53 protein-coding genes (2 of these 53 cut by a window edge) are annotated in these 56,384 nt (G+C 72.0%); 39 read left to right on the forward strand and 14 right to left on the reverse strand.

The features are described 5' to 3' along the window. From ACGFZS_RS28605 to ACGFZS_RS28655, 11 genes are all read left to right on the forward strand, one after another. Positions 1 to 197: the end of an MFS transporter gene (locus ACGFZS_RS28605; protein ID WP_393797528.1), read on the forward strand. The gene continues 1,063 nt to the left of window position 1, outside the view; only the last 197 of its 1,260 coding nucleotides appear in the window; its start codon lies beyond the left edge, outside the window; its stop codon occupies positions 195 to 197. 9 nt (positions 198 to 206) lie between these two features. Next, positions 207 to 1,568 (forward strand): Pup--protein ligase, encoded by a 1,362-nt coding sequence (pafA, locus tag ACGFZS_RS28610; RefSeq protein ID WP_067429457.1) that lies wholly within the window; start codon positions 207 to 209, stop codon positions 1,566 to 1,568. A gap of 124 nt (positions 1,569 to 1,692) precedes the next feature. Further along, positions 1,693 to 2,694, forward strand: a complete 1,002-nt coding sequence (locus ACGFZS_RS28615) for an FKBP-type peptidyl-prolyl cis-trans isomerase (protein WP_393797529.1) — start codon at positions 1,693 to 1,695, stop codon at positions 2,692 to 2,694. Positions 2,695 to 2,768: 74 nt separating this feature from the next. After that, on the forward strand, positions 2,769 to 3,140 hold the full coding sequence (locus ACGFZS_RS28620; RefSeq protein WP_365685458.1) for an FKBP-type peptidyl-prolyl cis-trans isomerase: 372 nt from the start codon (positions 2,769 to 2,771) through the stop codon (positions 3,138 to 3,140). 207 nt (positions 3,141 to 3,347) lie between these two features. Further along, positions 3,348 to 4,301, forward strand: a complete 954-nt coding sequence (locus tag ACGFZS_RS28625; RefSeq protein WP_365685455.1) for a WYL domain-containing protein — start codon at positions 3,348 to 3,350, stop codon at positions 4,299 to 4,301. Positions 4,302 to 4,320: 19 nt separating this feature from the next. Beyond that, positions 4,321 to 5,340 carry a helix-turn-helix transcriptional regulator gene (locus ACGFZS_RS28630; protein WP_393797530.1) on the forward strand — a complete coding sequence of 340 codons (1,020 nt, stop codon included), beginning with the start codon at positions 4,321 to 4,323 and terminating at the stop codon, positions 5,338 to 5,340. A 59-nt stretch (positions 5,341 to 5,399) separates the two neighbouring features. After that, positions 5,400 to 5,660, forward strand: a complete 261-nt coding sequence (locus ACGFZS_RS28635; protein ID WP_351490293.1) for a hypothetical protein — start codon at positions 5,400 to 5,402, stop codon at positions 5,658 to 5,660. 9 nt (positions 5,661 to 5,669) lie between these two features. Beyond that, positions 5,670 to 5,864: a hypothetical protein gene (locus ACGFZS_RS28640; protein WP_355726726.1), complete on the forward strand. Its 195-nt coding sequence runs from the start codon at positions 5,670 to 5,672 to the stop codon at positions 5,862 to 5,864. A 260-nt stretch (positions 5,865 to 6,124) separates the two neighbouring features. Then, on the forward strand, positions 6,125 to 6,409 hold the full coding sequence (gene tatA / locus ACGFZS_RS28645; protein WP_359209313.1) for a Sec-independent protein translocase subunit TatA: 285 nt from the start codon (positions 6,125 to 6,127) through the stop codon (positions 6,407 to 6,409). A 47-nt stretch (positions 6,410 to 6,456) separates the two neighbouring features. Continuing rightward, positions 6,457 to 7,404, forward strand: a complete 948-nt coding sequence (gene tatC, locus ACGFZS_RS28650; protein ID WP_393797531.1) for a twin-arginine translocase subunit TatC — start codon at positions 6,457 to 6,459, stop codon at positions 7,402 to 7,404. 82 nt (positions 7,405 to 7,486) lie between these two features. Next, positions 7,487 to 10,342, forward strand: coding sequence for a DEAD/DEAH box helicase (locus tag ACGFZS_RS28655; RefSeq protein ID WP_393797532.1), 2,856 nt, complete (start codon positions 7,487 to 7,489; stop codon positions 10,340 to 10,342). A gap of 100 nt (positions 10,343 to 10,442) precedes the next feature. Here the strand turns inward: ACGFZS_RS28655 and atzF are convergent, their stop codons facing one another. The 4 genes from atzF to ACGFZS_RS28675 are packed head-to-tail and all read right to left on the reverse strand — an operon-like array spanning position 10,443 to position 17,090. Continuing rightward, positions 10,443 to 12,119 (reverse strand): allophanate hydrolase, encoded by a 1,677-nt coding sequence (gene atzF, locus ACGFZS_RS28660; protein ID WP_393797533.1) that lies wholly within the window; start codon positions 12,117 to 12,119, stop codon positions 10,443 to 10,445. A gap of 17 nt (positions 12,120 to 12,136) precedes the next feature. Then, positions 12,137 to 15,646, reverse strand: coding sequence for a 5-oxoprolinase/urea amidolyase family protein (locus ACGFZS_RS28665; RefSeq protein ID WP_393797534.1), 3,510 nt, complete (start codon positions 15,644 to 15,646; stop codon positions 12,137 to 12,139). Beyond that, positions 15,643 to 16,269: an urea amidolyase associated protein UAAP2 gene (locus ACGFZS_RS28670; protein WP_393797535.1), complete on the reverse strand. Its 627-nt coding sequence runs from the start codon at positions 16,267 to 16,269 to the stop codon at positions 15,643 to 15,645. The genes ACGFZS_RS28665 and ACGFZS_RS28670 overlap by 4 nt, the downstream gene beginning before the upstream one ends. After that, positions 16,266 to 17,090: an urea amidolyase associated protein UAAP1 gene (locus tag ACGFZS_RS28675; protein ID WP_393797536.1), complete on the reverse strand. Its 825-nt coding sequence runs from the start codon at positions 17,088 to 17,090 to the stop codon at positions 16,266 to 16,268. Before ACGFZS_RS28675 ends, ACGFZS_RS28670 begins: the two co-directional genes overlap by 4 nt. A 177-nt stretch (positions 17,091 to 17,267) precedes the next feature. Here ACGFZS_RS28675 and ACGFZS_RS28680 point away from each other — a divergent pair, with 177 nt between their 5' ends. From ACGFZS_RS28680 to ACGFZS_RS28705, 6 genes are all read left to right on the forward strand, one after another. Next, positions 17,268 to 17,894, forward strand: a complete 627-nt coding sequence (locus ACGFZS_RS28680; protein WP_393797537.1) for a TetR/AcrR family transcriptional regulator — start codon at positions 17,268 to 17,270, stop codon at positions 17,892 to 17,894. Positions 17,895 to 18,217: 323 nt separating this feature from the next. Beyond that, positions 18,218 to 19,837, forward strand: coding sequence for a sensor histidine kinase (locus ACGFZS_RS28685; protein WP_393797538.1), 1,620 nt, complete (start codon positions 18,218 to 18,220; stop codon positions 19,835 to 19,837). Then, entirely contained in the window at positions 19,834 to 20,241 is a 408-nt protein-coding gene (locus ACGFZS_RS28690; RefSeq protein ID WP_046726726.1) for a roadblock/LC7 domain-containing protein, read from the forward strand. The genes ACGFZS_RS28685 and ACGFZS_RS28690 overlap by 4 nt, the downstream gene beginning before the upstream one ends. Next, positions 20,238 to 20,687 (forward strand): DUF742 domain-containing protein, encoded by a 450-nt coding sequence (locus ACGFZS_RS28695; protein ID WP_365685428.1) that lies wholly within the window; start codon positions 20,238 to 20,240, stop codon positions 20,685 to 20,687. The genes ACGFZS_RS28690 and ACGFZS_RS28695 overlap by 4 nt, the downstream gene beginning before the upstream one ends. Continuing rightward, positions 20,668 to 21,288: an ATP/GTP-binding protein gene (locus ACGFZS_RS28700; RefSeq protein ID WP_355710922.1), complete on the forward strand. Its 621-nt coding sequence runs from the start codon at positions 20,668 to 20,670 to the stop codon at positions 21,286 to 21,288. The genes ACGFZS_RS28695 and ACGFZS_RS28700 overlap by 20 nt, the downstream gene beginning before the upstream one ends. A gap of 23 nt (positions 21,289 to 21,311) precedes the next feature. Next, positions 21,312 to 22,799, forward strand: a complete 1,488-nt coding sequence (locus ACGFZS_RS28705) for a cytochrome P450 (RefSeq protein ID WP_393797539.1) — start codon at positions 21,312 to 21,314, stop codon at positions 22,797 to 22,799. Here the strand turns inward: ACGFZS_RS28705 and ACGFZS_RS28710 are convergent. After that, a complete protein-coding gene (locus ACGFZS_RS28710; RefSeq protein WP_393797540.1) occupies positions 22,796 to 23,752 on the reverse strand; it encodes an RluA family pseudouridine synthase in 957 nt (318 codons plus the stop codon). The genes ACGFZS_RS28705 and ACGFZS_RS28710 overlap by 4 nt on opposite strands. Positions 23,753 to 23,834: 82 nt before the next feature. Further along, positions 23,835 to 25,364, reverse strand: a complete 1,530-nt coding sequence (locus ACGFZS_RS28715; protein WP_393797541.1) for an amino acid permease — start codon at positions 25,362 to 25,364, stop codon at positions 23,835 to 23,837. Positions 25,365 to 25,574: 210 nt separating this feature from the next. Here ACGFZS_RS28715 and ACGFZS_RS28720 point away from each other — a divergent pair, with 210 nt between their 5' ends. The 3 genes from ACGFZS_RS28720 to ACGFZS_RS28730 all read left to right on the forward strand — a co-directional run bounded on the left by ACGFZS_RS28720 (position 25,575) and on the right by ACGFZS_RS28730 (position 28,176). Next, positions 25,575 to 26,207 carry a PadR family transcriptional regulator gene (locus ACGFZS_RS28720; protein WP_393797542.1) on the forward strand — a complete coding sequence of 211 codons (633 nt, stop codon included), beginning with the start codon at positions 25,575 to 25,577 and terminating at the stop codon, positions 26,205 to 26,207. A gap of 188 nt (positions 26,208 to 26,395) precedes the next feature. Continuing rightward, the gene (locus ACGFZS_RS28725) at positions 26,396 to 27,403 is read left to right on the forward strand and encodes an ATP-binding cassette domain-containing protein (RefSeq protein ID WP_393797543.1); all 1,008 of its coding nucleotides are present in this window, start codon (positions 26,396 to 26,398) and stop codon (positions 27,401 to 27,403) included. Next, a complete protein-coding gene (locus ACGFZS_RS28730; RefSeq protein WP_393797544.1) occupies positions 27,400 to 28,176 on the forward strand; it encodes an ABC transporter permease in 777 nt (258 codons plus the stop codon). Before ACGFZS_RS28725 ends, ACGFZS_RS28730 begins: the two co-directional genes overlap by 4 nt. A 124-nt stretch (positions 28,177 to 28,300) precedes the next feature. On the opposite strand, the gene ACGFZS_RS28735 is transcribed toward ACGFZS_RS28730, so the two are convergent. Then, positions 28,301 to 29,149, reverse strand: a complete 849-nt coding sequence (locus tag ACGFZS_RS28735) for a siderophore-interacting protein (RefSeq protein ID WP_393797545.1) — start codon at positions 29,147 to 29,149, stop codon at positions 28,301 to 28,303. Between the two features lie 115 nt (positions 29,150 to 29,264). Next, entirely contained in the window at positions 29,265 to 30,194 is a 930-nt protein-coding gene (locus tag ACGFZS_RS28740) for a 5'-3' exonuclease H3TH domain-containing protein (RefSeq protein ID WP_393797546.1), read from the reverse strand. A 185-nt stretch (positions 30,195 to 30,379) separates the two neighbouring features. Between ACGFZS_RS28740 and ACGFZS_RS28745 the strand changes: the two genes are divergently transcribed. The 5 genes from ACGFZS_RS28745 to ACGFZS_RS28765 all read left to right on the forward strand — a co-directional run bounded on the left by ACGFZS_RS28745 (position 30,380) and on the right by ACGFZS_RS28765 (position 35,761). Continuing rightward, positions 30,380 to 31,453 carry a glycine betaine/L-proline ABC transporter ATP-binding protein gene (locus tag ACGFZS_RS28745; RefSeq protein ID WP_393797547.1) on the forward strand — a complete coding sequence of 358 codons (1,074 nt, stop codon included), beginning with the start codon at positions 30,380 to 30,382 and terminating at the stop codon, positions 31,451 to 31,453. Then, positions 31,446 to 33,236 (forward strand): ABC transporter permease/substrate binding protein, encoded by a 1,791-nt coding sequence (locus ACGFZS_RS28750; protein WP_393797548.1) that lies wholly within the window; start codon positions 31,446 to 31,448, stop codon positions 33,234 to 33,236. Before ACGFZS_RS28745 ends, ACGFZS_RS28750 begins: the two co-directional genes overlap by 8 nt. Positions 33,237 to 33,343: 107 nt before the next feature. Then, entirely contained in the window at positions 33,344 to 34,321 is a 978-nt protein-coding gene (locus tag ACGFZS_RS28755; RefSeq protein ID WP_393797549.1) for a hypothetical protein, read from the forward strand. A 151-nt stretch (positions 34,322 to 34,472) separates the two neighbouring features. Continuing rightward, positions 34,473 to 35,045, forward strand: a complete 573-nt coding sequence (locus ACGFZS_RS28760; RefSeq protein WP_393661587.1) for a helix-turn-helix domain-containing protein — start codon at positions 34,473 to 34,475, stop codon at positions 35,043 to 35,045. Then, positions 35,045 to 35,761 carry a helical backbone metal receptor gene (locus ACGFZS_RS28765; protein WP_393797550.1) on the forward strand — a complete coding sequence of 239 codons (717 nt, stop codon included), beginning with the start codon at positions 35,045 to 35,047 and terminating at the stop codon, positions 35,759 to 35,761. Before ACGFZS_RS28760 ends, ACGFZS_RS28765 begins: the two co-directional genes overlap by 1 nt. Here the strand turns inward: ACGFZS_RS28765 and ACGFZS_RS28770 are convergent. Then, positions 35,673 to 36,791, reverse strand: coding sequence for a TDT family transporter (locus ACGFZS_RS28770; protein ID WP_393797551.1), 1,119 nt, complete (start codon positions 36,789 to 36,791; stop codon positions 35,673 to 35,675). The two genes, ACGFZS_RS28765 and ACGFZS_RS28770, sit on opposite strands and share 89 nt — an antisense overlap. A gap of 70 nt (positions 36,792 to 36,861) precedes the next feature. Between ACGFZS_RS28770 and ACGFZS_RS28775 the strand changes: the two genes are divergently transcribed. Beyond that, positions 36,862 to 37,785, forward strand: coding sequence for a LysR family transcriptional regulator (locus ACGFZS_RS28775; RefSeq protein ID WP_393797552.1), 924 nt, complete (start codon positions 36,862 to 36,864; stop codon positions 37,783 to 37,785). A gap of 131 nt (positions 37,786 to 37,916) precedes the next feature. Continuing rightward, positions 37,917 to 38,873, forward strand: a complete 957-nt coding sequence (locus tag ACGFZS_RS28780; RefSeq protein WP_393797553.1) for an aminoglycoside phosphotransferase family protein — start codon at positions 37,917 to 37,919, stop codon at positions 38,871 to 38,873. Here the strand turns inward: ACGFZS_RS28780 and ACGFZS_RS28785 are convergent. Together ACGFZS_RS28785 and ACGFZS_RS28790 are read right to left on the reverse strand one after the other, a co-directional pair. After that, a complete protein-coding gene (locus ACGFZS_RS28785) occupies positions 38,857 to 39,546 on the reverse strand; it encodes a gamma-glutamyl-gamma-aminobutyrate hydrolase family protein (RefSeq protein WP_393797554.1) in 690 nt (229 codons plus the stop codon). The two genes, ACGFZS_RS28780 and ACGFZS_RS28785, sit on opposite strands and share 17 nt — an antisense overlap. Positions 39,547 to 39,605: 59 nt before the next feature. After that, positions 39,606 to 40,340, reverse strand: coding sequence for an FCD domain-containing protein (locus ACGFZS_RS28790; protein ID WP_365685386.1), 735 nt, complete (start codon positions 40,338 to 40,340; stop codon positions 39,606 to 39,608). A gap of 107 nt (positions 40,341 to 40,447) precedes the next feature. Here ACGFZS_RS28790 and ACGFZS_RS28795 point away from each other — a divergent pair, with 107 nt between their 5' ends. From ACGFZS_RS28795 to ACGFZS_RS28810, 4 genes are read left to right on the forward strand one after another with little or no spacing between them, the layout of a single operon-like run. After that, complete coding sequence (locus ACGFZS_RS28795; protein ID WP_393797555.1) at positions 40,448 to 41,812, forward strand: glutamine synthetase family protein; 1,365 nt, start codon at positions 40,448 to 40,450, stop codon at positions 41,810 to 41,812. A gap of 8 nt (positions 41,813 to 41,820) precedes the next feature. After that, positions 41,821 to 43,206: an aldehyde dehydrogenase family protein gene (locus ACGFZS_RS28800; RefSeq protein WP_393797556.1), complete on the forward strand. Its 1,386-nt coding sequence runs from the start codon at positions 41,821 to 41,823 to the stop codon at positions 43,204 to 43,206. Beyond that, a complete protein-coding gene (locus tag ACGFZS_RS28805) occupies positions 43,203 to 44,003 on the forward strand; it encodes a 3-oxoacyl-ACP reductase (RefSeq protein WP_393797557.1) in 801 nt (266 codons plus the stop codon). The genes ACGFZS_RS28800 and ACGFZS_RS28805 overlap by 4 nt, the downstream gene beginning before the upstream one ends. A 39-nt stretch (positions 44,004 to 44,042) precedes the next feature. Further along, a complete protein-coding gene (locus ACGFZS_RS28810; RefSeq protein WP_393797736.1) occupies positions 44,043 to 44,840 on the forward strand; it encodes a DUF2510 domain-containing protein in 798 nt (265 codons plus the stop codon). A 57-nt stretch (positions 44,841 to 44,897) separates the two neighbouring features. Here the strand turns inward: ACGFZS_RS28810 and ACGFZS_RS28815 are convergent, their stop codons facing one another. Continuing rightward, positions 44,898 to 46,100, reverse strand: coding sequence for an amino acid deaminase/aldolase (locus tag ACGFZS_RS28815; protein ID WP_393797558.1), 1,203 nt, complete (start codon positions 46,098 to 46,100; stop codon positions 44,898 to 44,900). A 1,079-nt stretch (positions 46,101 to 47,179) separates the two neighbouring features. On the opposite strand from ACGFZS_RS28815, the gene ACGFZS_RS28820 reads away from it, so the two are divergent. Both ACGFZS_RS28820 and mycP read left to right on the forward strand, forming a co-directional pair. Further along, entirely contained in the window at positions 47,180 to 48,742 is a 1,563-nt protein-coding gene (locus ACGFZS_RS28820; protein WP_393797559.1) for a hypothetical protein, read from the forward strand. Beyond that, positions 48,739 to 49,908: a type VII secretion-associated serine protease mycosin gene (gene mycP / locus ACGFZS_RS28825; protein ID WP_393797560.1), complete on the forward strand. Its 1,170-nt coding sequence runs from the start codon at positions 48,739 to 48,741 to the stop codon at positions 49,906 to 49,908. Before ACGFZS_RS28820 ends, mycP begins: the two co-directional genes overlap by 4 nt. Before the next feature lie 105 nt (positions 49,909 to 50,013). Here mycP and ACGFZS_RS28830 read toward each other — a convergent pair whose 3' ends face one another. Then, positions 50,014 to 51,030: a serine hydrolase gene (locus tag ACGFZS_RS28830; protein WP_393797561.1), complete on the reverse strand. Its 1,017-nt coding sequence runs from the start codon at positions 51,028 to 51,030 to the stop codon at positions 50,014 to 50,016. A 149-nt stretch (positions 51,031 to 51,179) separates the two neighbouring features. On the opposite strand from ACGFZS_RS28830, the gene ACGFZS_RS28835 reads away from it, so the two are divergent. Further along, positions 51,180 to 51,914: an SseB family protein gene (locus tag ACGFZS_RS28835; protein ID WP_393797562.1), complete on the forward strand. Its 735-nt coding sequence runs from the start codon at positions 51,180 to 51,182 to the stop codon at positions 51,912 to 51,914. 8 nt (positions 51,915 to 51,922) lie between these two features. Here ACGFZS_RS28835 and ACGFZS_RS28840 read toward each other — a convergent pair whose 3' ends face one another. Further along, entirely contained in the window at positions 51,923 to 52,306 is a 384-nt protein-coding gene (locus ACGFZS_RS28840; RefSeq protein WP_355710949.1) for a DUF1844 domain-containing protein, read from the reverse strand. 377 nt (positions 52,307 to 52,683) lie between these two features. Between ACGFZS_RS28840 and infC the strand changes: the two genes are divergently transcribed. The 5 genes from infC to ACGFZS_RS28865 all read left to right on the forward strand — a co-directional run. Then, positions 52,684 to 53,370, forward strand: coding sequence for a translation initiation factor IF-3 (gene infC, locus ACGFZS_RS28845; protein WP_393797563.1), 687 nt, complete (start codon positions 52,684 to 52,686; stop codon positions 53,368 to 53,370). A gap of 135 nt (positions 53,371 to 53,505) precedes the next feature. Further along, a complete protein-coding gene (rpmI, locus tag ACGFZS_RS28850; protein WP_016576627.1) occupies positions 53,506 to 53,700 on the forward strand; it encodes a 50S ribosomal protein L35 in 195 nt (64 codons plus the stop codon). 101 nt (positions 53,701 to 53,801) lie between these two features. Continuing rightward, positions 53,802 to 54,185, forward strand: coding sequence for a 50S ribosomal protein L20 (gene rplT, locus ACGFZS_RS28855; RefSeq protein ID WP_018549117.1), 384 nt, complete (start codon positions 53,802 to 53,804; stop codon positions 54,183 to 54,185). A gap of 175 nt (positions 54,186 to 54,360) precedes the next feature. Next, the gene (locus ACGFZS_RS28860) at positions 54,361 to 55,215 is read left to right on the forward strand and encodes a TrmH family RNA methyltransferase (protein WP_393797564.1); all 855 of its coding nucleotides are present in this window, start codon (positions 54,361 to 54,363) and stop codon (positions 55,213 to 55,215) included. 54 nt (positions 55,216 to 55,269) lie between these two features. Further along, positions 55,270 to 56,384 carry the 5' portion of an ATP-binding protein gene (locus ACGFZS_RS28865; protein ID WP_393797565.1) on the forward strand. 22 nt of this gene lie beyond the right edge of the window, so the window shows 1,115 of its 1,137 coding nt (coding positions 1-1,115); it begins with the start codon at positions 55,270 to 55,272; its stop codon lies beyond the right edge, outside the window.

Below are 56,384 nucleotides of genomic sequence, written 5' to 3' on the forward strand. Positions count from 1 at the left end.
GCCCGGTCGTCGAGGCGGGCGGGGCGCTCTGGGGCTTCGCGGTGCCGGCGGTGGCGGGGGGTGTGTCCTTGCTGGTCCTGGTGGTCACGCGACGGGTCCTCGCAGCTCCCGGTGGGGGTGCGGTGGTTGCGACCGGTTCGGAAAATGATCCAAATCGTGCTGCCGAACCCCGTTTCAGCTCAGGGGATCGGGCGTAATGTTCAGTCATGGACCGCCGCATTTTCGGGCTGGAGAACGAGTACGGCGTCACGTGCACGTTCAGGGGACAGCGCCGCCTGTCGCCTGACGAGGTGGCGCGGTACCTCTTCCGCCGTGTCGTGTCATGGGGCCGTAGCAGCAATGTCTTTCTGCGGAACGGCGCCCGGCTCTATCTCGACGTGGGCTCACATCCGGAATACGCGACACCCGAATGTGACAACGTGACCGAACTGGTCACCCACGACAAGGCCGGCGAGCGCATTCTCGAAGGGCTGTTGGTGGACGCCGAACGACGCCTGCATGAGGAAGGAATCGCGGGCGACGTCTACCTTTTCAAGAACAACACCGACTCGGCGGGCAACTCCTATGGTTGCCACGAGAACTATCTGGTGGCGCGGCACGGGGAGTTCTCCCGGCTCGCGGACATCCTCATTCCGTTCCTGGTGACCCGCCAGCTGCTGTGCGGCGCGGGCAAGGTGCTGCAGACGCCGCGCGGTGCGGTGTACTGCGTGAGCCAGCGGGCGGAGCACATCTGGGAGGGCGTGTCCTCGGCGACGACGCGCTCCCGGCCGATCATCAACACGCGCGACGAGCCGCACGCCGACGCCGAGCGCTACCGCCGGCTGCACGTCATCGTGGGCGACTCGAACATGTCCGAGACGACGATGCTGCTGAAGGTCGGTGCCACCGACCTCGTGCTGCGCATGATCGAGGCGGGCACGGTGATGCGGGACCTGACCCTGGAGAACCCGATCCGGGCGATCCGCGAGGTCAGCCACGACATCACGGGCCGGCGCAAGGTGCGCCTCGCCAGTGGCCGCGAGGCCTCGGCGCTGGAGGTACAGCGGGAGTACTACGAGAAGGCCGTGGACTTCTGCGAGCGGCGCGGCATCCGCACCGGCACGGTCGAGCAGGTGCTGGAGCTGTGGGGCCGGACCCTGGACGCCATCGAGGCGGAGGACCTGGACCGGATCGGCACCGAGATCGACTGGGTCATGAAGTACCAGCTCATCGAGCGGTACCGGGCCAAGCACAACATGACCATGTCGCATCCGCGCGTGGCGCAGATAGACCTCGCTTATCACGACATTCACCGTCGTCGAGGTCTGTATTACCTGCTGGAGAAGAAGGGGCAAGCCGCGCGGATCTGCAATGACTTGAAGATCTTCGAGGGCAAGTCGGTGCCGCCGCAGACGACTCGGGCGCGTTTGCGCGGTGACTTCATCCGGCGGGCCCAGGAACAGCGGCGGGACTTCACGGTCGACTGGGTGCATCTCAAGCTCAACGACCAGGCACAGCGGACCGTGTTGTGCAAGGACCCGTTCCGTTCGGTGGACGACCGGGTGGAGAAGCTCATCGCCGGTATGTGACGCGGTAGGCGGGCGCACTCCACAGACGCCACACGGGCGCCGTACTTTCCCGTACGGCGCCCTTGTCACGCCGTAGAGTTGCGCGCACGCCATCCGCAAGATCGACCGATTACGAGGCTCTTCCGTGCGCCGACGCTCTGTTCTCCTTGCCGCCGTTCCCGTTGGACTGGTCACGCTCGCCGCGTGTGGTGACGACAAGTCCGCCTCCAGCAAGGCCAGCGCGGCACCGTCGGCCTCGGCCTCCTCGGTACCGCCGCCGAAGATCGTGGACGGGCCGCTGCCGGCCATCACGGCGGGCACCAAGTTCGACGAGAAGCCGACCGTGGCCAAGGGCACCGGGGACCCGTCGAAGAACCTCGCGGTCAAGACGGTGATCGCGGGCAGCGGCAAGCCGGTCGCCGAGAACGACTTCATCCAGGCCAACTACCTGGGGCAGATCTGGTCCACGGCGAAGGTCTTCGACCAGTCCTACGACCGTTCCCCGCTGGTGATGCAGCTCGCCCAGGGCAGCATCATCGACGGCTGGCGGTACGCGCTGGCGGGCAGGAAGGTGGGCAGCCGGGTCCTGATGGCGGTGCCCCCGACCTGGGGTTACGGCACCTCGGGCAACTCCCAGGCGGGTATCAAGGGCACCGACACGCTGGTGTTCGTGGTGGACGTGCTGGACTCCTTCAACTCGAAGAGCTCCAGCACCGGCAAGGAGGTCGCGCAGAGCGACGCCGCGCTGCCCAAGGTGGGGACGAACACGGACGGCAAGGCCCCGTCGATCGACATCCCCAAGGCCGACCCGCCGAAGAAGCTGGTGTCGAACTACGTCCTGGAGGGCGACGGCGCGGAGGTCCAGGCCGCGCAGACGATCCTGTGCCAGTTCGAGGGCGTGGTCTGGGACGGCGGCAAGACCTTCGAGCAGACGTACTCGACCGGGCGGCTGAGCCAGTTCTCGGTGGAGCAGATGCAGGAGGTCGTGAAGGGGCTGGCGCAGGGGATCACCGGCAAGAAGGTGGGCAGCCGGGTGCTGATCGTCGTACCGCCGGACCTCGCCTATGGGAACAACCCGCCGAGCGGTGGTGTGGTGAAGAAGGGGTCGACGCTGGTGTTCTCGGTGGACATCCTGGCGGCGATGTAGTCGCGCGGGCATCGGCCGGGCGGGGATGAAAGACTGTCCGGGTTCCGTGTCGTACACAAGCAGGAGCCAGAGACGTGAGCATCGACAAGCCCGAGATCGACTTCCCCGGCGGCGAGCCCCCGGCCGACCTGGAGATCAAGGACATCTGGGAGGGCGAGGGCGAGGTGGCCCAGGCGGGCCAGACCGTCACCGTGCACTACGTGGGTGTCGCGTTCAGCACCGGTGAGGAGTTCGACGCCAGCTGGAACCGCGGTACGCCGTTCCGCTTCCCGCTGGGCGGCGGCCGGGTCATCAAGGGCTGGGACCAGGGCGTGCAGGGCATGAAGGTCGGCGGCCGTCGCCAGCTGACCATCCCGGCCCACCTCGCCTACGGCAACCAGAGCCCGACCCCGGCGATCCAGGCCGGCGAGACGCTGATCTTCGTCGTGGACCTGCTCGGGGTCTGATCCCCGTCCCTGGCCGGCGCCCGTGCGGCGCTGACCGGTCCCGGTCGGAAACCGGCTGGACGAGGGCCCGTGCCGTGTGCGCGGGCCCTCGTCGTCTGTCGTGGCCTGTCCGTTTCGGTCCTCAATGGTGGCACTGGCTTTTGCCGTGACACTCCGGAGCGGTACGGTCATCGGTCAGAAGCACCATAGGGAAGGCGAAGGGCGTCGATGGCCATTGCCAAGGCCGAGCGGCTGATGAACCTGGCGCTGTGCCTGCTGGGAACGCGGCGGCCGCTCAGCAAGCGTGAGCTGCGGGAATCCATTGAGGCCTACCTGGAAGCGGGGTCGGACGACTCCTTCAACCGGATGTTCGAGCGCGACAAGGACGATCTGCGCGAGCTCGGACTGGTGATCGAGACCGTCGAGAACCTGGACGGCGAGGTCGGCTACCTCGCCCGCCGCGACAGCAACCGCCTCCCGCCCATCACCCTCGACGCCGAGGAGGCCGCCGCCCTGGGGCTGGCCGCCAAGGTCTGGCAGCAGGCCCGGCTCGCCGGCGCGGCCAGCGGCGCGCTGCAGAAGCTGCGCGCGGCCGGGCTCCCCGAGGACGTCGACCCGTACGAGGCCCATGGCGCCCTGGAGCCGCGGATCCCCGTGCACGAGGCCGCGTTCGAACCGCTGATGCTGGCCTGCCGCGACCGCCGCCCGGTCGTCTTCGACTACCGCAAGGCCACCGCCGCCCACCCCGAGACCCGGCATGTCGAACCCTGGGCCCTGGAGTGCTGGCGCGGCCACTGGTACCTGGCGGGCTGGGACCGCGACCGCGGTGCCGAGCGGGTGTTCCGGCTCTCCCGGATCACCGGCAAGGTCCGCTCCCGGGGCACCGGCTTCACCGCTCCGGTCCCGGACGTCGTCACCGTGCGCGAGACCGTCGCGAGCTGGGCCGGCGAGATCGCCGACCGCTCCGCGCTGATCCGGCTCCGTTCCGGGTCCGGCTACCCCCTTCGGGCGAAGGCCACCGCGGTCCGGGAACTCGGAGACGGCTGGGACGAGTTGGAGATTCCGTACGGGCACGGGCTGGACGCCTGGCTGGTGGAGTTCGGACCGGACGCGGTGGTGCTGGAGCCGGCCGAGCTGCGTGCGGACGTGGTGGACCGGCTGCGTGCCGTGGCCAAGGGCTGAGGGGGAGCGGAGCAAGACAGTGGCAGGCAAACCGGTCAGGCCCGTGAACGCCATCGACCAGACCCGACGGATGCTCTCCCTGGTGACCTATCTGCGCGAGCGCCCCGGCGCCCGGATCGCGGACGTCGCCCGCGCCTTCGGCATCACCGAGGACGAGCTGGTCTCCGACCTGGACGTGCTGCCCATGTGCGGCACCAGCTTCCGGGGCGGCGACCTGCTGGACATCGACACCGACGGCGAGCGGATCTGGTGGCACAACGCGGCCGCGCTCGGCGAGGAGGCCGCCGAACCGCTCCGGCTCGCCGCCGACGAGGCGACCGCGCTCCTGGTCGCCGCCCGCGCCGTGGCCACCCTGCCCGGACTGCGCGAGGGCGACCGGCAGGCGCTGCTGCGGGCCACCGCCAAGGTGGAGGCCGCGGCCGGCGAGGCGGGCGACGCCAGTGCCCGCCTCTCGGTGACCTTCGAGTCCGAGGGCGGCGTCTTCGCCGACGTCGACCGGGCCATCGCCGAGCGCCGCCGGCTGTGGATCCGCTACTACTCACCGGCCCGCGACGAGGTCACCGAGCGCGAGATCGACCCGATCCGCCTGGTCAGCGTCGGCCACACCTATGTCGAGGCCTGGTGCCGGCGCTCCGAGGCCCGGCGTACCTTCCGGCTCGACCGGGTGGCCGAGATCAAGATCCTGGACGAGCCGTCCGCGCCCCCGGAGATCGAGCTGCGCGACCTGTCCGAAGCCCTGGTGCAGCCCGCCGCGGAGGACCCCGAGGTGGTCGTCGAGGTCGGCCCGGGCGGCCGCTGGGTCGCCGAGTACTACCCGCACGACAGCGCGGATGAGCTTCCCGACGGCGGACTGCGTATTACCCTGCGCACCCCCGATCCGGCCTCCCTGCGCCGGCTGGCGCTCAGGCTCGGCGGCGACGGCCGGATCGTGTCACCGCCCGAGCTGGCCGACAGCGCCCGCCGGGCGGCCCGCGAGGCACTGGCGGCGTACGACCACGTTGGGCACGGCGACGAGGAAGGGCAGGGGCGAGGGATTTGAACGAGTCTTCGGGGATTCTGGACGAGGCTTCGGGTTCCGGTGTCGCGGGAGCGCGGGAGATGACGGTCGCGGCCGCCTTCGCCGGGATGAGAAGAGTGGTCCCCGTGGTGTTCAGAGCCGGCTGCCCGGACTGCCGGGGCAGCTTCGAGCTCACCGCGAGCGCCCTGCGCCTGGCCATCGGAGCCACCAGCAAGACGACGTTCTACTCCTTCACCTGCCCCGACTGCGGGGCCGCCGTCCGCAAGCCCGCCGGCGAGCGGATCGTGGAACTGCTCACCGGCGGCGGGGTCAGGACACTGCGGCTGCACCCCACCGTCTAGGCTCGGCGCATGTTCTGGGCGATGGTCGCGGTAGCTGTGGGTTTCGTGGGTCTCGCCGTGCTCGGCGTGCTCGCCGTCCGGGTCTTCCTGGCGGCGCGACAGCTGGGAGCGCAGGTCACGGACTCGGCCCGGCGCATCAGCCGCGCCGCCGAGGACCTGGAGCGGGCCGCCGAGAGCGCCGCCCGCACTGTCGACGCACTGTGACGCCCGCTGTGGAAGCGATGTGAGTAGTGGGCCATAAGCGGTTTGCGTCACTTCGCCCTGTCACGGTGCCCGCAGGGAAAGGTACGCTGCTGCTCGCGGCACGGAGAACGAGGCCCGTACCGCGGACCGGGAGTACGCACGGGGATTGCCTCACGTTTACCCCTGAGCGTTACGATCGCTGACAGCACGATCACTCGGACGTATGTCCGACGGATCGGACAGCACCCCACCCAGCCGCCTCGGTGAGAAGGTAAAGACTTATGTTCGGAAGGCTCGGAGCCCCCGAGATCATTCTCATCCTTGTCGTCGTCATCCTGCTGTTCGGCGCGAAGAAGCTTCCGGACATGGCCCGCTCGCTCGGCAAGTCCGCGCGCATCCTCAAGAGCGAGGCCAAGGCGATGAAGGAAGAGGGCAACACCACCAGCTCCGCCCAGGCGCCCGCCTCCGGCGAGCAGTCCCAGGCCCAGCGCACCATTCAGGCGGCCCCCGGCGACGTGACCAGCTCCCGCCCGGTCAACGAGCCGTCGGACACCACCCAGCGCTGACGCAAGGCCGGTAGCCCCCGGCCTGCCGCACGAGATGAGGACGTGGGTTGCCCAAGTCTGCCCGCAAAGAGGAGAAGGATCCCGAGGGGCGGATGCCTCTCGCGGATCACCTTCGTGAGCTCCGCAACCGGCTCGCGAAGGCCATGCTGGCCATCGTCATCGTGACGGTGGTCGCCGCCTTCTTCTACAACGACATCATCAACTTCCTGACCAGGCCGATCCTCGACTCGATCGGTTGCCACCAGACCTTCTCGGAGATCAACAGCCAGGGTGGCAGCGAGAAGTGCGCCACGATCACCATCGACGGCCTGCTCGCCCCGTTCACGCTCGCCCTCCAGGTCTCCCTGACCGCAGGCGTGGTCTTCGCGTCGCCGATCTGGCTGTACCAGCTGTGGGCCTTCGTCGCCCCGGGTCTGCACAGGAACGAGAAGAAGTACGCCTACGCGTTCGTCTTCACCGGCGCCCCGCTCTTCCTCGGCGGCGCGTACTTCGCGTACGCGGTGCTGCCCACCACCGCCAAGGTGCTGATCGACTTCACCCCGAGCGGCAGCATCGCCAACCTGCTGCCGCTCGACGACCTGCTGCAGCTGGTCACCCGCATGGTGATCGTCTTCGGTCTCTCCTTCGAGCTGCCGCTGCTCCTGGTGATGCTCAATCTCACCGGCATCATCACCGGCAGGCGCATGCTCGGCTGGTGGCGGGCGATGATCCTCGGCATCACGGTCTTCGCGGCCGTGGCCACCCCGAGCACCGACCCGCTCTCCATGCTGGCGCTCGCCGGACCGATCTGGGTGCTGTACTTCGGCGCGGTCGCGTTCTCCCTCCTCAACGACCGCCGCAGGCGCCGCCGCGACGACGACGGCCTCGACGACGACGAGGCCTCCGACCTCGATCTCACGCCCGAGGACGTCGGCGAGGTCGAGACCGTCTCCGCCAGCCGCGCGCTGCCCGAGGCCGGCCCGGACCGGGTCAACGGCTACGACGACGTGACCTGACCGGTCACCACAGTCACCGAGAGGTGCCCGCGTCCAAGGACGCGGGCACCTCTTCGTCGTCCGTTGTCCCATGTTCCGGATAATGATCGTCCTGTTGTCAGTGGGGACCGGTACGCTCGAAAGCACGATGACAGAGGACCTCTCACCGGCCGAGCGATATGCGGCGGCCCGCCAGCGGGCAGCCGAGCAGGCCACCGCGCTCGCGTCGTTCCGCGAGATGTACGACTTCGGCCTCGACCCCTTCCAGATCGAGGCCTGCCAGTCGCTCGAAGCCGGAAAGGGCGTACTGGTGGCCGCCCCCACCGGCTCCGGCAAGACGATCGTGGGCGAGTTCGCCGTCCACCTCGCCCTCATGCAGGGCAAGAAGTGCTTCTACACGACACCCATCAAGGCGCTGTCGAACCAGAAGTACGCCGACCTCTGCCGCCGCTACGGCGACGGCATGGTCGGCCTGCTCACCGGCGACAACAGCATCAACCCGGACGCCGCCGTGGTCGTCATGACCACCGAGGTCCTGCGGAACATGCTGTACGCGGGCTCCCAGACCCTCATCGGCCTCGGCTACGTGGTCATGGACGAGGTCCACTACCTCTCCGACCGCTTCCGCGGCGCCGTCTGGGAAGAGGTGATCATCCACCTCCCCGAGTCCGTGACCCTGGTGTCCCTGTCGGCCACGGTCTCCAACGCCGAGGAGTTCGGCGACTGGCTCGACACCGTCCGCGGCGACACCGAGGTCATCGTCTCCGAACACCGGCCCGTCCCGCTGTTCCAGCACGTGCTCGCCGGACGCCGGATGTACGACCTGTTCGAGGAGGGCGAGGGCCAGAAGAAGGCCGTCAACCCCGACCTCACCCGGCTGGCCCGGATGGAGGCACAGCGTCCGTCGTTCCAGGACCGCAGACGCGGCCGCGCCATGCGCGAGGCCGACCGGGAGCGGGAGCGCCGGCAGCGCTCCCGGGTGTGGACCCCGGGCCGCCCCGAGGTCATCGAACGCCTCGACAACGAGGGCCTGCTGCCCGCCATCACCTTCATCTTCAGCCGCGCCGCCTGCGAGGCCGCCGTCCAGCAGTGCCTGCACGCGGGCCTGCGGCTCAACGACGACGAGGCACGGGAGAAGGTGCGCGCCCTCGTCGAGGAACGCACCTCGTCCATCCCGCCGGAGGACCTGCACGTCCTCGGCTACTACGAGTGGCTGGAGGGCCTGGAGCGCGGGATCGCCGCCCACCACGCGGGCATGCTCCCCACCTTCAAGGAAGTCGTCGAGGAACTCTTCGTCCGCGGCCTGGTCAAGGCCGTGTTCGCCACCGAGACCCTCGCGCTCGGCATCAACATGCCCGCACGTTCGGTGGTGTTGGAGAAGCTCGTCAAGTGGAACGGCGAGCAGCACGCCGACATCACGCCCGGTGAGTACACCCAGCTGACGGGCCGCGCGGGCCGGCGGGGCATCGACGTCGAGGGCCATGCCGTGGTGCTGTGGCAGCGCGGGATGAGCCCCGAGCACCTGGCCGGGCTCGCGGGCACGCGTACGTATCCGCTGCGGTCCAGCTTCAAGCCGTCGTACAACATGGCGGTCAACCTGGTCGAGCAGTTCGGGCGGCACCGCTCGCGTGAACTGCTGGAGACCTCGTTCGCGCAGTTCCAGGCCGACAAGTCGGTCGTCGGGATCTCCCGGCAGGTGCAGCGCAATGAGGAAGGACTCGCCGGCTACAAGGAGTCCATGACCTGCCACCTGGGCGACTTCGAGGAGTACGCCCGGCTGCGCCGCGAACTGAAGGACCGGGAGACCGAACTGGCCCGGCAGGGCGTCGCCGAGCGGCGCGCCGAGGCGGCCGTGGCACTGGAGAAGCTCAAGCCGGGCGACGTCATCCATGTCCCGACGGGCAAGTACGCGGGCCTGGCCCTCGTCCTCGACCCCGGGCTGCCCGCCGGTCGGTCCAACGGCCACCGCGGCTTCGAACAGCACGACGGGCCGCGCCCGTTGGTGCTGACGGCCGAGCGGCAGGTCAAGCGGCTGGCCTCGATCGATTTCCCGGTGCCCGTCGAGGCGCTGGAGCGGATGCGGATCCCCAAGTCCTTCAACCCCCGCTCCCCGCAGTCCCGTCGGGACCTCGCGTCCGCGCTGCGCACCAAGGCCGGGCACATCCCGCCGGAGCGCGCCCGCAAGAAGCGGTCGCAGGCCGCGGACGACCGGGAGATCGCGCGGCTGCGCACGGCCATCCGGGCGCACCCCTGCCACGGGTGCAACGACCGTGAGGACCACGCCCGCTGGGCCGAGCGGTACCACCGGCTGATCCGGGACACCTCGCAGCTGGAGCGGCGCATCGAGGGGCGGACCAACACCATCGCCCGCACCTTCGACCGGATCGTGGCGCTGCTCACCGAACTGGACTACCTGCGCGGGGACGAGGTCACCGAGCACGGCAAGCGGCTGGCCCGGCTGTACGGCGAGCTGGACCTGCTGGCGAGTGAATGCCTGCGGGCGGGGGTCTGGGAAGGCCTCGGCCCCGCCGAACTCGCCGCCTGCGTCTCGGCGCTGGTGTACGAGGCCCGGGTCGGGGACGACACGATGGTGCCGAAGCTGCCGTCCGGGAAGGCCAAGGCCGCGCTCGGCGAGATGGTCCGGATCTGGGGGCGGCTCGACGCGCTGGAAGAGGAGTTCCGGATCACGCAGACCGAGGGGGTCGGGCAGCGTGAGCCGGACCTCGGCTTCGCCTGGGCCGCCTACATGTGGGCCTCCGGGATGGGGCTGGACGAGGTGCTGCGGGAGGCGGAGATGCCGGCCGGTGACTTCGTGCGCTGGTGCAAGCAGGTGATCGATGTGCTCGGGCAGCTGTCCGCGGCGGCTTCTCCCGCGGAGGGCTCGACCGTGGCGAAGTCTGCGCGGAAGGCGGTTGATCTGGTGTTGCGGGGGGTTGTGGCCTACTCGTCGGTGGGGTAGCGGATTCGTTGGCGGGTGCGGGTGGGGTGTGGCTGGTCGCGCCCGTGCGGCGGTAGCCGCATATCGCATACAGCCCCGCGCCCCTGAAGGGGCGCTCGTCCTAGGCCTCTTTCAAGAAGGCTCGCCATCCTCCGTGGTGGGTGATGTCCTCGGCGTCCGTCAGTGCGCTCGGTTCGCACAGGAAGCCGGGGACGCTGGTGCCGTCTGCCAGCTCCACGCTGCCCAGCGTCATCGGGCGGGGGAGTGCGGCGAGCAGGCGGCCCAGGCCTTCGGGCGGCAGGCTCCATACCTCCGCCTCGATCGCGGCGCCGCCCTCGTCCACGTGCACCAGGCCCGGCTTCGGCGGGGTCGTCCCGAGGGCGTAGAAGCGGTACGTCGGTGCCGTGGTCGTCGTGCGGTCGAGTACCGCTCCCAGGGCGAGGAGCTGGGGGTTGAGGGGCTGGCCCGTCAGGTGGGCGCCCAGGACCGCGAGGCTCACCCGGGGTTCCAGGGCGCGGGCGATGGTGGTCAGGCGGTCGTCGGTGAAGGCGGGGCCGATCAGCATGACGCCGAAGGGGAGGCCGTTCACCTCGCCGGCCGGGACCGCCACCGCGGCCAGGTCGAAGAGGTTCGTGGAGTTGGTGAAGCGGCCCAGGCGGGCGTTGGCGCCCAGGGGGTCGGCGGCGACCTCGGCGAGGGTGGGGTGACCGGGGGTCGTGGGGAGGAGCAGGGCGTCCGCGTCGGACAGTTCGGCCAGGGCGCGGGTGCGGAGGGCCGCCAGTCGGTCCTGGTCGGTGAAGAGCCGGTGCGCGGGGATGTCACGGGCCCGGGTGATGATGCCCGCGACCGTGGGGTCCAGGCCCTCGCCGCCCGATGAGATCGACTTGTCGATGAAGGCGCCCACCGCTGTGTAGCGCTCGGCGACGAACGCGCCCTCGTAGAGCATGGCCGCCGCCTCGGTGAAGGGCGTCAGGTCCAGAGGCTGGATCGTGGCGCCGGAAGCGGCCAGGCGGGCGACTGCCTGCTCGTAGGCCTCCGCCCAGCCCTCGTCCAGCTCGCCGAGCTGGGCGAGCGGTGGGACGGCGATGCGCCAGGGGCCGGGGGGTCGCTGGGGGAGGGGCGGGAGGGGGCGGTCCGGGTGCTGTGTGACATGCCACTGGTGCTGTGTGACATACCACAGGGCCTGCTCGGCCTCCGGAAGGGTCCGGGCGAACACCGTCACACAGTCCACCGAGGCGCACGCCGGGACCACCCCGGCCGTGGGCACCAGGCCGCGGGTCGGCTTCAGGCCGACGATGCCGTTGAAGGCGGCCGGGACCCGGCCCGAGCCCGCGGTGTCCGTGCCGAGGGCCAGGTCGACGATGCCCAGGGCCACGGCGACGGCCGAGCCGGAGCTGGAGCCGCCGCTGATCCTGGCCGGGTCGATCGCGTTGCGGACCGCGCCGTACGGGGAGCGGGTGCCGACCAGGCCGGTCGCGAACTGGTCGAGGTTGGTGGTGCCGAGGGCGATCGCCCCGGCCGCGCGCAGCCGGGCCACCACCGGGGCGTCGGCCTCCGGTTCGTACGCGTAGGCCGGGCAGCCCGCCGTCGTGGGCAGACCGTGCACATCGATGTTGCCCTTGGCGGCGAACAGGCGGCCCGCGAGGGGGAGCCGTTCGCCGGCGGCCACCCGTTCGTCGATCGCGCGGGCCTCCGCCTCGACCTCCTCCCGCGGGCGCAGGTCGATCCAGATCTCGGGGCGGTCGACCGCTTCGACGCGCGCGTAGGCGGCACGGACACGGGAGACGGTGCTGGACATGCTCTTGCTCCTGTCGGTCAGTTCGCGGCCGGCGCCAGGACGAGCAGGGCCGTCCCCGCCTCCACCTGGTCGCCGGGCCTTGCCAGGATCTCCGCCACCACGCCTGCCATCGGCGCGTGCACCCTGGACTCCATCTTCATCGCCTCCAGGGCGAGGAGGGGCTGGCCGGACGCCACCTCGTCGCCCGGGCGTACGTTCAGCTGCCAGACGGAGGCGGCGAACTCGGCCTCGATCAGGCGGCCGCCCGGCGGTATCGACACCTCGGCCGGTGCGGCGGCGGGCGCCGTGGCCGCGTCCGCCCGCGCGAACTCGCCCGCCGCCTCCCACGCGTCGCGTTCCGCGCCGAAGGCCGCCTGCTGGCCCGTCCTGAACTCGGCTATGGCGTCGGCGTGTTCGGTGAGGAAGTCCTGGTACGCGGCGAGGGAGAAGGTGCCTTCCTCGATGCGGGGCACGAAGCGGCCGGAGGTGATGTCGGCGCGCAGGTCGAGGAGTTCGTCCGCCGACACCGGGTACCACCTGATCCGGTCGAAGAAGCGCAGCAGCCACGGCGAGCCCGGTTCGAACGCGCCGCGCTGCTGCCAGCCCGACCATACCTGGGTCGTACGGCCCACGAACTGGTAGCCGCCCGGTCCTTCCATGCCGTAGACGCACAGGTAGGCGCCGCCGATGCCGACGGAGTTCTCGGCGGTCCAGGTGCGGGCCGGGTTGTACTTGGTGGTGACCAGGCGGTGGCGCGGGTCGAGCGGGGTGGCGACCGGGGCGCCCAGGTAGACGTCGCCCAGGCCGAGGACCAGGTACTCCGCGTCGAAGACCGTGCGGTAGACGTCCTCGACCGAGTCCAGGCCGTTGATCCGGCGGATGAACTCGATGTTCCACGGGCACCAGGGAGCGTCGTCGCGGACCCCCGCCATGTAGCGGGCGATCGCCTCGCGGGTCGCCGGGTCGTCCCAGGAGAGGGGGAGATGGACCGTGCGGGAGGGGACCACGAGTTCGTCGGTGGGCGGGAGCGCGGTGACGATGTCCCGTACGGCGGCGAGGAGTTCGGGCTGGGAGAGGAGACGGGGGTCCGTCTGGATCTGGAGCGAGCGGATGCCGGGGGTGAGGTCGGTGACCCCGGGCAGGGCCGCCGCCGTCACCGCCTCCATCAGTGCGTGGACGCGCATGCGGAGCGCCAGGTCGAGCTGCATCGGGCCGAACTCGACCAGCAGGTTGTCGTCGCCGCTGCGGCGACAGGTCACATCGCCGTCGCGGGCCAGGATGCCGCCGTCGACGATCTCGGGGCGGGGCGCGCCCGTGATGTCGACCGGCGCGAAGCGGACCGTGTCGCCGGGGCGGAGCTGGCCCAGCTTCCAGCGTTCGCCGCTCAGGACGGTCGCCGGGCAGACGAAGCCGCCCAGGGAGGGGCCGTCGGGGCCGAGCAGGACCGGCATGTCGCCGGTGTAGTCGACGGCGCCGACCGAGTACGGGGTGTCGTGGATGTTGGACGGGTGCAGGCCGGCCTCGCCGCCGTCGGTGCGGGCCCAGCGCGGCTTGGGGCCGACCAGCCGGACGCCGGTGCGGGCCGAGTTGAAGTGCACCTTCCACTCGGCGGCGTAGAAGTCGCGGATGTCGTCCTCGGTGAAGAACTCCGGCGCGGCATGGGGGCCCTCGACGGCCGCGAGGTTCCAGACGGAGGTGAACTCCGGGCGTTCGGCTACCGGTTCGCCCCCCGTGACGGCTCCGCCGTGCAGGACGTCGCCCGTGCGCAGGGCCCGGCCGCCGTGCCCGCCGAACCGGCCGAGCGTGAAGGTGCTGGCGCTGCCCAGGAAGGGCGGGACGTCCAGGCCGCCGCCGGCGAAGAGAACGTAGGTGCGCAGCCCGTGTGCGGAGGGGGCGCCGATCTCCAGCAGGCCGCCCGCCGGGACCGTCACCGGCTCCCACTGGGCGACCGGGGTGCCGTCCAGGGTCACCGGGGCCGGGGCACCGGTGACGCAGACCGTGGTGGGGTGGGTGAAGCGCAGGGACGGACCCTGGAGGGTGCATTCGAGGCCGGGGGCGCCCTCCGGGTTGCCCAGGGCGCGGTTGCCGAGGCGGAAGGAGCGGTCGTCCATCGGGCCGCACGGGGGGACGCCGACCTGCCAGTAGCCGGTGCGGCCCGGCCAGTCCTGGACCGTGGTGAGCGTGCCGCCGGCGACCACCTCGATGCGGGGGGTGGGGTCGGTGACCTCGGCGAGGGTCGCCGTGGAGTGGGCGGCGGCGCGGAAGGCGGGTTCGGCGAGGGCCGCGCGGACCAGGCCGAGGTTGGTCTCGATGCCGTCGACCCGGGTGCGGGCCAGCGCCTCGTCGAGACTGCGCAGTGCCTCGGCGCGGTCGGGGCCGTAGGCGATGACCTTCGCGAGCATCGGGTCGTACGACGTCGTGACCTCGGTGCCGGTCTCCACCCAGCCGTCGACGCGGACGTCCTGCGGGAACTCCACCCGGGTCAGCAGGCCCGCGCTGGGCCGGTGTTCGCGGGTGGGGTCCTCGGCGTAGACGCGGGCCTCGACGGCGTGGCCGCGCGGTGCGCCCGGGTCGCGGACGACGTCGGTCTCGCCCCGCGCCAGGCGCAGCATCCAGGCGACCAGGTCGACGCCGTAGATCTCCTCGGTGACCGGGTGTTCCACCTGGAGGCGGGTGTTGACCTCCAGGAAGTAGGCCTCCTCGCGGGCCGCGTCGTACACGAACTCGACCGTGCCGGCGGAGCGGTAGCCGACCGAGGCGCACAGTTCGCGGGCGGCGGTGGCCAGTTGGCCGCGGACGTGGTCGGGCAGGCCGGGGGCCGGGGCCTCCTCAACCACCTTCTGGTTGCGGCGCTGGAGCGAGCAGTCGCGGTCGCCGAAGGTGATGACCCGGCCGGCGCCGTCGCCGAAGACCTGGACCTCGACATGGCGGGCGTGCTCGACCAGGCGCTCCAGGAAGACCCCGGCGGAGGAGAAGGAGGCGGCGGCGACGCGCTGCACCCGCTCCCAGGCGTCGGTCAGTTCGTCGGCGGATCGACAAGCCGACATACCGATGCCGCCGCCACCGCCGGTGGCCTTGAGCATGACGGGATAGCCGATGGCGGCGGCCGCGCGGAGCGCCTCGGCCAGGTCGGGGAGGAGTCCGGTGCCCGGGGCCAGCGGGACCCCGGCGGCCTCGGCGGCCGCCCGTGCCGTGTGCTTCGCGCCGAACAGCTCCAGCTGCTCCGGGGCCGGGCCCACGAACACGATCCCGGCCTCCTCGCAGCGCCTGGCGAACCCGGCGTCCTCGGAGAGGAAGCCGTAGCCGGGGTGGATCGCGCCCGCGCCGGTGTCCTTGGCCGCCTTCAGGACCAGGTCGGCGTCGAGGTACGACTCCTTCGCGGGCGCCGGGCCGAGCCGGACCGCCTCGTCGGCGAGGCGGACGTGGGGTGCCGCGCGGTCGGCGTCGGAGTACACCGCGACCGTGCGCAGGCCCAGTTCACGGGCGGTGCGGATGATGCGGACGGCGATCTCGCCGCGGTTGGCGACCAGCAGGGTGTCGAAGGTCATCCCGCGGCTCCGGCGATCGTCATCTCCACGGCCGTCGGGTCGAAGCCGTTGCAGGGGTTGTTGATCTGGGGGCAGTTGGAGACCAGGACCAGCACGTCCCGTTCGGCGCGCAGGGTCAGCTTCAGGCCGGGGGCCGAGATGCCGTCGACGATGCCGAGGGTGCCGTCCTGCTCGACGGGCACGTTCATGTACCAGTTGATGTTGGAGACCAGGTCGCGTTTGCCGAGGCCGTGCCGGGCGCCCTCCGCGAGGAAGTTGTCCACGCAGGCGTGCTGGGACCAGGTGTGGTGGCCGTAGCGCAGGGTGTTGGACTCCTTGGAGCAGGCGCCGCCGACCGTGTCGTGCCGGCCGACCTCGTCGGCGACGACGGTCATCAGGGGGGTGTGCTCGTTGCTCATGAGCACGCTGCCGGTGGTGAGGAAGAGGGAGCCCTGGGCGTGGATCGTGTCCGGCGCGCTGTAGCGGACGGCGGTGTCGTGGGCGTCGTAGACGAGGAAGTCGACGGCCTGGTTGCCGTGCAGGTCGGTGATGGTGAGCGTGTCCCCCTCGGGGATCACGGCGGACCAGGCGGCGCGGGCCGGGACGACGGCGGTCCGCGTGCGTGTGCTCGTCTGCGTGCTCATGCGAGCCCCCTCGCGGCGAGGAATTCGGCGGTGTTGAGGAAGGCGCGGCGGCCTTCGGGGGTGGCGTCCCAGAGCGGGTCTCCGGGGGCCGTCGGCGCGGCGCGCCAGGCCAGGACCTCCAGGGGGGTGCTGACGTAGTCGGGGCGCGGGTCGACCGGGTGCGGGACGTTGGCGATCAGCACGGTCAGGTCCTGTTCGGCGCGGAGCGTGACGCTGCCGCCGGGGCCGGCCGAGCCGGTGAAGTCCAGCGTGCCGTCCTCGCGCACCTCCACGCCCTGGAAGAACGACAGGGACGGCGGCAGGTCGCGCGGTTCCAGTCCGTTCTTGGCGGCCGCCAGCTTGAACAGCTCACGGCCGGCGGGGGAGGGCGACTGCGGGGTGCCGTCGCCGTACCGGTCGGTGTTGCGGACCAGGGTGGAGGTGCCGCACAGGGCGTCGTGCCGGCCGGAGGTGTCGGCGACCACGGAGGCGAGGACCCGGCCCTGGTCGGAGAGGAGCAGGACGCCCTCGCCGAGGTAGGCGTTCCACTGGACCTTGACCGTGTCGGCGACGTTCAGCCGCTCCCAGGGGCGGTCGGCGACGTACAGCAGCAGATGGGCGCAGGCGTCGCCGCTCGGGTCGGTCAGGCGCAGCTCGGTGCCGCGGGCCAGCACCCGGTGGGTGTAGTTGCCGCCCGCCACCGTCTCGGCCCACACCAGGTGGCCCGCCTCGCAGGGCGGGTCCGGCCACTGTGCGGCCGGGACGACGGGCATGGCCGCGGCGCGGGTGCCCTCCTGGGCACGGGCATGCGCCCGGGCTCCGTACGTGGTCGCTGTTGCCATCTCGCCGACCTCCGGCTCCTTGGGCTCGGGTATTTCTGTCGCTCGACAGAAATTAGGGGCGGGCCGGGTCGGAGGCGTTGCCGCCGCGTTCCGGGCCGGTTACCGAGGGCTCACCGGGGGTGCGGCGCGGACGCGCGTCGTGATCACCGGGCGACGGCGTGTGCGAGGATCGAACGCATGGGGACGAGCAGTGGGCGCCGGGTCGGCCGGCCGCGGGTCGCGCAGCGGGCGGACAGCGGTCTGGAGCCGCGGGCCGAACTGCTGGTGGCCGCGGCCGAGTTGTTCACCACCCACGGCTACGCGGCCACCACCACCCGGGCCGTCGCCGAGCGGGCGGGTATGCGGCAGGCGTCGATGTACCACTACGTCTCCGGCAAGGAGGAGCTGCTCGCCGAGTTGCTGGAGTCCACCGTCACACCGTCCCTGGCGTACGCGCGTGAGCTGCTCGCGGACGACGCGACGCCGGCCGGGGAGCGGCTGCGGGCGCTGTGCCGGGCCGACGTGGAGCTGCTGTGCGCCGGGCCGCACAACCTCGGCGCGCTCTACCTGCTGCCCGAGGTGCGCGCCGAGCGGTTCGCCGGTTTTCGCGCCGTGCGCTCCGAACTCAAGGACGCCTACCGCCAGTTGATCGCCGCGACGGACGCCGGTGGGGTGCTCGGCAAGGGTGAGCTGGAGCTGCGGACCGATCTGGTCTTCGGTCTGATCGAAAGTGTCATCCTGATCCACCGTTCCGAACCGGAGCGCCCCGTCGGCGAGTTCGCCCGCGCCACGGCCGACGCGGCGCTGCGGATCGCGGGGGTCTGACCCCGGCGGAGGTTTCGCCCCCGGGAGCCTTTTCACCCGTCACGGTGAGTCACTCTCGTACGCCCGTACGTCGTGACGCAACGTGTGCGAACGGATGCCCAGCGTGCAAAACGACCGAGGGTACTCCACTCCTTTGGGCGTTTTCAGGTGCTTGCTGAATATGACACGGCGTTGATCCGGTCGGACTAAGCTCGCCCGCGGCGCACCGAGTTGAGATGAATTCGTGCGCCTGTTCCCAAACATACGGAAGATCCTGACTGCTCCATGAACCTTCCCCCCACGAACTCCCCCGACACCCAGCCGATTCGTCTCAGAAGGCATACATGGTGAGTGTGCAATCGCCTCCCAAAGGCCGTGAACTCTCCCTGGCGCGCGTGCTGTTGCTGCCCGCCATACTGATGGCCGCGGCGACCGCCGCCGCCGTCCTCCTGGTGGCGGGGCCCGCCCGGACCGCCGTCGGCGTGTGCGGGGCCGTCGGTACGCTGCTGGTGCTCGTGACGGCGGCGGAAGCGGTACGCCGCGGCCGTAGGCTCCGGGACGCCCGGGCCGAGCACGCCCGTCACAGCGCGTATCTGGAACAGCGACTCACCACCTCCGACGAGGAGATCGAACGCCTCGGCAAGGAGGTCTTCCCGACCGCGCTGTACCGGCTGAAGGCGGGTGAGTCGCCCAAAGAGGTGATTCGCCAGGTCTTCGACCTCGACCCCCGGCTGCGCCACGCCCCCGAGTCGCAGCGCGTGCTGATCCGCACCATGCTCGACATCGTCGACGAGGAGGACCTCCAGCGGGACTCCCTGGAGCGCTCGTTCGTCAGCGTCGCCCGCCGCGTCCAGGCCATCGTCCACCAGCAGGCCCACGAACTGCGGGAGATGGAGGAGGACCACGGCCGCAACCCCGAGGTCTTCGACGACCTGCTGCGCATCGACCACGGCACCGCGCTGATCGGCCGCCTCGCCGACTCGGTCTCCGTGCTCGGCGGCGGCCGCCCCGGCCGCCAGTGGCCCAACCCCGTCGCCCTCTACAGCGTGCTGCGCGGCGCCATGTCCCGGATCCTGGAGTACCGGCGCATCGAGCTGCACTCCATCTGCCAGGTCAACATCAAGGGCACCTCGGTCGAACCGCTCATCCACGCGGCCGCCGAACTCCTCGACAACGCCACCCGCTACTCGCCGCCCTCCACCAAGGTGCACGTCACCGCCGTCGAGGTGCAGTCCGGTGTGTGCATCGAGATCGAGGACGCCGGCGTCATCCTCAACGAGGAGGCCCGCGACCGCCTGGAGGGCCTGCTGGAGAAGGCCAAGCAGGGCAAGGACATCCAGGTCCTCGGCGAGAACCCGCGCCTCGGCCTCTCCGTCGTCGGCCGCCTCTGCACGACGTACAACATGGATGTCTCGCTGCGCGCCTCGGCGTACGGCGGTGTCCGGGCCGTCCTCATCGTGCCCAGCGACATGATGACCACCGACCCGGCCCCCGGCATCGCCCACGGCATCGGCGCCACCGGCATTCCCAAGCCCGAACTGGGCGCCCTCGAAGGCCCCAAGCGGCCGCCCAAGAAGCGCCGGCCCACCAGCCCCCGGATCCCCGCCGGGATCTCCATGGAGGACGACGTCCCCGAGGTCACCGAGTGGACCGCCGGCGGACTGCCGCAGCGGCGCAGCCGGATGAAGATGCCGCTCAGCCAGCGGCTCGCCGAGCAGGCCGCCATCGAGCGCGCCGAACGCGAGGGCAACCCGACCATCTGGTCGCAGCACAAGGAGCCCGAACCCGAGCCGGAGCCCGAGCGCCGCGAGCCCGGCCTCTGGGTCGAGGCCTTCTGGGAGGGGCTCAAGAAGAACAACCCGGGTGTGCACCCCACCGACTTCACCCGGAACCCCACCAAGTACCTGCACCTGATCAACGACCCGGCCGGCCCCGAGGCCGACGACGAGGGGGATCTCAAGTGATCCAGCAGCGAGGCAACTTCGACTGGATGCTCAAGCAACTCGCCGACGGCGTACCGGGCGTCGAGATGATCGTCGTCCTCTCCGCCGACGGCCTGCGCATCGCCCGGCACGGCGGCGACCCCGACGCCGCCGACCGGCTCGCCGCGGCCTGCGCGGGCGTCCAGAGCCTGGCCGGCGCCGTCGCCCAGGAACTCCCCATCAGCAACGGGGACATGAACCTCGTCCTGATCGAGATCGACAGAGGTTACTTCTACCTGATGTCCGCCGGCGCCAACGCCTACCTCGCGGTGCTCGCCGACGTGACCTGCGAACCCGGCCGGATGAGCGAGATGATGCGCGACCTCGTCGTCCGCATCGGCGCCCACCTCACCAGTCCGCCCCGGCGGAACGGGCAGACCGTATGACTCCTCCGCAACGCAAACGGCGTCAGCCCCGGCCGGAACACCAGCCGCCGCTGCCGTCCGCGCCGCCGGTCCCCGAGAGCGGCGGCGCGGACGGCGGCAACGACGGCACCGGGGACGGCGACAACAAGAACCCCGAGCGGCTCTATGTGATCAGCGGCGCCGACGGCGCCCGGGCCGAACTCGACCTGGTCACCTTAATCGTGGCGCGCGCCGACCCACCGCCCTCCGTCACCCCGGAGCAGGCGGCGCTGCTCCGGCTCTGCCTCGCCCCCCTGTCCGTGGCCGAGCTCTCGGCCTACCTCAACCTGCCGTTCAGTGCGATGACGGCGCTGATCACCGAGCTGATCACGGCCGAACTGGTCACGGCGCGCGCCCCGATCGTCCGCCAGGCGCTCCCCGACCGTTCACTCCTCGAAGCGGTGATGCATGGACTTCAAAAGCTCTGAGATGATCCCCGGCCCCCGCACCCAGGACCATCTGCCGCACACCGCCCAGGCCGCGGTGAAGATCGTGATCGTCGGCGGCTTCGGAGTCGGCAAGACCACCATGGTCGGTTCCGTCAGCGAGATCAGGCCGCTGACCACCGAGGAGACCATGACCCAGGCCGGTATCGGGGTCGACGACAACTACGGCTCCGAGTCCAAGACCGCCACCACCGTGGCCATGGACTTCGGCCGGATCAGCATCACCGACCAGCTGGTCCTCTACCTCTTCGGCACCCCCGGCCAGGAACGCTTCTGGTTCCTGTGGAACGGCCTGTTCGAGGGCGCCCTCGGCGCGGTCGTGCTCATCGACACCCGGCGCCTGGAGGTCAGCTTCGACGTCATGGGGCGTCTGGAGGAGCGTGGCGTGCCGTTCGTCGTGGCCGTCAACTCCTTCCCGGACGCCCCCCGTTACCCCATCGAGGAACTGCGCACCGCGCTGGACCTGTCGCCCGAGATCCCCATCATCGAGTGCGACGCCCGCCGCCGGGCCTCCAGCCGGGACGTCCTGATGACCCTGATGCGCTTCCTGCACTCGCTCGCCATGTCCGGCGCGCTCACCTGACACCTCTCCCCGGAGCGATCACTGTGACGCCTGAATCCCCCGTCCCGGCCGGCACCAGCACCGACCCGGCCCCACCGCCCGGCTGCCCGGCGCACGACCCCGGCCCCGGCGGACTGCAACGGCTCTACGGCGCCGGCGCGGACCACCTGGGCGAGCTGTACGAGAAACTGCGCGAGGACCACGGAGCCGTGGCCCCCGTCCTGCTCCACGACGACGTGCCGGTCTGGGTGGTCCTCGGGCTCACCGAGAACCTCCAGATGGTGCGCACGCCGGCCGTCTTCACCCGCGACAGCCGCGTCTGGACCCCGCTGCGCGAGGGCATGGTCAAGCCCGACCACCCCCTGATGCCGCACATCGCCTGGCAGCCCATCTGCTCGCACGCCGAGGGCGACGAACACCTGCGGCTGCGGGCGGCGGTCCAGGGCGCCATGACCACCATCGACCACCGCAGCATCCGCCGCCTCATCGGCCGCTACACCCAGCTGCTGGTCAACGAGTTCTGCGAGAAGGGCCGCGCCGAGCTGGTCTCCCAGTACTCCGAGCATCTGCCGATGGCCGTCATGTGCGAACTGCTCGGCATGCCCGAGGAGTACAACGACCGGATCGTGGAGGCCACCCGGGACGCGCTCAAGGGCACCGAGACCGCGATCGCCAGCAACGAGTACGTCATGGGCTACCTGACCCGGCTCACCGCCCGCCGCCGGGCCCGCTCCGAGGACGACTTCACCAGCCACCTCGTCAACCACCCGGCCGGACTCAACGACGACGAGGTCGCCCAGCACCTGCGGGTCGTCCTCTACGCCGCCTACGAGACCACCGCGAACCTCCTCGCCAACGCGCTGCGCATGGTCCTCACCGAGCCCGGCTTCCGCGCCCAGCTCAACGGCGGCCAGATGACCGTGCCCGAGGCGATCGAGCAGTCCCTGTGGGACGAACCGCCGTTCAGCACCGTCTTCGCCTACTTCGCCAAGCAGGACACGGAACTCGGCGGCCAGCGCATCCGCAAGGGCGACGGACTGCTCTACGCCCCCGCCCCGGGCAACGTCGACCCGCGCGTCCGCCCCGACCTCAACGCCAACATGCAGGGCAACCGCTCGCACCTCGCGTTCGGCGGCGGCCCGCACGAGTGCCCCGGCCAGGACATCGGCCGGGCCATCGCCGACGTCGGCGTCGACCAGCTGCTCACCCGTCTCTCCGACATCCAGCTGGACTGCGACGAGGACGAGCTGCGCTGGCGCGCGTCCATCGCCTCCCGGCACCTGGTCGAGCTGCCGGTCCGCTTCGACCCGAAGCCCAAGCAGGACGTCACCCTCATGCCGAGCCCCGCGCTGGTCCCGCCGCAGCGCAGCGACTGGCAGCTCGGCACGGTCCGCCCGGCCGCCGCCCCGGCCGCCCCGGAACCGGTGGAGCCCCCTCCGGCTCCGGCACCCGTCGCCCCGGCCGCGCCCGAACCGCCGGCCGCCCCGCGCGGCATCTGGCCCCGGCTGCGCCGCTGGTGGCTGGGCCGCTAACGGTCCGGCCGACCGGCCCAGTCCTCGTACGACTCCCAGGCCCGCAGCGCCCGCCCGCTGACGAGCCGATGCTCCACCCCCGTGACCGGATCGGTGAACTCCAGCCGCCGCGCCAGCAGTTGCAGCGGCCGCCGGAAGTCACCGTCCGGCACGGGGCCGGTCACCACCGGATACAGCGGATCACCGAGAATCGGCACCCCCGACGCGCTCATGTGGACGCGCAGCTGATGGGTCTGCCCGGTGCGCGGGCTGAGCCGGTACCGCCCCAACGCACCCCTGGTCTCCACCAGTTCGATCAGCGTCTCCGCGTTGACCGGCCCCTCGATCTCTCTGGCCGCAGGCACCCCGCGCTCCTTGAGGATCCGGCTGCGCACGGTCCGGGGAAGCGCGAGCGAGGGATCGTACGGCGCGATCGCCTCGTACTCCTTCCGCACCCGCCGCTCGCTGAACAGCGTCTGATACGCCCCCCGCTCCTCGGGCCGCACCGTGAACAGCACCAGCCCGGCCGTGAGCCGGTCCAGCCGGTGCGCGGCCCCGAGCGAGGGAATCCCCAGCTCCCGCCGCAGCCGGGCGAGCGCGCTCTCGGTGACGTGACTGCCGCGGGGAGTGGTGGCGAGGAAGTGCGGCTTGTCGGCGACGACGATGTGCGCGTCGCGGTGGACGACGTCGAGGGAGAAGGGGACCGGGACCTCCGGGGGCAGCTCGCGGTGGAAGAAGAGGTAGAGGCCCGGGGCGTAAGGGGTGCGGGCAGCCACCGGCTGCCCGTCGGCGCCGACGACAAGCCCCGAGTCCAGCATCTCTTCCACGACACCGGGCCCGGCTCCGGAGAGCCGGGCCACGAGGTATTCGCCGACGGTCGCCCACTCACCAGAGAAGGGCAACCGCACCCGAACGGGGTCCACCCCTTGGCGCTGGGGGAGGGGAGAGGGCGGGGCTGTGGTCTTACGTCTCATTTGCAGTCAAGGCTAAGGGGAACGCCCCTTTAGGGGCGCGGGGAACTGCGCGACCAGCCCCCACGCACCCGCACCCGACCGCCTACCCCACAGGTTCCGGCACAGCGACCGCACTTCGGGACTCCGCCCGGGCGAGTCTCCAGACCCCGCCCACCACCACAGTCCCGACCAGGAACAACACGGTGAACCACCGGAAGTACCAGTGGCCCCCCGCCGGGTCGTACACCGCCCCCCGAGGCCACGCCAGGTTCACGGTCATCACCAGCCCGTACAGCAGCGCGACCGCGTTGACCGGCACCCCCCACCGCCCCAGCGAGAACAACGGCGCCCCGGTCTCGTCCGTGCCCTCGACCCGGAACTCGCCCCGCAGCCGCCGCACCAGCAACGGCCCGGTCACCATCGCGTAGGCGAGGTACAGCATCACGATGCACGTCGTCCCGATGGCCAGAAACGCGTCCGGGGAGACGAAGTTGAGCAGCAGCAGCGCGGCGGACAGCACCCCCACCACCACGGCCGGCGCACTCGGCATCCCGGTCCGCGGGTTCACCCGCGCCAGCCGGTCGGCGAACGGCAGCTGCCCGTCCCGCGCCATGGAGAACAGCATCCGGGAGGCCGCCGTCTGGATCGCCAGCGTCGCCACCGCGATCGCCACCACGACATCGGCCAGCAGCACCCGGCCCACCCCGTCCCCGAGGCTGCTGGTCAGGACGTAGCTGAGCCCGTCCACCCCCAGCCGCCCGTCGGTGAGGCTGGGCGCGGCCAGCAGCCCGCCCAGCACCACGAGGCCGCCCAGCAGGCCCGCCGCTCCCAGCGCCGTGAGGATCGTGCGCGGAGCGGTGCGCCGGGGCTGGTGCGTCTCCTCGCTCATCTCGCCCGCGCTGTCGAAGCCGATCATCACGTACGCGGCGGTGAACGAGCCGACCAGCAGCGCGCCCAGCAGCCCGCCCTCGGCGGCCGTCCCGGTGTGGAACGTGATGCCGGGGGAGCGCTTGGAGTGGGTGAGCAGCAGCACGACGATCAGCACCGCGCCGATGATCTCGGCGGTCACCCCGACCCGGTTGATCACGGACATCACCCGGTTGTCCATGACGTTCACGAGGGTGGTCAGCACCAGGAGCACGACGCCGAGTACGGCCGCGTTGGCAGCCCCGTCGGCAGACGTCGGCGCCGCGTCCGTGCCGATCAGCTGGAAGCCGGACCAGAGCGCGGGCAGCACCATCTGCAGGGCCAGCGCGGCCGCCGCGACCACCACGATCTGCCCGATCACCATGATCCAGCCGGCGAACCAGCCGAACGCCGGGTTCGAGAGGCGGGAGGACCACTGGTAGATGGCGCCGGAGATCGGGTAGCGCCCGGCCAGTTCGGCGAAGCAGGCGGCCACCAGCAGCTGGCCGATCAGCACGGCCGGCCAGGCCCAGAAGAAGACCGGGCCGCCGAACGCGTACCCGAAGGCGAAGAACTGGAAGACGGTCGTCAGTACGGAGATGAAGGAGAACCCGGCGGCGAACGAGGCGTACCGGCCGAGGCTGCGGTGCAGTTCCTGGCGGTAGCCGAACTCCTCCAGGGAGTGGTCGTCGGTCTTCCTCAGCGAACGTTCGTCGGTGGTGGTCACGGCGATACCTGCCTGTCAGGCGGATTTCCTGTCGAGCGACAGAAATTAGGGACGTGCTGTTTCCGCCGCGTCACACCGGCATGTCCGGGGCGGGCCCAAGTGCTCACGTCCTTGCGTGACCGCCTCAGACGCGATACATCGTGTGTATTGACGTTCGCGTAGGGCACGCGATATGTTCGGTCACGGATATTCGGAGGCGAGGAGGTCGGCGTGGCGGTGAAGCGGCGCAAGCTCGGCAATCCGCTGGCGCTCGTCGTGCTGACGACCCTGTGGCAGAAGCCGATGCATCCGTACGAGATCGCCCAGACCCTGCGCCGTCAGGGCAAGGACACCAGCACCCGGATCAACTACGGCTCGCTCTACACGGTCATGCGGAACCTGGAGAAGCACGGCTTCGTCGAGGTGGCCGACGTGGAGCGGCAGGGCAATCGCCCGGAGCGCACGGTCTACGGCATCACCGAGGCCGGGCGCGAGGAGATGGTCCACTGGCTGTCGGACCTGATGGCCGTCCCGGCCAAGGAGTACCCGATCTTCGAGACGGCGCTCTCGCTGATGGGCGCCCTGCCGCCGGACGAGGTCGAGCGCCTGCTGGCGGAGCGGCTGAGCTCCCTGGAGGTGGAGGTCGCCGGCGGCCGTGCCGTGCTGGAGAAGCTGCACGAGACCCTGCCCCGGCTGTTCGTCGTCGAGGTCGAGTACCACCTGCACATGCTGGAGGCGCAGACCGCATGGGTCCGCGGCTTCGTGCGGGAGATACGGGACGGTTCACTGCCGGGCGTCGAGGGCTGGCGCCGGTTCCACGAGACCGGCGAGTTCCCGCCGGAGTTCACGGAGGTGGACCGGTAGCAGAACCAGTGGACCGGTAACAGAAACAGACCCCGGCGGAGCTGTTGCAGCAGCCCCGCCAGGGTCTCGAACCCCGAGCTGAACCCGCCGAGAGGCAGATCCGGGCGATCGAGGTGCGGCACACCCAGGATAGCCCGGCGCTCCTCAGGCGGATCAGCTGTCATCCGCTCATTCAGGAGAGCCCTGTCATGAACACCCGTGCGCCCGCAGTGCAGGCGCGCCAGCTGATCAAGACCTATCCCGGCGACGTCACCGCCCTCAACGGCATGGACGTCACCGTCGAACCCGGCGTCGTCTTCGGGCTCCTCGGGCCCAACGGCGCCGGCAAGTCCACCACCGTCAAGATCCTCACCACCCTGGCCCGCCCCGACTCGGGCACCGCCACCGTGGCCGGCCACGACGTGCTGCGCCACCCGGACCGGGTGCGCCGCGCGATCGGCGTGGTCGCCCAGAACTCCGGCGCCGACCCGGTCGCCACCGGCCGGGAGAACCTCCGGCTCCAGGGCAGGCTCTACGGCCTGCGGGGTACCGCCCTCGACCGCCGGGTCGACGAACTGCTGGACCGCTTCACCCTCACCGACGCCGCGAGCCGCCCGGTCAAGGGCTACTCGGGCGGGATGCGGCGCCGCCTCGACGTGGCCCTCGGCCTGGTCCACCGACCGGAGGTGCTCTTCCTGGACGAGCCCACCACCGGACTCGACCCGGAGGCCCGCACCGCGATGTGGGAGGAGATCGGCCGGCTGGCGGGGGATGAGGGGCTGACCATCCTGCTCACCACGCACTATCTGGAGGAGGCCGACCGGCTCGCCGAGCGGATCGCGATCGTCGACCGCGGCCGGGTCGTGGTCGAGGGCACCCCCGACTCCCTCAAGGGCGAACTCCGCGGCGACGCCGTCCACCTGGAGCTGCGCGAGACCCCCGGGGACGCCGGCCGCACCCTGCTCGCCGGCGCCCTGACCGGGCTGCCGGGGGTGCACGAGGTGCTCTTCGACGGACGCCGGATCAGCGTCCGGGCGGACGACGGGGCGGTCGCCGTACCCGCGCTGCTCGCCGCCCTGGAGCGGGCCGGGGTGAGCGTGGCCGCCGCGACCGTCGCCCGCCCCTCCCTCGACGACGTCTATCTGCGCTACGCGGGCCGCCGCTACACGGAGGCCGACACCGCGGAGGCGCTCGCCCTGGCCGGAGGTGCGCGATGAGCAACGCCCTGACCCAGACCTGGTACATGACCCAGCGTCAGCTGCTGGTCTTCGCCCGCCAGCCCGCGTACGCGATCATCACCCTGATCCAGCCGGTGATCTGGCTCTTCCTGTTCGGCAGCCTCTTCAAGAAGGTCGTCGAGCTGGGCGGCTTCGGCACCACCTCGTACCTCGACTACCTGGTGCCGGGCGTGGTCGTGATGAGTGCCCTCAGCTCCAACATGTGGGCGGGCATGGGCACGCTGGAGGAGATCCAGCGCGGCACCCTCAACCGCTTCCTGACCACTCCGGTCAGCCGGGCCGCGCTGATGAACGGCAACGTGGTGAACAACGGCCTGATCACCGCGGGACAGTCACTGATCATCGTGCTGCTCGGGCTGCTGGGCGGCGCCGACTACCCGGGCGGGATCGGCGGCATCGCGGTCCTGGTGGTGGCCGCCGTGCTGCTCGGCACCGTCTTCGGGGCGCTGTCCAACGCGCTCGGCATGCTGGTGCGGGAGCGGGAGTCGATCATCGGGATCAACACCTTCCTGCTGCTCCCGCTGACCTTCCTGTCCAGCGCCTTCATGGCACCGTCCCAGATGCCCGGCTGGATACGGCACATCGCCGACTTCAACCCGCTCGACTGGGCGATGGTGGCGGGCCGTTCGGCGATGTCCGCGGACCCCGACTGGGGTGCGGTGCTCGGTCGCGGCGGCGCGCTGCTGGCGCTGGCGGTCGCGGCCGTATGGCTGTCGATCAGGACCTTCCGCTCCTACCAGCGGTCGGTGTGACCGGCCCCCACGGATGACACGGACCGGCGGCGCCTCCGGGTGCCGCCGGTCTCCGGGCCCTTTGGATCACGCGGTCTCCAGGCCCCTTGGGTCACACGGTCCTCGGGCCGGGCTCACGGATTTCTCAGGCGGCGGCCGCCCCGCCGCTCTCCTGCTCCGCCTCGATACGGGCGTTCCAGTCACGCTTGGAGGCCTGCCAGCCGTCCTCGTTGTGGCCCAGGCGCCAGTAGCCGGAGATCGACAGGTCCTCGCGCGGGATCCGGCGGTCGACGCGCAGCAGCGCCCGCAGCTCCTTCACGAAGCTCGCCTCGCCGTGGACGAAGGCGTGCACCCGGCCCTCCGGGAACTCCAGCGCCCGTACCGCCGCGACCAGGGCCTGGCCGACCGGCCGGTCCCCGCGGTGCAGCCAGACGACCGGCACATCGGAGTCGATCTTCTGCTCCTCCTCGGGGCCGGGCACCTCGATGAAGGCGAAGGCCCGCGACCCGGCGGGCAGGGACTCCAGGGAGCGGGCGATCGCGGGCAGCGCGCTCTCGTCGCCGGCGAGCAGATGCCAGTCGGCGTCCGTGTCGGGGGCGTAGGCGCCGCCGGGGCCCATGAAACGCACGGTCTCGCCCGGCTGGACGCGGCACGCCCACGGCCCGGCCAGGCCCTCGTCGCCGTGCACGACGAAGTCCAGGGTCAGCTCACGGTGCTCGGCGTCCCAGGCGCGCACCGTGTAGGTCCGGGTCACCGGCCAGTGCTCGCGCGGGAACTCGGCGCGGATCCGCTCCAGGTCGAAGGGCTCCGGATAGGTGACGCCCTCCGGGCCGAAGAGGAGTTTGACGTAATGGTCGGTGCAGGTGTCCGCGGCGAAGCCGGCCAGTCCGTCACCGCCGAGGACCACACGCTGCATGTGCGGGGTCAGCCGTTCGGTGCGCACGACCTGGGCGGATTGGGGCTTACGCGGCTTGCGACCCGGGCGCTCTGCCATGACCGGTCTCCCTGCTCCATTGGTTAGGTTTACCTAAGTTAGCACCTCGATCCCAGTTAACACCTCTTCCATGAACACTTGATGAGCGCGTTTTGCCAGAACAATTCTCAGGCCGTCACCCGCCGAGTGTCACCAGCAGCCGGTGCAGCGAGCCGCCCAGGCCCCAGCGCGCCGCCAGCGCGTCCAGCCGGGCCGGGTCGCGCGGGGCCTTCGGCAGCACGGTGTCCACGTCCGGCAGCGGTACGTCACCCGCGACCCGGACCACCTTGGGCGCCACGGCGACATACGGGCGGGCCTCGTCCAGCCGCTTGCGCTGCGACGGGGTGAGCTTCGCCTTCGGGTCGTCGACGGCGGCCATGATCCCGGCCAGGTCACCGAACTCGGCGAGCAGCTTGGCGGCCGTCTTCTCACCGATGCCCGGCACGCCCGGCAGCCCGTCGCTCGGGTCGCCGCGCAGCAGCGCCAGATCCGCGTACCCGGGCCCGTCCACCCCGTACTTCTCGCGCAGCCACGCCTCGTCCGTCGTCTGCAGGGTGCCGACGCCCTTCAGCGGGTACAGCACCCGCACCCGGCGCCCGTCGTCCACCAGCTGGTAGAGGTCACGGTCGCCGGTGACGATGTCCACCGGGCCGTCGGCGCGCGCGGTGAAGGTGCCGATCACGTCGTCCGCCTCGTACCCGGCGACGCCGACCCGGGCGATCCCGAGCGCGTCCAGCACCTCCTCGATCACCGGCACCTGCGGGGAGAGGGTGTCCGGCACCTCCTCCGCGTCCGGTCCCGTCTCCCGCTCCTCGGCGACCCGGTGGGCCTTGTAGGAGGGGATCAGGTCCACCCGCCACTGCGGCCGCCAGTCGGCGTCCATGCAGGCCACCAGCCGGTCCGGGCGGTGGTCCTTGACCAGCCGGTCGATGAAGTCCAGCAGCCCGCGCACGGCGTTGACCGGCGTGCCGTCCGGCGCCTTCACGGAGTCCGGGACGCCGAAGTAGGCGCGGAAGTACAGCGAGGCGGTGTCGAGAAGCATCAGTCGTGCGGTCACGCCACGCATCATGCCGTACGGCACTGACGGCGACCGGTGCTCCACGACGGGTCGGGGGCTGTGCAGACCTGGTGACCTGGCCCACTCATGCGTTTGACCTGCGCGGACCCGGGCAGGCGCGGCTTCTGTCCTGCGCCCCCGAGGCGCCGGGCCCTTTGTTTCCAAGGCCCCGCGCCCCCGAGAGAGAGGTTCGTGTGTCACCCAGGCTTGAGACCGAGCACCTGTACAAGGTGTTCGGCAGACGAACGGACGAAGCGGTGGAGCGGCTCCGCCAGGGCACCGACCGGGAGGAGCTGCGCGCCGACGGCACCACCGCCGCCGTGATCGACGCCTCCTTCCAGGTCGAGGCCGGCGAGATATTCGTCGTGATGGGCCTGTCCGGATCCGGCAAGTCCACCCTGCTGCGCACACTCAACGGCCTGCTGGAACCCACCGCGGGCCAGGTCCGCTTCGACGGCCAGGACCTCACCGCGCTCACCGACCGCGAACTCCGCGAACTGCGCTCGCGGAAGATCAGCATGGTCTTCCAGCACTTCGCGCTTTTCCCGCACCGCACCGTCCGCGACAACGCCGCCTACGGCCTGGCCGTGCAGGGCGTGCCCCGCGCCGAACGCGACCGCCGCGCCGACGAGGCCCTGGCGCTGTGCGGACTGGCCGGCTGGGAGGACTCCTGGCCCGACGAGCTGTCCGGCGGCATGCAGCAGCGCGTCGGTCTGGCCCGTGCCCTGGCCACCGACGCCGACCTGCTCCTCATGGACGAGTCGTTCAGCGCCCTGGACCCGCTGATCCGCCGCGACATGCAGGACCAGCTGCTGGAACTCCAGAAGACCCTGAGGAAGACCATCGTCTTCATCACCCACGACCTCAACGAGGCCATGCGCCTGGGCGACCGCATCGCCGTGATGCGCGACGGCCGGATCGTCCAGACCGGCACCGCCGAGGACATCCTGCTGCGCCCCGCCGACGACTACGTGGCCTCCTTCATCCAGGACGTCGACCGCTCCCGCGTCCTGACCGCCGCCGCCGTCATGGACCCCGAAGTCCGCGGCGACGAGGCGGACTGCGGCTGCGCCACCGCGACCCCCGACACCCCGTTCACCGAACTGTGCGCGCTCAGCGCCCGGTTGAGCCACCCGGTCGCCGTCCTCGACGCGGAGGACACGGTCGTGGGCGTCGTACCGAGGCAGCGGCTGGTCGGCTTCCTCGCGGAGGCGGACGACACGCCCGTGGTCTGCGACGGCGGAGAGCAGGTGACCGCCCGTGCCTAGGCTGCGTCTCGGCGACTGGGTCGACTCCGGCGTCAACTGGCTCGTCGCGCACATGTCCTGGCTCTTCGACGCGATCCGTACGGTCGTCGAGGGCATGTACGACGGCATCGACGGCGTCCTCACCGCCCCCGCACCCCTGCTGCTCGCGGGCATCCTCGCGGTACTGGCCTGGTGGCTGCGCGGCGCCGGCGCGGGCGTCCTCGCCTTCGCCGGGTTCGCGCTCGTCGACTCCCTCGACCTGTGGGACCGGGCCATGTCCACCCTGGCGCTGGTCCTGGTCGCCACCGTGATCGCGCTGGTCGTCTCGGTACCGCTGGGCGTCTGGGCGGCCCGTTCCAAGGCGGTCAGCGCCACCGTGCGGCCGGTCCTGGACCTGCTGCAGACCATGCCGTCGATGGTCCTGCTGATCCCGGCGATCCTCTTCTTCGGTCTCGGCACCGCCGCCGGTGTGATCGCCACCCTGATCTTCGCGCTCGCCCCCGGCGTCCGCATGACCGAGCTGGGCATCCGCCAGGTCGACGCCGAACTGGTCGAGGCCGCCGAGGCGTTCGGCACCACACCCCGGGACACCCTGCTCCGCGTCCAGCTGCCGCTCGCGCTGCCCACCATCATGGCGGGCGTCAACCAGGTCATCATGCTGGGCCTGTCCATGGTCGTGATCGCCGGCATGGTCGGCACCGGCGGCCTCGGCGGCGCCGTCAACGAGGCCATCGGCCGGCTCGACATCGGGTTCGGCTTCGAGGCGGGCGTCGGCATCGTCGTCCTCGCCATCTACCTGGACCGGATGACCAGCGCGCTCGGCACCCAGCTCTCCCCGCTCGGCCGCCGGGCCGCCGCCAAGGTCCGCCCGACCCCGTGGACCCACCGCCCCCGCCCGGTGGTGGCCGTCGTCGGCGTGGTCGTCCTCGCCCTGGTCGCCGGAGGGATGGGCGTCTTCGGCTCCGCCTCCGACAGCACGGACCGGGCCTCGGCCACCAATGTCGGCCAGGGCAAGGAGCTCAAGATCGGTTACATCCCCTGGGACGAGGGCATCGCCTCCACCTTCCTCTGGAAGGAGATCCTGGAGGAACGCGGCTACCGGGTGACCACCACCCAGTACACGGCCGGCCCGCTCTACACCGGCCTCGCCACCGGCCAGCTCGACTTCGAGACCGACTCCTGGCTGCCCACCACGCACGCCGAGTACTGGAAGAAGTACGGCAAGCAGCTCGACGACCTCGGCAGCTGGTACGGGCCCACCTCCCTGGAGCTCACCGTCCCCTCCTACGTGAAGGACGTGAACTCCCTGGCCGACCTGAAGAACCACGCCGCCGAGTTCGGCGGGAAGGTCGTCGGCATCGAACCCAGCGCCGGGATGATGGGCCTGCTCAAGACCAAGGTGCTCAAGGAGTACGGCCTCGACGGCACCTACCGGGTCGTCGACGGCTCCACGCCCGCCATGCTCGCCGAGCTGAAGCGGGCCTACGCCAAGAAGCAGCCCATCCTGGTCACGCTCTGGTCCCCGCACTGGGCCTACAGCGACTACGACCTCAAGAAGCTCAAGGACCCGCGGGGCGCCTGGGGCTCCGGCGACGGCGTGCACACCCTCTCCCGCAAGGGCTTCGCCGACGACAACCCGCGGGTCGGCAAGTGGCTCAAGGACTTCTCGATGACGGAGCGGCAGCTCACCGGCCTGGAGGCCGCCATCCAGAAGGCCGGCGAGGGCAGGGAACAGGACGCGGTGCGCTCCTGGCTGAAGCGGAACCCCGGTCTCGTCGACCAGTGGGCGCCGGTCGGGACCTGAGCGGCCGGGCGGGGTGTGGCGCACCCCACCCCGCCCACCCGGCACCGGTCGGGGCCCGGGGCCGTACGCTCTGACGCCCCGCCCCCGCGCCTTCCTGTGAGCACCCCGTGATCCGCCGGCTGCTGCCCCTCCTGCTGCTTGTGACGGCCGCGGTCACCGTCCCCCGGCTGTCGGAGGCGAGCCCGGACCCGGCCTCGGCGGCCACCGCCCGCTTCGAGGCGCTCGCCGGGGACGTGGGACAGGCCGACGGCGCGGTCTTCGACGCCCGGGACGACACCGGCCGCACCATGGACACCGCCGAGATCACCCCGGTGCCCGCGGCGTACGGCGGCGGCTACCTTGCCGTCTACCACACCACCCTCGCCGACGGCCGCTTCCACACGGCCGTCGCCACCTCCACCGACCTGCGCGTCTGGACCCGCCGCCACGACTTCGGGGCCGGCACCAGCCAGCCCTCCCTGCACCCCGACGGCACCGGCGGATGGGTCCTCGCCTACGAAAAGGATCCGGCCAACCACATAGCGCTACGGCATTACCCAGACCTCGCCGCGCTGCTGGCCGGAAGGTCCGACCGCGCGTTCGACGCCCCCCGCACGCTGTCCGACTGCGCCGAGGGCACCCCGGACATCACCGCGGTCCGCGGCGACACCGTGGAACTGACCGGCCACTACCGGTCCGACTGCGCCGTCGACCGCCAACTCCGGGCCACGCTGAGGGACTTCACGCTCTGGCAGGCGCGCCCGGATCACCGCCTGGACCAGGCACTCCTCGCCTGGGGCACCGCCGGGAACATCGGCGACCGCTCGCGCATTGAACTCATGGGGCGCCCCCTCGTCCTGATCGAGGGCCAGCGCCTGCGGAACGACTTCGGGAGCTGGTCGACGTATGCCTACGACCCCGTCTCCGGCCGGGCCGACCGGGTCGGCCTGCGCACCCCCGGCGGCAGCCGCGCCTTCGCCAATCCGTCGGCCGCGCTGATCACCGACCCCGACGGCCGTCCGGCCCTCCTGGTCAGCGTCTTCATCCCGAAGGAGGAGTCCGCGCCCGGCGAGTCCGGCGAGCTCGTGTACTGGCGCGAACTGTGAGGGTCGGGCTCACCGGACGTGACGGGGATGTGACGGCCGCCTGAAACGGTTTGCCGAACATGCGTAGGGTGCAGAGAACCCCTCAGGAGGGGCCCGGCCGCCGCCGGACACCCGAGGGACGGAACGACGAGCGAAGGAGGGAGCCGGAGCGATGGGCGACCACAAAGACCAGCAGCCCGTGCGGGTGGGCGCGGCAGTGCGACGGCGCCGCCGCTCGCTGGAGCTCACCCTCGCCGTCGTGGCCGAGCGCAGCGGCCTGTCGGTGCCCTTCCTGAGCCAGATCGAGAACGACAGGGCCCGCCCCAGCCGCACCTCCCTGGAGAAGCTCGCCGACGCCCTGCGCACCACCGCCGTCGAACTCCTCGCCGCCGCCGACCCGGCGTGCAGCGTGGACGTCGTACGGGCCGACGGCACCACCGAGCCGGACTTCGCGCCCCGGGTGCGCTCCCTGGTCCGCGGTCACCACCAGCTGCACGCCTCCGAGTTCACCGGCGACCACGACGCCGGCCGCGAATTCCAGCACCGCAACGACGAGTTGATGTACGTCGCCGACGGCGCGGTGGAGATCGAGGCCGAGGGCCGCGCCTACCGCCTCGGCCGCGGCGACACCCTGTACCTCACCGGCGGGGTCCGGCACCGCTGGCGGGCGACGGTCCCGGACACCAGGGTGATCGTGGTGGCGGTGGCGGAACACATCGAGGCGGTCCAGGACCGTCCGCGCTGATGCGGGTCGTCTCCCTGGTCCCCTCGCTCACCGAGACGGTGGCCGTGTCCGCGCCGGGAGCGCTGGTCGGCGCCACGGACTGGTGCAGCCATCCGGCCGACCTCGACGTCCCCCGGATCGGCGGCACCAAGAACCCCGACCTCGACCGGATCCTCGCCCTCGCCCCCGACCTGGTGATCGCCAACGAGGAGGAGAACCGCGCCCCCGACCTCGACGCGCTGCGCGCGGCCGGGGTGAAGGTGCTGGTCACGGAGGTACGGCAGGTGCCCCAGGCCTTCCGGGAACTGGCCCGGGTGCTGGCCGCCTGCGGCGCGGACCCCCGCCCCCGCTGGCTCGCGGAGGCCGAGGCGGCCTGGTCGGCACCGGGGCCCGGACCCCGTGGAACCGTGGTGGTGCCGATCTGGCGACGCCCCTGGATGGTCCTCGGCCGGGACACCTTCGCGGGCGACGTCCTGCACCGGCTCGGCTTCACCAACGTGTACGCCACCCACGCCGAGCGCTACCCCCGTGTGCCGGTCGCGGAGCTGAACGACGCCGCCCCCGACCTGGTCGTCCTCCCGGACGAGCCCTACCGCTTCACCGCCGACGACGGCCCGGAGGCGTTCCCCGGACTGCCCTGCGCGCTGGTCAGCGGACGGCACCTGACGTGGTACGGACCGTCGCTGGCGACAGCGCCGGGGGCGCTGGCCGAGGCGCTGCGAGCAGCTCGCCGCTGAGCAGTCCGCGCACGGTGCCGGACGCCGCCGCGAGCCAGCCGGCCACCAGCAGGCCGTACAGGCCGACCGCCAGCGCGTCGTAGGCGACGAGGCCGGTGTGCCGGGCGAGGGCCGCCGCGCCGGTGACACAGGTGCCCACCGGGAAGGTGAACGACCACCAGGTCATCGCGAACCGCATGCCGTGCCGCCGGGCCCGCGCCACGTGCGCGACCGCCAGCGCCAGCCACAGCAGCGCGAAGCCCATCACCGGAACGCCGTAGAGAACGGCGAGCAGGCCGAAACCGGCCGCGTAGGGGGCCGGTACGACCCCGGGCGCGAGGTCCGCGAACACGCCCACCGCCGTGGTCGACTGCCCGAGCGGCCCCAGCACCAGCAGGATCGTCGGGGTGAGCGCCAGGGGGAGCGGGCCGCTGGTGACCAGCCGGGCGAAGACCAGGGTCAGCATCAGCAGGGTGACCAGCAGGCTCATCCCGAACAGCGCGACGCACGCGAACAGCAGGGTCTCGCGCGGCTGCCCCGCCGGCAGATGCGGGACGAGCTGCGGCCCCAGCGCCGCCGACACCATCGGCGCGACCAGCGGCAGCAGCCACGCCGGGGTGGCCTGACCGGGCTCGACCCGATGCCGTACGGCCAGCAGGTACGGCACGGCGACGGCCGCCGTCAGCCCGACGGCCGTACCGGCGACGAACAGCACGGCGTCGAGCACGACGGCCGCCGGCTCCCCGATCCAGTCCCGCCCGAGCGCCAGGGCGCCGCCGCCGACGGCCAGCAGCGCCATCGAGAGACAGCCGTAGAAGGGGGCGACCGCCGGATCGCGCAGCTGGGCGAGGGCCTGGTCGCGGTGGTGGATCCAGTGCAGGGCGCGGGCGGCCAGCAGAACCACGAGCTGCAGCAGCGACAGCGCCCACACGCCGACGAACAGCCCCCGCGGGCCGCCGCCACCGAGCGCTGCACCGCCGAGAGCGAGCGCCGCGGTGCCCATGACCGAGGCGTACCAGTTGGGACCGAGATACCGGACTGCGGTGACCATGCCTCCACGGTCCCGCCGGCCGACGCCCGCGACCAGGGAGCGCTGTTCTATGGGGGCATAAGCTGTGTTTATGAGCCAGGCGGAGGAACGGGCGGGTGGTGGTGGCACGCTGGCGCACCGGGTGCCGGATCTCGGGGCGCTGGAGCTGCTGCTGGCGGTGGCGCGGCTGGGGAGTCTCGGGGCGGCGGCGCGGGAGGTCGGCATCACCCAGCCGGCGGCCAGCAGCCGGATCCGCTCGATGGAACGGCAGCTGGGCGTGGCCCTCGTCGACCGCTCGCCCCGCGGCTCCCGGCTCACCGAGTCCGGGGCGCTGGTGACCGACTGGGCGCGGCGGGTGGTGGAGGCGGCGGAGGCCTTCGACGCGGGGGCGCAGGCGCTGCGGCACCGGCGGGACTCGCGGCTGCGGGTCGCGGCGAGCATGACCATCGCCGAGTACCTGCTGCCGGGCTGGCTGCTCGCGCTGCGCGCCCAGCGCCCCGACACGGCGGTCTCCCTGCTCGCGGGCAACTCGGCGGCGGTGGCCGAGCGGCTGCTCGCCGACGAGGCCGACCTGGGCTTCGTGGAGGGGCTGACCGTCCCGCCGGGCCTGGACTCCGCGGTGATCGCCCATGACCGGCTGATCGTCGTCGTCGCCCCCGCCCACCCCTGGGCCCGCCGCCGACGCCCGCTCGCCGCCGAGGAGTTGGCCGCCACCCCCCTCATCCTCCGCGAGCGCGGATCCGGCACCCGTCAGGTCCTCGACGTCGCCCTCGGCGGCCTCGCCCGCCCACTGATCGAACTCTCCTCGACCACCGCGGTCAAGGCCTCGGCGGTCAGCGGCGCGGGCCCCGCGGTACTCAGCGAACTCGCCGTCGGCGAGGAACTCGCCATGCGCCGGCTGGTGAGCATCCCGGTGGAGGGCGTCGCGTTGCGCCGCGACCTCCGCGCCGTCTGGCCGACCGGGCATCGCCCCACGGGACCCGCACGAGACCTGCTGTCACTGACCCGAGGCTGACCCCTCCCCGCCGGGGGTGCTGGGAGCGGCAGCCTCAAGTCGAGGGCGGGCAAGCGGGGGTGGGTGGTGGGTGGTCGGTGGTGGGGGGAAATGTGTGGCGGTGGGGGGTGAGGCGGGGGCAGCATCCGGTCATGGCCATCCGTGTCGCTCCGCCCGCCGAAGGTGCCCGTATGCCCTGGGAGGCTCTGCCCGGGGCCGTTCGCGGTGCTGTTGCCGAGGTTCTCGGTGGTGGGCCGGTCGTGCATGCGGTCACGCAGCCCGGCGGGTTCTCGCCGGGTGTTGCCGCCAGGGTCCGTACCGCCGGTCAGCGCACCGGGTTCGTGAAGGCGGTCAGCGGTGAGGTGAACCCGCACAGTCCCGACCTGCACCGCGCGGAGGCCCGGAACGCCGCCGCGCTGCCGGCCGCCGTCCCCGCGCCCCGTCTTCTCGGCAGCTACGACGACGGCACCTGGGTGGCGCTGGTCTTCGAGGAGGTGGACGGGCGTCAGCCGGACATTCCCTGGCGGCCGGACGAACTGGGGCGCGTTCTCGACGCCGTCGGCACCCTCGGTCGTACGCTCACGCCGTCCCCGGTCGATGCCCCGCCCGCCGCCGAGCACCTCGCGGACACCTTCGACGGCTGGCGCAGGCTCATGGAGGGCCCCGACGGAGCCGTCGGCCGGCTCGACGGATGGACCGTCGCACGGCTGGACGAGCTGGCCCGTCTCGCCGAGCCGTGGCCTGGGGCCGTCGGCGGGGACACGCTCGCCCATGCCGATCTGCGGGCCGACAACATGCTGCTGACGGGGGACGGGGGAGTCGTCTTCGTGGACTGGCCGCATGCCGTGCGGGCCGCGCCGTGGTTCGACCTGCTGGTGATGCTGCCGTGTGTGCGGGCCCAGGGCGGGCCGGATCCGGAGGGGGTGTTCGGGGCGCATCCGCTCGGCCGGGACGCCGACCGCGACGCCGTCACCGCGGCGCTGGCCGCGCTCGCCGGGTTCTTCCTGGAGCACTCGGTGCGGCCCGCGCCGCCCGGCCTGCCCACCCTGCGCGCGTTCCAGCGCGCGCAGGGCGACGCGGCGCTGGAGTGGCTCAGGACGCGGCTGTGACCAGGGCCCGCATGACGCGCAGGTCCTCGCCCATCTCGGGATGCCACTGGACACCGAGGACCCAGCCGCGGTCGGCGGGGAGTTCGATCGCCTCGACCGTGCCGTCGTCCGTGGCGTGCGCGGAGGCCAGCAGGCCCTCGCCGAGGCGGTCCACGGCCTGGTGGTGGAAGGTGGGGACGGAGGTCTCGTCGGGGACCGTCCCGGCGTACAGAGTGCCGGGGACCGGCTTGACCGGGTGGCTGCCGAAGACGCCGGGGACCTCCGCGTGGCCGTCGATGTGCTGGACGAGGGTGCCGCCCAGGGCGACGTTCAGCAGCTGCATGCCGCGGCAGATGCCGAGCAGCGGTATGCCCGCCGCCAGCGCCGCGTCGATCAGGGCCAGCTCCCAGGCGTCCCGGGCGCGGGCCGGGCGGCCGGTGCGGGGGTCGGGCTCGGCGCCGTAGCGAACCGGCTCGACGTCCGGGCCGCCCGCGATCACCAGGCCGTCCAGCCGCGCCACCGTCGCCGCCGCGTGCTCGGGGTCGTCGGGCGGCAGCATCGCGGCCAGGCCGCCCGCCCGCTGGACCAGGCGCGGATAGCCGGCCGGCAGCAGGGCCGCCTCCAGCTCCCAGGCGCCCCAGCGGGCGCCGGCCTCCAGATATGTGCTCACGCCGATCAGCGGCCGTCCGGGCATGGGCCCCTCCCGTGTCACAAAGGTGTTCGTGCGTACCTTTATGGCACGCCGATGGGCCGTTACGCCAGAAAGCCCCGCAGCAGCGCCGCCGTCCCCGCGCAGTGCTCCCGCATCATCTCCCGGGCACCGTCCGCGTCCCCGTCCAGCACCGCCTCCACCAGCGCGATGTGCTGGCGCTGGGAGTGCTCCAGATTGCGCACCAGGAGCGGAATGCAGTCGAGGAGGTCGTTGACCGTCGCCCGTACCGCCGCGTACTGGGCGGTGAGCGAGGGCGAGCCGCACAGCTCGGCGATCGTGAGGTGCAGGAGGGTGTCCAGGCGGCGGTAGTCCGCGAGCGGGGCCTCGTGGGTGCGGGCGAGGGCCTCGCGGAGGCGGCCCGCCTGCTCGCCGGTCAGACCGTGGGCCGCGCACAGGCCCGCCGCACCCACCTCGAGCACCTCGCGGAAGCGCAGCACGTCCTCGATGTCCACCTCGGCGATCCGGCGCCGCAGCTCGTCCTCGCCGCCCGCGTCCGCGCGCGGCAGCACGAACGTGCCGCCGTACCGCCCGCGCCGGGACTCCACCAGACCCTGGTCCTGGAGCACCTTCAGCACCTCGCGCAGCGTCACCCGGCTGATCCCCAGCCGCTCCGCCAGCTCCCGCTCGGCGGGCAGCCGTTCGCCGCCCGGGACCAGCCCCAGCCGGACCACCTGGAGGATCTGCTCCAGCGCCTCCTCGAAGCCGTTGCCCGCCCGCACCGGTCGCAGCACCGGAGTCAACGGATCGTCGAGGGCGCCGTCCGCGTCCAGCGACATATGGCCGTACCCCCTTCCCAAGCAATGGTTCTCACCAATACCTTAGAGCTCCCGCCCCGGCCACAGAAGCACAGCACCATCGTGAAAGAAGCCGAAGGAGCTCCCCCGTGGCAGACCGCACACCCCCGCTGAGCATCGAGGAACTGCACACCCTCGTCGCGAGCGGTGAGATCGACACTGTCGTCCTCGCCTTCCCCGACATGCAAGGGCGGCTGCAGGGCAAGCGGTTCTCCGCCCGTTTCTTCCTGGACGAGGTCCTGCACCACGGCACCGAGGGCTGCAACTACCTCCTCGCCGTCGACACCGAGATGAACACCGTCGACGGGTACGCCATGTCCTCCTGGGACCGCGGGTACGGCGACTTCGCGATGCACCCCGACCTGTCCACCCTCCGCCGTGTGCCCTGGAACGCGGGCACCGCCCTGCTCGTCGCCGACCTCGCCTGGAACGACGGCTCCCCGGTCGTCGCCGCGCCCCGCCAGATCCTCCGCCGCCAGCTGGAGCGCCTCGCCGAACTCGGCTACACCGCACAGGTCGGTACGGAGCTGGAGTTCATCGTGTTCAAGGACACCTACGAGGCGGCCTGGGACGCGAACTACCGGGGGCTGACCCCGGCCAACCAGTACAACATCGACTACTCGGTGCTCGGGACGGGCCGGATCGAGCCGCTGCTCCGCCGGATCCGCAACGAGATGGCGGCGGCCGGCCTGACCGTCGAGTCCGCCAAGGGCGAGTGCAACCCCGGACAGCACGAGATCGCCTTCCGCTACGACGAGGCCCTGGTCACCTGCGACCAGCACGCCGTCTACAAGACCGGCGCCAAGGAGATCGCCGCCCAGGAGGGCGTCTCCCTCACCTTCATGGCCAAGTACAACGAGCGGGAGGGCAACTCCTGCCACATCCACCTGTCGTTGACGGACGCGGACGGCCAGGGCGTCTTCGCCGCCCCCGACGGGCCCGGCATGTCCGACGTGATGCGGCACTTCCTCGCCGGACAGCTCGCCGCCCTCCGCGACTTCTCCCTCCTCTACGCCCCCAACATCAACAGCTACAAGCGGTTCCAGCCGGGCTCCTTCGCCCCGACCGCCGTCGCGTGGGGGAACGACAACCGCACCTGCGCGCTCAGGGTCGTCGGCCACGGCCGCTCCCTGCGCTTCGAGAACCGGCTGCCCGGCGGCGACGTCAACCCGCACCTCGCCGTCGCCGGACTGGTCGCGGCCGGGCTGTACGGCATCGAGCAGCAGCTGGAACTCCCCGAGGCCTGCCCCGGCAACGCCTACACCGCCGACTTCGCCCACGTCCCGACCACGCTCCGCGAGGCCGCCGAGCTCTGGGAGAACAGCCCCATCGCCAAGGCCGCCTTCGGCGACGAGGTCGTCGCGCACTACCGCAACATGGCCCGCGTCGAGCTGGAGGCCTTCGACGCCGCGGTGACCGACTGGGAGCTGCGCCGCTCCTTCGAACGCATGTGAGGCACCACTTGTCGCAACAGCACCCGTACGAACTCGACGTGCTCAACCCGGCCACCGAGGAGGTGATCGCGACCGTCCCCGGGGCCGGGGAGCAGGACGTCGACACCGCCGTACGACGGGCCGCGCAAGCCCAGGAGCGGTGGGCCGCGCTCGGACCCGGCGACCGGGCCCGGCTGCTGCGCCGCTTCGCCGTCGTCGTCGACGAACACCGGGAGGAACTGGCCCGGCTGGAGGTCCGGGAGGCCGGGCACACCATCGGCAACGCCCGCTGGGAGGCCGGCAACGTCCGCGACCTGCTCGACTACGCGGCCGGGGGAGTGGAGCGCCTGACCGGCCGCCAGATCCCGGTCCCGGGCGGCCTCGACGTCACCCTCCTCGAACCCCTCGGCGTGGTCGGCGTGATCGCCCCCTGGAACTTCCCGCTGCCCATCGCGGCCTGGGGCACCGCCCCCGCGCTGGCCGCGGGCAACGCGGTGGTCCTCAAGCCCGCCGAGACCACCCCGCTCACCGCCCTCCGACTCGCCGAACTCGCCCTGGCGGCGGGCCTGCCCGAGCACCTCTTCCAGGTGCTGCCCGGCCGCGGCGACCTCGCGGGCGAGGCGCTCGTACGGCACCCGGGCGTCGCCAAGATCGTGTTCACCGGCTCCACCCGGGTCGGCAAGCGCATCATGGCGCTCTGTGCCGACCAGGTGAAACGGGTGACCCTCGAACTCGGCGGCAAGAGCCCCAACCTCGTCTTCGCCGACGCCGACCTGGAGGCCGCCGCGGCCGCCGCCCCCATGTCCTTCCTGGACAACTCCGGCCAGGACTGCTGCGCCCGCACCCGCATCCTCGTCCAACGCCCGGTCTACGACCGCTTCCTGGAACTCCTCGCCCCGGCCGTCGAGTCCGTCACCGTCGGCGACCCGGCCGACGAGAGCACCGACATGGGCCCGCTGATCTCCAAGGCCCAGCTGGAGCGGGTCCGTTCGTACGTCGACGCCGACGCGCCCGGCATCCGGGGCAAGGCCCCCGAGGGCCCCGGCTTCTGGTTCCCGCCGACCGTCCTCACCGGCGTCGACCCGCACGCACGGGTGGCCGTCGAGGAGGTCTTCGGACCGGTCGCCGCCGTCATCCCCTTCGACGACGAGGCCGAGGCCGTCCGGCTCGCCAACGGGACGGACTACGGGCTCTCCGGCTCCATCTGGACCCGGGACGTCGGCCGCGCGCTGCGCGTCTCGCAGGCCGTCAAGGCCGGCAACCTGTCCGTCAACTCCCACTCCAGCGTCCGCTACTGGACCCCCTTCGGCGGCTTCAAGCAGTCGGGGATCGGCCGTGAACTCGGCCCGGACGCCCTCACCGCCTTCACCGAAACCAAGAACGTCTTCATCAGCACGGAGGGCTCCGCACAGTGACCGCATCCACCGAAGAGGCCGCAGAGATCGTCTGCCGCCGACTCGTCGGCCGTACGGCCGTCATCACCGGAGCCGGCAGCGGCATCGGCCTCGCCACCGCGCGGCGGCTCGCCTCCGAGGGCGCCCACGTCGTCTGCGGCGACGTCGACGAGGCCCGCGGCAAGGCCGCCGCCGAGGAGGTCGGCGGGATCTTCGTGAAGGTCGACGTCACCGACGCCGAGCAGGTCGAGGCGCTGTTCAAGACCGCCTTCGACACCTACGGCAGCGTCGACATCGCCTTCAACAACGCCGGTATCTCGCCGCCCGACGACGACTCCATCCTGGAGACCGGCCTGGAGGCGTGGAAGCGCGTCCAGGAGGTCAACCTCACCTCCGTCTACCTGTGCTGCAAGGCCGCGATCCCCTACATGCGGCAGCAGGGCAAGGGCTCCATCATCAACACCGCGTCCTTCGTGGCGAGGATGGGCGCGGCCACCAGCCAGATCTCCTACACCGCCTCCAAGGGGGGAGTTCTGGCCATGTCCCGGGAACTGGGCGTGCAGTTCGCCCGGGAGGGCATCCGCGTCAACGCCCTGTGCCCCGGACCGGTCAACACCCCCCTGTTGCAGGAGCTGTTCGCGAAGGACCCCGAGCGGGCCGCCCGCCGCCTGGTGCACATCCCGCTCGGCCGGTTCGCCGAGGCCGAGGAGATCGCCGCCGCCGTCGCCTTCCTGGCCAGCGACGACTCCTCCTTCGTCAACGCCAGCGACTTCCTGGTCGACGGCGGGATCTCCGGGGCGTACGTCACACCCCTGTAGGAGCCGCCCCAACTCCCGTCCTACAGTGCGGGAGTGAGCATGACGCCGCCCGGCTGGTACGCCGACCCACAGACTCCGCACCTGGAGCGCTGGTGGGACGGACGCGCCTGGACCGAGCACCGGCGCACCCCGACCGGCCTCCCCGCGCCGCCGACCCCGGCGGCCGGGGCGTCCGGCCGGGCCAAGGCGGTCGCCCTGATATCCGCCGGCGCGGTGCTGGCCACGGCCATCGTCGCCGGCGGGACGGTCCTCCGAACGGACGTGGCCGGCGGCCACGACACCCGGGTGGACGGCGCCCCCGCCGCCCCGCCGCCCCCGTCCCTGGTGGTCGACCGGCTCAACGACATCGCCCTGCCCGTCCCGCCCGGCTGGACCGGCACGTCCTCCCTCGCCGAGGACGACGTCGTGATGACCACCGACGGCACCTACGCCTGCCCGGCCGCCACCGGCCGCTGCCGCCACGGCCAGGTGATGAGCCGTACGGCGGGCAGCGCCGAGGGCGCCTCGCCGCGCACCGTCGCCGAACGGGACGTACCCGACGCGGCCGAGACGGCCTACGGCCACGACGCCGACGGCCGGCAGCCCTACGGCGGCATCCGCTCCCACCAGGTCGTCGAGGCCGGGCGGGTGGCGGTCGCCGGACACGACGGATACCTGGTGCGCTGGCGGGTACGGACGGCCGAGGGACCCGGCGGCTACGTCCAGTCCCTCGCCTTCCCCTCCGACTCCGGCATCCCGGCCCCGGTCGTCGTCCGGATCGCCCTCGACGCGGGCCCGGACGGGCCGCCGCTCTCCGACATGGACGAGATCACCAAGGGCATCCGCCCGGCCCGCTAGCCACCGCGAAGAAGCCGGTCACAAGAGGGCCGGAGGCAGACGGCCGGAGGCAGACGGTCAGAGGAAGGTCTGGCCCTCGCCCCGGTACGTCGGCACGGTCGCCGTCACCCGGTCGCCCTCGACCAGGTGCAGCTCGGCGAACCGCTCGCACAGCTCGCCCGCCTTGGCATGCCGGAACCACACCCGGTCGCCGATCAGCAGGTCGTCCGCCGCCGCACCGAGCAACGGGGTCTGCACCTCGCCGGGACCCTCCTGCGAGTCGTACGACAGCCCCTCCGGCAGGTACGGCACCGGCAGCCGGTCCGGGCCCGCGACGCCCGAGGCCGGATAGCCGCCGCCGAGGACGGTCACCACCCCGACACCAGGGCGCCGGACCACCGGCATGGCGAAGAGCGCGGCCGGACGGCCGGTGAACGACGTGTAGTTGTCGAAGAGCCGCGGCACGTACAGGCCCGAGCCCGCCGCGATCTCGGTGACCGCGTCCTCCGCCGCCGTGGTCTGCACACTGCCCGTGCCGCCGCCGTTGACGAACTCCAGGTCCGGCACCACCGCACGGACCGCCCGCACCACCGCGGCGCGCCGCTCCGCCAGCTCACGGCGCGCGGTGGCCTGCATCAGCCGCACCGCGCGCGAGCGCAGCGGCCGGCCGGCGACCGCGTCCCCGACCCCGGCGATGTGCCCCTCGTACCCCATGATCCCGACCAGCTTGAACCCCGGCCGCCGGGCCACGGTCCGCGCCAGGTCGGCGAGCTGGGCGGGGGAGTACAGCGGCGAACGCAGGGCCCCGACCCGCACCCGGCCGCCGAGCAGCTTCAGCGAGGTGTCCAACTCCAGGCAGACCCGCACCACTTCGGTCCCGCCGTCGCGGGCCGCGTCGATCAGATCCAGATGCGCCGGATCGTCGATCATCACCGTCACGGCGGCGGCGAGCTTGGGATCGGCGGCCAGTTCGGCGAACCGGGCCCGGTCGGCGGACGGATAGGCCAGCAGGATGTCCTCGAACCCGGACCGGGCGAGCCACAGCGACTCCGCCAGCGTGAAGGACATGATCCCCGCGAAGCCGTCCTTCGCGAGCACCCGTTCCAGCAGGTGCCGGCAGCGCACGGACTTGCTCGCGACCCGGATCGGCTTGCCGCCGGCCCGGCGTACGAGATCGTCCGCGTTGGCGTCGAATGCCTCCAGATCCACGATCGCGAGGGGGGCGTCCAGGTGGGCGGTGGCCCGGTCGTAACGGGCCCGGTCGGCGGCGCGCGCAGTCATGACCGCAGCCTGCCAGACAGGATTACCGCAGGGTAGGGGGACGATCCGGGCAGATGCCGCGGGGCCGTGGACTGGTTCCCGTTCGCCGTCGCACAACCCGTAGAGTGACGCGCACGTACGACGGACCGACCCCGGCCGCCTGACCCGCGCCGGGATGCGGATCCGCGTGTACGGGTATGCGTGCCCGGGGCGGACTTCTCCGCGCCGGGGAGCACGAGGGCCCGTACGAGGAGTTGGCCCGGGCACGAGGAAACGGGGGGCGCATGAGCAGGGAAGCGCGGCACGCCCCGATCCCGCGACGCCCTTCGCCCGACCCCGTCTCGACGGACCCCGCGGACGGGTCCGCGCCGGCCGCGGAGGGTGCCGGTGGCGCCGTGTCCGGCCGGTCCGACGGGCCGGGATTCTTCGAGCGGCCGAGCCGAATGAACTGGTCGCACCGGTCCGACGTATCCACCCATGGCGCCGACGCCACCGGGCAGGACCAGCTGCCGGGGCGGCCCGGCGTGCAGCAGAGTCGTGAGGACCGGACGAGTCGGGGCGGTGCGGTGGGGCAGGGCGAACAAGGTGCGGGGGACCGGAACGCCGGCCGCCCGACGCCCACCGAACACATCACCCGCCCCCGCTACCCCAGCTTCCGCCCACCCCAGCCCACATCCACCACGCCCCCTCTCCCACCCCCACCCGCCTCGGCCCGCTTCCCCGACACCCCACCACCCCCCGCAACCCCACCGACCCCCACCCCGCCCCCCGGCCGGGAGCCCAGCCGGCCCGGCGAGCCCGGGCGGTCGGTGCCGCCGGTGTCTTCGGGGCGGGACGCGCGCGGTAGCGTGCCGCGGTTCGGCCCGGCCGCCGGCGGAGAGTCCGACTGGTCCGCGCCGGCGGCGTCCCCTGGACCGGGTGCGGACCCTGGCCTGGCGCCGTTCACTTCGACAGCGGGTCGGACCGTGCCGCCCGGGTCCCCTGGCGCGGAGTCCGGGCGGTCGGTGCCGCCGGTTTCTTCGGGGCGGGATGTGGAGGGTCGTGCGGCGCGGTTCGGTGCGGCCGCCGGCGGAGAGTCCGGGCGGGATGCGGGTAGCCGTGTGCCGCCGTCGGCGCCGGTCTCCGGGCGGGAGTCCGGGCGGGTCGTGCCGCCGTTCCGGTTGTCGTACGGCTCGGGGCCGTCGGGCCGGCGGGTGGAGCCCGGTTCGGAGCCGACCGCGTCGCTGCGCCCGCTGCGGGCGGCGGCGGAGCCGGAGGAGGCGCCGGAGGAGCGGGGTGACGCCGCCGCGCCGTCGGGCGACAGGGACGGAAACGGCTCCGCCCCGGCCGGGCCCCGGCGGCTCGAAAGACCGCGCGGCGACTTCTCGGCCGCCGTCGGTGGGGCACCGGACTCGGGCAGCGCGTGGAGCCCGCACATGCGGACGTTCCCGGTGCCCACGGCTCCGCCACGCCCCACGACCCCGCCGAAGACCACCACCCCGCCTTCCCACCCGGCGAAGTCCGCGGTCCCCACCGCCCCACCACGTCCGACGGGTGCCCCGACGCCCACCGCGCCGCCCCGCCCCGCCGGCCCGCCGCCGGCCGGTGCCGAATCGTGGTCGCCGGGTGCCCCGACTCCCGCGGCGCCGCCGCGGCCGGTCGGCGCCCCGTCCGGGGCCGACGGTTCATCAGGTCCCGAGGCGGCCGAGCCGACGTCGGCGGCCGCCGCCCCGCCCCGTCCCGCGGTGCCCCCGGCGTCCGTGCCCCACGACCCGGCGGCCTCCTTCTCGTACGCCGCCGGACCGGCGCCGGACCCGGCGATGTCCTGGAGTTCGTCCGCGGGAACTCCCGGCCGGGACCGGCCCGTTGTGTCGTTCGGTGAGCCGGAGGGGTACGACGCGCGAGGGCGGGGGCTGTCGTTGGTCGGTCGCGTGGCGCCCCGTACCGCCGCTGCCGCCGCCTGCATGGTGCTCGGCCTCGGACTCATGGGCGGCGCGGTCACCGGGAGCTGGATCGCCGACGACGGCGGCGACGCGACCACGGCGACCAGCTTCAGCTCCTCGGCGGGCCTGTGGCACAACGTGCCCGTCGACGAACTGTTCCCGCCCACCGTGCTGGGCACCGGCGCCGGACCCGGCGGAGCCGACCGCGCCTGGACGCGGATCGCCGTCGCCCCGGCCACCGGCTGCGCCGACGGCTTCGACGCCCTGCTGCGCAAGGTGCTCGCCCCCGTCGGCTGCCAGCGCCTGATCCGCGCCACCTACACCGACGCCACCCAGAGCTATGTGACGACCGTCGGCCTGCTGTTCACGAAGGCCGACCCGGCCGCGATGACCGCCCTGGCCAAGCGGTTCGAGTCCGAGCGCCTGGACCGCCGTACCGATCTGCTGCCCCTCCCGTACGCCGCGAAGGGCACCGCCGCCGAGCGGTTCGGCCCGCACCAGCGCGCGTCCTGGACGATCTCCGTGCTCACCGATGCCCCGGTCGTCGCCTACGCCGTCTCCGGCTGGGCCGACGGCCGTACCGTCGACACCCCGCAGCCCGCCGCCGACGCCGAGGCGTCCGGCGCCACCACCGCCGCCGCCCAGGCGGGCCTCGGCAACGAGGCGCAGGGCCTGGCCGACCGCATCGAACGGCGACTGCGTCAGAACACCGTCGGCTCGGCAACGGAGAAGCCCTCATGAAGCGCCGCGCAACCGGGGCCGCGCTGAGCCTGCTGCTGGCCGGCTCGCTCGCCCTGCTGCCGTCCGGCACCGCGTACGCCGACAGCATCCGCGCCCAGCAGTGGGGCCTGTCCGCCCTGCACCTCGACGAGGCCTGGCGGACCACCAAGGGCAAGGGCATCACGGTCGCCGTCCTGGACACCGGCGTGGAGGCCGACCACCCCGACCTCGCCGGCAACGTGCTGGCGGCCAAGGACATGATCGGTTTCGGTGCCGGGCCCGGCAATCGGAACTGGGCCCGGCACGGCACCGCCATGGCCGGCATCATCGCCGGTCACGGCCATGGCGTGGGGAACCAGGACGGCGTGATGGGGGTCGCCCCCGAGGCCAGGATCCTGCCCGTCCGGGTCATCCTCGAAGACGGCGACAGCGCCCGCGCCAAGGCCCGCTCCACCCGGGGCAACGCCCTCGCCGAGGGCATCCGCTGGGCCGCCGACCACGGCGCCGACGTCATCAACCTCTCCCTCGGCGACGACTCCGACTCCGCGCACCCCGAGCCCAGCGAGGACGAGGCCATCCAGTACGCCCTGAAGAAGGACGTCGTGGTCGTCGCCTCGGCCGGCAACGGCGGCGACAAGGGCGACCACATCTCCTACCCGGCCGCCTACCCGGGGGTCGTCGCCGCCACCGCCGTGGACAAGTTCGGCGTCCGCGCCTCCTTCTCCACCCGCCGCTGGTACGCCACGGTCAGCGCGCCCGGCGACGACATCGTCATCGCCGACCCGGACCACAAGTACTACGAGGGCTGGGGGACCAGCGCGGCCTCCGCCTTCGTCTCCGGTGCCGTGGCCCTGATCAAGGCCGCCCACCCCGGGCTCACCCCGGCCCAGATCAAGAAGCTCCTGGAGGACACCGCCCGCGACGCCCCGAGCGGCGGCCGCGACGACTCCCGCGGCTTCGGCATGATCGACCCGGCGGCCGCCATCAAGGCGGCCGCCAGGCTCAAGACCCAGAACCTCACGTCGGCGTCCTACGGCAAGAAGTACTTCGGCTCCGGCCCCGACCCCGAGAACACCTCGACCAGCACCACCGACTGGGCCGCCCCCCTGGCAGGCATCGCGGGCACCGCCCTCCTCGCGGCGGCCGTCATCCTGTGGCGAGGCCGCCGCCGAATCACCCTGAGCTGAAGCGCCCCGCAGGGGCGCGGGGCTGTATCGATATGCGGCTCCGCCGCGTGGGCGCGATCAACCCCCACCGCCCCGCACCCGCCCGCGAACCTCCGAACCCTCCCCCTACTGCGAAGTAGAAGCCGACGCAGAAGCTGAAGCCGACGCAGTCGAACCGGCGTCAATGAACGACCGCACCGCCGCCTTCGCGGCCCCCTCCACCACCGCGATCCCCTTCGCCTGACTCACGGTCCCCTTCGACAGCACCGCCACCAGATAGTCGGCCCCGTCCACCGTCACCCGACCGATGCTGTTGACATCCCACAGCCCCGTCGTACTCCGCGCCAGCCACCCGTTCTTCAACGCGTACTCCGACCCGTCGGCCGCCGCCGAAACCCCCCACCGCTGGTCGGACTCGACCGTCTTCATCAGCCCCTGGATGTACGACCGCGAGGCCTCGCTCAGTTTCGAGTCGTCCCCGAACACCTGCTGGAGCAGCGTGAGCTGGTCCGCCGCCGTGGTCTGGGTCAGCCCCCACAGCGCCCCGTCGCCGCCCTCCGTCTCCGTCAGCCCGAAGCGCTTGTTCGCCGCGTCCAGCCCCGCCGCCTCGCCGATGATGTCCCACAGCTGCGACGCCGACGTGTTGTCGCTGTTCTCGATCATCTTCGTGGCGTACGCCTTCTCCGTCGCCGTCAGATGCCGCCCCGCGTCCTGCGCCTGCAGCAGCAGCGTCGCCAGGATGTCGACCTTGACGATGCTCGCGGTGTCGAAGGCCGCGTCGCCGTAGGCCGCGCTGTCGCCGGAGTCCAGGTCCAGGACGGCCGCCGACACCTTCGCCCCGGAGGGGACCGTCACCTTCGCCATCGCCGTGCTCAGCAGCGCGTCCCGGTCCACGGCCGGCTCCGTCACAGGTTCCACCGATGCCTCCCCGTTCGCCGAGGCCGAGGAGGAGGGCGACGGCGACGCGGCCGAGGATACGGCCCCGTTGTCGCGCGCGTGCGCCTTCACGTACACGGTCCCCGCCGCCGTACCGCCGACGGCGGCGACCAGCGCGAGGCTCGTGTAGAGAAGGGCGCGGCGCCGGGCGGGGCGGGGGCGACGGCGGCTTCGGCGGGCTTCGGAGGCGGCTCTGGGGGACTCCATGCCGCGATGCTGGAGGCACGGACTGTGTGCCCCGTTAGCCCGAAGTTAGAAGTCCGTCAGGGAAATCTGAGATTCCGGTGAAAGCTGTGTCGACGTGGTTTCGGGGGCCGCACAACCGCAGCAGCTTCCCCCCGATAGGGTCGGTGACCGTGGCGAACAAGAACATTCCCGACTCCGGCTTCCCCGACGACGACGGCTCCGCCGACCCCCGGCTGGCCGCCGCGCTGGCCGGCTGGGACGCGGACCGCAGCGCCGTCGGCCCGGTGCTGGAGGCGCTGAAGGGCGCCCGGCTCCTCGTGCCGGTGGTCGCCGTGCTCGGCGAGGTCGAGGAGGACGAGAACGGGCTGCGCCACGAGAAGACCAGCGACATGGCCGTGCCCACCCTGAAGGCCGGTCACCGCACCGCCCTGCCCGCCTTCACCTCCACCGAGTCGCTGGCCCGCTGGGACCCGGCGGCGCGGCCCGTCGCAGTACCGCTGCACCAGGCGCTGCAGGCTGCCGCGCACGAGCGGGCCGACACGGTGGTCCTGGACCTGTCGGGGCCGGTGCCGTTCGAGCTGACGGGGGCCGCGCTGCGGGCCCTCGCCGAGGGGCGTACGACGGCCGACCCGCTGGCCGACCCGGCGGTGACCGAGGCCGTCCGGGCCGCCGTGGCCGCCGAGTCCGGCGTGCTGCGCGCCCACCTCGGGCCGGGGCCGGCCGACGGCACGCTCGCCCTGGTCCTCGACCCGGCCGCGGCGCCCGCCGAGACCGCCCGCGCCGTCGCCGCACGGCTCGCCGCCGACGAGACGCTGAGGGCCCGCCTGGTGGGCGGTCTCGACCTGGCGCTGCTGCCGACCGGGACCACGCCTCCGGGCGAGCCCTTGTACGTACGTGACGCCTAGTAGATTTACTACCCGTAGACCGGGCCGGTGTACTTCTCACCGGGGCCCTGGCCCGGCTCGTCGGGGACGATCGAGGCCTCGCGGAAGGCCAGCTGGAGCGACTTCAGGCCGTCGCGCAGCGGGGCCGCGTGGAAGGAGCTGATCTCGGTCGCGGACGCGTCGAGCAGCCCGGCGAGGGCGGTGACCAGCTTGCGGGCCTCGTCCAGGTCCTTGTACTTGTCGCCCTCCCCTTCTTGTGGGGCCAGACCGAGCTTCACGGCCGCGGCGCTCATCAGGTTGACGGCGACCGTCACGATCACCTCGACCGCGGGGACCTCGGCGATGTCGCGGGTCATCTCGTCGAAGTCGGGCTGCTCGGCGTCATCGGGGCCGGGAAGGGGCGTCTCACTCATGCCCCACACGATAGGCGCACCCGTGCGGGGCGCCGACCGGGGCCCGCCTCGCCCCAATTAGCCCTCTGTCCGCTTTGCTGCTAACCTTGTGTGACGACCGGCCGGACAGGTATGCCTCGCGGCTAGCTGAACCGGCCCACAAGTGGAGGCTTCGAACTCCCACCTGACCGCCCCACGGGCGGCGGGTCACCGGTCAGACGGTCGCTTCGCCGCATTCCTGGCGACGGCGCTCCGTCCGATAGTGCGCCCCGCGATCCTCGCGGCGGTGTCTCCGGTAGTTCGAGGAGTCCCGCCTGTGATCGTCCGGGGCATTTTTTCTGCTTCGGTGCGGTTAGGTCTTACGAAACAGACGTTACGCGGCTGTCCGCCAGACCGTCGTGTGGTGCTACCGAGGAGGATCCATCAGCACCGAGCCCCGCATCAACGACCGGATTCGCGTTCCCGAGGTGCGACTAGTCGGTCCCAGCGGCGAGCAGGTCGGGATTGTTCCGCTTGCCAAGGCGCTGGAGCTTGCCCAGGAGTACGACCTCGACCTGGTCGAGGTGGCGGCGAGCGCACGTCCGCCGGTCTGCAAGCTCATGGACTACGGCAAGTTCAAGTACGAGTCGGCCATGAAGGCCCGTGAGGCGCGCAAGAACCAGGCGCACACGGTCATCAAGGAAATGAAGCTCCGGCCGAAGATCGACCCGCACGACTATGACACCAAGAAGGGTCACGTCGTCCGGTTCCTCAAGCAGGGCGACAAGGTCAAGATCACGATCATGTTCCGTGGTCGCGAGCAGTCCCGGCCCGAGCTGGGCTACCGACTGCTGCAGCGTCTCGCGGAGGACGTCCAGGACCTCGGTTTCGTGGAGTCGAACCCGAAGCAGGACGGCCGGAACATGATCATGGTTCTCGGTCCGCACAAGAAGAAGACCGAGGCGATGGCCGAGGCCCGGCAGGCGCAGGAAGCCCGCAAGGCGGACGCGAAGGCCAACCCCGGTCGCTCGCAGAACGCCGCCGAGATCGAGGCCGATTCCGAGGCCGAGATCGAGGCGCCCGCCGAGGAGCATGCCGAGGCGTGATCCCGGGGTGAACCGCCCCAGGTCAGCACCCAGGGGCGAGAGTCCCAGGATGTACCCGATACAAGAGCGACGTTCCACCGTGCCCGGTTTCACGACCGGGCACCGGAGCGCCATCGACGAGGAGATAACGGCGCTATGCCGAAGAACAAGACGCACAGCGGTGCCAGCAAGCGCTTCAAGGTCACCGGCTCCGGCAAGGTGCTCCGTGAGCGCGCCGGCAAGCGCCACCTGCTCGAGCACAAGTCGTCCCGCGTGACGCGCCGCCTGACCGGCAACGCCGAGATGGCCCCGGGTGACGCCGCGAAGATCAAGAAGCTTCTCGGCAAGTGACACGAGGGCGCCTCGCCGCGCCCTGAGTCAGTACAACCGGGACCCAGTCGTTTCCGGGCCGCGTGAGTCCAACCGCGGCCCCGCTACAAGGAGTTAAACAAGTGGCACGCGTCAAGCGGGCAGTCAACGCCCACAAGAAGCGCCGGGCGATCCTCGAGGCGGCCTCCGGCTACCGCGGTCAGCGTTCGCGCCTGTACCGCAAGGCCAAGGAGCAGGTCACCCACTCGCTGGTCTACAACTACAACGACCGCAAGAAGCGCAAGGGCGACTTCCGTCAGCTGTGGATCCAGCGCATCAACGCCGCTGCCCGCGCCAACGGCATCACCTACAACCGCTTCATCCAGGGTCTGAAGGCCGCGAACGTCGAGGTCGACCGCAAGATCCTGGCCGAGCTGGCCGTCAACGACGCCGGCGCCTTCGCCGCGCTCGTCGAGGTGGCGCAGAAGGCGCTGCCGGCGGACGTCAACGCCCCCAAGGCGGCGTGACGCTGCGCTGGCTTCGGCCGACGTGACTTGAGGACCCGCAGGCTGAATGGCTTGCGGGTCCTGTTGTTGGCCCACGGCAGTCGTTCGGCTGCGGGCTTGTGGGGGCTGGTCGCGCAGTTCCCCGCGCCCCTTTGGGGCGCGCTTTCGCCGCGTTTCCTTGAAAGTGACCGACACGATGCCCACCCCCGAGCTGATCTCTCCCCGGTCCGCGCGTGTCTCCGCCGCCAGGCGGCTGGAGCGGCGGAACTTCCGGGGGAAGGAGCGGCTGTTTCTCGCCGAGGGGCCGCAGGCCGTACGGGAGGCCGCCGGGCATCGGGTCGGTGACGGGCCGACGCTCGTCGAGCTGTTCGCGACCGTCGAAGCCGCGGAGCGGTATGCCGACATCATCGGAGCGGCCAGGGCGGTCGGTGCCCGGATCCACCTCGCGTCCGAGGACGTCATCGCCGACATCTCGACCACCGTGACGCCCCAGGGGCTCGTCGGGGTCTGCCGGTTCCTGGACACGCCGTTCGAGGAGATCCTCGCCGCCCGGCCCAGGCTGGTCGCCGTACTCGCCAACGTGCGCGACCCCGGCAACGCCGGGACCGTGCTGCGGTGCGCCGACGCCGCCGGCGCGGAGGCGGTCGTACTGACCGACGCCTCCGTGGACCTGTACAACCCGAAGGCGGTCCGGGCCTCCGTCGGCTCGCACTTCCACCTGCCCGTCGCCGTCGGTGTCCCCGTCGAGGAGGCCGTGGCCGGGCTCAAGGGTGCCGGCGTGCGGATCCTGGCCGCCGACGGGGCCGGGACCGACGACCTCGACGACGAGCTGGACAAGGGGACCATGGGCGGGCCCACCGCCTGGGTGTTCGGCAACGAGGCCTGGGGGCTTCCGGAGGAGACCCGCGCGCTGGCGGACGCCGTCGTGCGCGTCCCGATCCACGGGAAGGCCGAGAGCCTGAACCTCGCCACCGCCGCCGCCGTATGTCTCTACGCATCGGCCCGTGCACAGCGCGCCTCCGGAGGGGGCCGTTCCGTCACCGAGAGCTAGTAGGGTGACCAGCTCGGGGGCCTGCTGCGCCGTCTGAGAGGTGGAGTGCGGGGTATGAGTGTCGGCACCAGCAACGCGCCGGGGGGCCGCGGCACCGGCCGCGTGCCCGCACCCCGGCACGGCGACCTCACCGGGCTCGGCATCGACCCCGACGAACTGCCCGACGGCCTCGTGGTCGCCGACGAACAGGGTCTCGTCGTCTGCTTCAACGCCGCCGCCGCCCGCATCACCGCGACCGCCCCCGCCGACGCCCTCGGGCAGCGCCTGGAGAAGGCCCTCCCTTTAGAGGATCTGGAGGGCAGGCGCTGGTGGCAGCTCACCGACCCCTACGGCGGCCTCGCCATCCGGGTCGGCCAGCCCGAGCGGAACCTGCTGCTGCCCGGCGGCCGGGAGGTGCTGGTGTCGGCGCGGTATGTGCGCGCCGAGCCCACCGGCCCGGTGCGCCGCGTCGTCGTATCGCTGCGGGACACCGAGGCCCGGCGCCGTACCGAACGCAGCCACGCCGAGCTGATCGCCACCGTCGCCCATGAGCTGCGCTCGCCGCTGACCTCCGTCAAGGGGTTCACGGCCACCCTGCTCGCCAAATGGGAACGGTTCACCGACGACCAGAAGCGGCTGATGCTGGAGACGGTCGACGCGGACGCCGACCGGGTCACCCGGCTCATCGCCGAGCTGCTGGACATCTCGCGGATCGACAGCGGGCGGCTGGAGGTGCGGCGGCAGCCCGTGGACATAGGCGCGGCCGTCGGACGGCACATCCAGGCGTACGTCGCCGCCGGGCAGCCCGCCGACCGCTTCCTGCTCCGGATCGAGCAGCCGCTGCCCGCGCTCTGGGCCGACCCCGACAAGGTCGACCAGGTCCTCAGCAACCTCATCGAAAATGCCGTGCGGCACGGCGAGGGAACTGTCACGATCGACATCACGGCCACGGCGTCCCCGCGCGAAGGCGAGGAAGCCGGCACGTCGGTCACGGTGAGCGACGAGGGGCCCGGCATCCCGGAGGAGTCCATGAACCGCGTCTTCACCCGCTTCTGGCGGGGCAGCAAGCGCGGTGGCACCGGCCTCGGGCTGTACATCGTCAAGGGCATCGTCGAGGCCCACGGCGGCACCATCACCGTCGGACGCGCCCCCGGCGGCGGCGCCGAGTTCCGATTTACCTTGCCCGTGAG

This window comes from Streptomyces sp. NPDC048288 (assembly GCF_043201555.1).
Taxonomy (GTDB): Bacteria; Actinomycetota; Actinomycetes; order Streptomycetales; family Streptomycetaceae; genus Streptomyces.

Coding starts and splice junctions, on each gene's coding strand:
- pafA (WP_067429457.1), top strand. CDS start 207: ATGGACCGCCGCATTTTCGGGCTGGAGAACGAGTACGGCGTCACGTGC.
- ACGFZS_RS28625 (WP_365685455.1), top strand. CDS start 3,348: ATGGCCATTGCCAAGGCCGAGCGGCTGATGAACCTGGCGCTGTGCCTG.
- ACGFZS_RS28635 (WP_351490293.1), top strand. CDS start 5,400: ATGACGGTCGCGGCCGCCTTCGCCGGGATGAGAAGAGTGGTCCCCGTG.
- ACGFZS_RS28640 (WP_355726726.1), top strand. CDS start 5,670: ATGTTCTGGGCGATGGTCGCGGTAGCTGTGGGTTTCGTGGGTCTCGCC.
- tatA (WP_359209313.1), top strand. CDS start 6,125: ATGTTCGGAAGGCTCGGAGCCCCCGAGATCATTCTCATCCTTGTCGTC.
- ACGFZS_RS28655 (WP_393797532.1), top strand. CDS start 7,487: ATGATCGTCCTGTTGTCAGTGGGGACCGGTACGCTCGAAAGCACGATG.
- atzF (WP_393797533.1), bottom strand. CDS start 12,119: ATGTCCAGCACCGTCTCCCGTGTCCGTGCCGCCTACGCGCGCGTCGAA.
- ACGFZS_RS28665 (WP_393797534.1), bottom strand. CDS start 15,646: ATGACCTTCGACACCCTGCTGGTCGCCAACCGCGGCGAGATCGCCGTC.
- ACGFZS_RS28670 (WP_393797535.1), bottom strand. CDS start 16,269: ATGAGCACGCAGACGAGCACACGCACGCGGACCGCCGTCGTCCCGGCC.
- ACGFZS_RS28675 (WP_393797536.1), bottom strand. CDS start 17,090: ATGGCAACAGCGACCACGTACGGAGCCCGGGCGCATGCCCGTGCCCAG.
- ACGFZS_RS28680 (WP_393797537.1), top strand. CDS start 17,268: ATGGGGACGAGCAGTGGGCGCCGGGTCGGCCGGCCGCGGGTCGCGCAG.
- ACGFZS_RS28685 (WP_393797538.1), top strand. CDS start 18,218: ATGGTGAGTGTGCAATCGCCTCCCAAAGGCCGTGAACTCTCCCTGGCG.
- ACGFZS_RS28695 (WP_365685428.1), top strand. CDS start 20,238: ATGACTCCTCCGCAACGCAAACGGCGTCAGCCCCGGCCGGAACACCAG.
- ACGFZS_RS28700 (WP_355710922.1), top strand. CDS start 20,668: ATGGACTTCAAAAGCTCTGAGATGATCCCCGGCCCCCGCACCCAGGAC.
- ACGFZS_RS28710 (WP_393797540.1), bottom strand. CDS start 23,752: ATGAGACGTAAGACCACAGCCCCGCCCTCTCCCCTCCCCCAGCGCCAA.
- ACGFZS_RS28725 (WP_393797543.1), top strand. CDS start 26,396: ATGAACACCCGTGCGCCCGCAGTGCAGGCGCGCCAGCTGATCAAGACC.
- ACGFZS_RS28730 (WP_393797544.1), top strand. CDS start 27,400: ATGAGCAACGCCCTGACCCAGACCTGGTACATGACCCAGCGTCAGCTG.
- ACGFZS_RS28735 (WP_393797545.1), bottom strand. CDS start 29,149: ATGGCAGAGCGCCCGGGTCGCAAGCCGCGTAAGCCCCAATCCGCCCAG.
- ACGFZS_RS28740 (WP_393797546.1), bottom strand. CDS start 30,194: ATGCGTGGCGTGACCGCACGACTGATGCTTCTCGACACCGCCTCGCTG.
- ACGFZS_RS28760 (WP_393661587.1), top strand. CDS start 34,473: ATGGGCGACCACAAAGACCAGCAGCCCGTGCGGGTGGGCGCGGCAGTG.
- ACGFZS_RS28765 (WP_393797550.1), top strand. CDS start 35,045: ATGCGGGTCGTCTCCCTGGTCCCCTCGCTCACCGAGACGGTGGCCGTG.
- ACGFZS_RS28770 (WP_393797551.1), bottom strand. CDS start 36,791: ATGGTCACCGCAGTCCGGTATCTCGGTCCCAACTGGTACGCCTCGGTC.
- ACGFZS_RS28775 (WP_393797552.1), top strand. CDS start 36,862: ATGAGCCAGGCGGAGGAACGGGCGGGTGGTGGTGGCACGCTGGCGCAC.
- ACGFZS_RS28780 (WP_393797553.1), top strand. CDS start 37,917: ATGGCCATCCGTGTCGCTCCGCCCGCCGAAGGTGCCCGTATGCCCTGG.
- ACGFZS_RS28785 (WP_393797554.1), bottom strand. CDS start 39,546: ATGCCCGGACGGCCGCTGATCGGCGTGAGCACATATCTGGAGGCCGGC.
- ACGFZS_RS28790 (WP_365685386.1), bottom strand. CDS start 40,340: ATGTCGCTGGACGCGGACGGCGCCCTCGACGATCCGTTGACTCCGGTG.
- ACGFZS_RS28810 (WP_393797736.1), top strand. CDS start 44,043: ATGACGCCGCCCGGCTGGTACGCCGACCCACAGACTCCGCACCTGGAG.
- ACGFZS_RS28815 (WP_393797558.1), bottom strand. CDS start 46,100: ATGACTGCGCGCGCCGCCGACCGGGCCCGTTACGACCGGGCCACCGCC.
- mycP (WP_393797560.1), top strand. CDS start 48,739: ATGAAGCGCCGCGCAACCGGGGCCGCGCTGAGCCTGCTGCTGGCCGGC.
- ACGFZS_RS28830 (WP_393797561.1), bottom strand. CDS start 51,030: ATGGAGTCCCCCAGAGCCGCCTCCGAAGCCCGCCGAAGCCGCCGTCGC.
- ACGFZS_RS28840 (WP_355710949.1), bottom strand. CDS start 52,306: ATGAGTGAGACGCCCCTTCCCGGCCCCGATGACGCCGAGCAGCCCGAC.
- rpmI (WP_016576627.1), top strand. CDS start 53,506: ATGCCGAAGAACAAGACGCACAGCGGTGCCAGCAAGCGCTTCAAGGTC.
- ACGFZS_RS28860 (WP_393797564.1), top strand. CDS start 54,361: ATGCCCACCCCCGAGCTGATCTCTCCCCGGTCCGCGCGTGTCTCCGCC.